The following is a 57,671-nucleotide window of genomic DNA, read 5'->3' as shown; positions in this document are numbered from 1 at the left end:
AATTTAAGCCATTTTCACTTTCCCGTGATGCTTCACATTAAACGTAAAAAAGGTATCAGCCTCTGACTTCCAATTAAATGGGATGACAGAGGCTGGTACCTTTTTTGATAATGCGTTCATTAAGCTATTAAAAACTGCTGAGCAAGTCCTGCATTTTATTAACGATGCCGTTAACGCCACTATCTTTTAGTGTACTGCTAGCATCAGAAGGGCTGGAACTATTTTCTAAATCACCGACTGTGGTCGAAAGCTTATTTAGCTGAGATGACATGGCACCACGAACGACAGCGTTCGAATTTCCTTGTTGCACTTGTTGCTGAAGATCTGAAACTTGTTGCTGAAGAGAGGAAATCGTGGACTCATATTGTGCTCGATCGTTACTATCTTTGTAGTCATTAACCGCTTGTTGGGTATTTTTAACGACGGTAGTCATTTCTTTGACTTGCGATTTTAAACTGCCAACCTTGTTAGATAAGCTGCTGTTTTGAGAGGTTAAGGATGCTTGTTGCGATGAGGCAGCGGCAGATGATTCAGCAGCCTTAGAAGATGCCTCGGCGCTGCTAGCGGCCGCTGCAGAGGAACTGGCGGCCAAACTGGAAGAAGAAGCTTCGGCTGCCTGATTTGCTGCATTTTGGTGAGCGGAAACACCCCAAATGACGAGCACCAGTACTAAAAGTGCAGCGACGCCTCCAATGATCAACCGTTTTGGACGACGACGTTTACTTTTGGGCTGGGTAGCACCTGAAGCAACTTGACTCGCGGCAGCAGACTCTGGTGCGGATTCAACAACAATCGGGGAATGGCCGTCAAGATCGGCTTCCGTATTGACAATGGTCAAAGTGAAGGCAGCACGGCCGACATTTCCCCGGTCGTCCATCACGGCAACGGGTACCTGATGCTGACCTGCGACTGAAAAATCAATATTTTCAAGATTGGCGTTTAAATGCGCGGTGAGGTCTGTGCCCCGACTGTCCATTGCTGTCGCGCCTACAGCTTGCAATAACCGTGCATTCGTGGGACGATTGATCGCATCCGTTTTAACAATCCGCAATTGTGGATGAAGAAAGCTAATACGCGGATCCAAATTATTTTGCATATGAAACTCCTTTTAATGGATCGTTTTTATCGAATTAAATGTACTGTTAATGTATCATAGCGCATTTATTATGAGGTTTAAGTTTAGCCAATCTTGACCAGACTTTAAGTATCTTAACTTTTTTTACAGAATTGTTGAGGGTTGAAAATCTGCGTCAGAGTGGGATAATTTCAACTGTAAAGAAAAACCTCTTGACACCCTAGGTGAGTTTAGATAAACTAGTACACGTTAAGAAATTGAGGGAGGAAATCTCATGTCTGTAAAAATTCGTTTAAAACGTATGGGTTCTAAGAAGCGCCCATTCTACCGTATCGTTGTTGCTGACTCACGTTCACCACGTGATGGCCGTTTCATCGAACAAATTGGTACTTTCAACACTTTGGTTAACCCAGCAGAAGTTAAATTAGATGCTGAATTAGCAATGAAGTGGTTAAACAATGGTGCGCAACCTTCTGACACTGTTAAAAACATCTTCTCACGTGAAGGTATCATGAAGCAGTACCACGAAGCTAAGTTCACTAAGAAGTAAATTCGAGGCGACAATTCATGAGTACGAATCAAAATAATCGTTTATCAGTCGATGCAGTTGCTTCACTAATCCAAACGTTGGTCCAACCACTTGTTTCACATCCTGATGCAGTTTCTGTACAGGCGGAACAAGGGGACCGTTTTATGAATTATTCATTAACGGTTGCGCCCGATGATATTGGTGAAGTTATTGGCCGTCATGGTCAGGTTGCGCAAGCAATTCGCACATTGGTGTACAGCATTCGGACGGTTGACCAACAAAAGGTTCGTTTGATTATTGTTGACGAGAATAAATAAGGGACCTGAGAATGATTATTTCTCGGTCCTTTTTTTATAATATTTATTAGTTAGCTGTGAGAACAGCACTTATATTTAGTTATAGAGTGTTTGCTGTTGCACGTTAAATGTTAAGGAGATTGGAATGGCATTTTACACCATTGGTAAAATTGTAAATACACAAGGTCTGAAGGGAGAACTTCGGGTTATCTCCAGTACTGATTTTCCAAAGTCACGTTTTAAGGTTGGCAGTCAGGTTTACGTCACGGCACAAACGCCGGGCGCGCACCAAGAAAAATTAACCATCGCCTCCTCAAGACCCCACAAAAGTTTTATCCTCATTACTTTTACAGGAATGAACGATATTAATTTGGTTGAAAAATATAAGGGCGCTGATCTGTATGTTACGGAAGATCAGCAGCAAAAATTGCCTGAAGGTCAATATTATTACCGGGAAATTATTGGGCTTCATGTTATTGACGAACATCAACAAGACCTTGGCACGATTTCTGAAATTATGGCACCTGGTGCAAATGATGTCTGGGTGGTTAAGCGACAAGGTAAGTCTGACTTGTTATTGCCGGTGATTGATCAAGTTGTTAAAGATGTCGACATCGCTAATGGTGTCGTTCATATCGAAATGATGGCGGGGTTGGACAGCGATGAGAATTGATATTTTAAGTCTCTTTCCGGACATGTTTAGTGGGCCATTAACTGAGTCCATCGTTGGTAAGGCTGTTGATAAAGGAATTCTAGATATCAACGTGACTGATTTTCGTCAGTTTACGACGGATAAACATCATCATGTCGATGATACGCCTTATGGTGGTGGCGCTGGTATGCTGTTAATGCCGCAGCCGATTTTTGATGCCATGGATCATGTTGAACAAGAAGCGGGTGATCGAGGGCGCGTGATTTTACTCGACCCGGCTGGCGTTCCTTTTACCGAGCATGTTGCGGAAGACTTTTCTAAAGAGTCACATTTGACATTTATTTGTGGCCATTATGAAGGTTATGACGAACGGATTCGTCATTTAGTCACCGATGAAGTATCCCTAGGCGATTACGTGCTAACCGGTGGGGAGCTTGGCGCTATGGTCATGATTGATGCAACGGTTCGATTGATTCCTGACGTGTTGGGAAATACGGATTCAGCCCCCGGAGATTCATTTAGTAACGGTTTGCTGGAGTATCCGCAGTACACACGTCCGGCAGATTTTAGAGGCATGAAAGTGCCTGAGGTGCTGACAAACGGTAATCATCAATTGATTGATCAGTGGCGTGAAACAGAGTCCTTGAGAAGGACCTATCAACGGCGACCAGACCTGCTTGATAATGCCGAATTGACGGTTTCACAACGTCGTTTATTAGCTGATGTCATAGATGAAGAAACGCGGGGCTAAGCGCGCTTGATAAGTTTGCGGCATTACGTGGTCCGCATCATTCATTAATTCTGTAAAGGAAAATGCCTTTACAAATGCGCTTGTTCTATGGTAATCTAATTTGTGGCTTTGAGCCCAATACTACCAATATTCCGCTGGCGGGATGCCCGTTTATGAATTTTGAGTGAAAGGAAGTTCTCACATTATGAGACAGAACCAATTAATTGAAAAGATCACCGCAGGGCAACTTCGCGATGACATGCCAGATTTCCGTGCCGGCGACACTGTTCGTGTATTCGCACGAATTGTTGAAGGTACTCGTGAACGTATCCAGTTATTCGAAGGTGTTGTTGTTAAGCGCCGCGGTGCTGGTATTTCCGCAACGTACACTGTTCGTAAGATCAGTAACGGGATTGGTGTGGAACGGACATTCCCAGTTAACTCACCACGAGTTGACCACGTTGAAGTAACTCGCCATGGCCGTGTTCGTCGTAGTAAGCTTTACTACTTACGTGCATTGCATGGTAAGGCAGCCCGGATCAAGGAAGCACGTCGTTAAGATTTGCGATTTGAGCCAAACGTCATTTGTCTTCGGACAGGTGGCGTTTTTTGCTGGCTTAATTATTGCTTTTCAAAAATACTAAAAACCACCAGCATTACCGTTAGCACGTCGAAAAGGACAATACCAATGGCAATGATGGTGGTTTTTATTTATTGACTAAAAATGTTTAGTCGGTGGTGTGATGTTCCCGGTTTGCATAAAAAGCCCAGGCAATACATCCAAAAATCAGTGGACCGGCAACAGTCGCAATGGCAGTCACCCAGTCCTTTTCCAAAAATGGTTGCAGAATGGAGAAACCAATTCCGATGCTTAACGTTACCATCACAACAGTAACAACGAACATCATCCAGCGATGTGAATGGTAAGCGACAAACGGTCGTGAACGGTCTTCTCTCTTGAAATAGGGAAAGGCACCTACCAAGAAGAGGTAAGGCAAGGTTGTTGACACATTACTCATTGACGTCAGCACATTGTAGAAGAATTTAGCATCTTTGTGGGTGAGCACAGATACTAATGAAATCCCTGCGATAAAGATGACAACTGCAGTAGCTTGCATCCACATCGCAAATTCTGGCATATCATGCTTGTTCAAACGGGTCATTTTCTTAGGCCAAAGTTCTTTGGGTGAACCTAAAATAAAGGATTTTAGAGGTGAGTATATCAGGACGAAGAAAGAGCCTAAATAAGCTAAGAACATACTAATTCCGGCAAAACGTGAAAATACCTCGCCCAAAATATGAGCACTAGAAGCTGATAGACCGATTGAGAGGCCAAGAATATCCCCTAGGTTCTCCATTAAGACATAAGTAATGTTACCCAAATTAACGTTCCCGTGGGCAATCACCATACTCCAGTTGGTTGAAATTCCCCATAAAAAGATGGTAAGCGAGTAGCTAATCCCAATAACAATGGTGCCAATCAAGATGCCCCGGGGAAATGTTTTTTCAGGTTTGTCCAGTGAGTCAGTGACCCCACCAATGGATTCCAAACCACCGTAAGCAAAGATGGCATAAATGACAAAGCTAATCATCGCAATGGGCGATTGGAATTGTGGATTTGGTGAAGTGGCAAAGTCGGATAAATGGTTAACTGGCTGGGCCAGTGTAAAATGATTAGCGATTAAAATGATGAGGCTAGCAAGCACTAAAATCACGTTAAGCGCCATAATGGCAATGCCACCAACCGATGAAACCTTAGCGATGAAGGACATTCCACGTGAAGCTGCCCAAGTAATGGCAATGATCCACAGACAGGCAAGGAGGCCAACTGTTAGCGTTGAGTTCAAGCCTAGAAAATGCCAATTGTTCGTGGTGTCGTGACCGCTAATGATGGTTGAAAGAGTGATCCAAACTTTTTGCGAAATCATAACTTGCCAGATGATCCATGCTGATAGCCAAATGAAGGTTGCAATGAAGGACCATTTTTCACTGATGGACGCATCCAACCATGAATAAATGCCACCCTTTGATTCCTTCAACGAGGAACCGTATTCAGCGAACATTAAACCACTGGGCAGAAAGAATAACAGCGCGCCCAGTAAATACCAGAAGATTGCGCCGTAGCCCATTTGTTCAAAGGCTGCCGGAGTGTTCCCAAAACCAAAAATAGTGGTGAAAATCATTAAGACTAATGCCCCAAGTGACAGGGTCTTTTTCTTTTCCATTTGTATTTACTTCCTCAATATCATTGCCAGTGAAAAATCGCCCGTACTGGTGTGAATGTAATATTTTATAGATTTTCGTCTGTGTTAAAGTTTAGAGGCGAAAAATCAGTGCTGTTAGTGATAAGATCGCTGATTAGGCTTGTATACGTGTCTAAAGCTTGTTTGGCGCATTCGGCGTTGCTATCAGTCAGATACTGAATCAATACGTCACCGCTTAATTTGAGGGCTTTAGCATCGCTTTCGCAGAGGTGTGCGCCGAGATCTGCTTGTAATTTAAGCTGAGCTTGATGATAAGGCGTTTCAAAGTGACGATAATGAGCGTCAAATAGCACGCTAGCCAACTTAAACGTCCAGTAAGCACTGTTGGCGGCGTACTTGCCTTGTCCACGTTGATAGGCTAATGGTGTGCTGTTGATGGCCGTGTAAAAGGGAACATAATTACTTTGAGCCGCAACGCCCATCGCCAACCACTGAACGCCAGCCATGACTGCAGGCACATTTGGCCGAAGCTGGAGGACATGGGATTCTTGTGTTTTGGCTAAGCTAATCGGACGAAAGGCGTGTTTGTGCGTTGCTTCGCGGCCAACTGGATCGTATTCGGTGCCTTCGTAATGATTACTGAGAAAAGCTTCTGCGTCGTTAACCGAAAGACGTTTGCTAGCGTAACGAATAAAAGGCAATTCTTCATCGGTTGGTGACTGATCAATTTCTGGATTAAACATTTTTTGACCGATCCAAACGCGCGGCGTGTTGTACATTTCATCACTCACACCCGTTGTGCCAAAAATATGGCGAAAATTAAAACCGTTAGCATCAGGATTGAGGTGATGCTGCTGGACAAAGTCCTCAATCCCATCAGCAAACATAAAGTTATCATGATCGGTAAAATCGATTTGCTGAATGGCCAACTGATTGGCAACGACTGCATAGCCATCATCTGGAATACGCTGTGCTACCCATTGATGGCCGGCACCAGTCTCTAAATACCAAGCTTCGTGTAAATCCGCGAACAAAATACCATTTGTCTCTGCTGTTCCATAAGTTTCAACTAATTTACCCAGTCGTTGAACGCCTTCTCTAGCCGAGGTAACGTATGGAAGCACCACGGTAACCATTGCCTCTTCCTGAATGCCATCAGCAACTAAGGGGTCAGCTGCCAGAACGAGAGCGTTAGAATAAGCACTTTCCGTCGCAGACATGGCCACATTTGCTTCATTAATACCATCTTCCTCAAAAAGACCATACTTTGTCGTCCATTCAGGAGTCGCGGTATAACGCATTGCCGTCTTCGGCAGTGGCATCGTAAAACCATTATCCTTTGACTTAAACTGTTGCGTCTCACTAAAGGTTTGAGCTGGGTGAACGACAAAGTGCTTTGGCCAGGAAGCTTTGCTGTCCTCATTACGGCCGATCATCACGGAACCGTCCGTTGAGGCGGAACGACCAATTAAAATACTTGTACATGCCGATGGTCTTCTGGTGTCATCTATTTGCATCAAGGATGCCTCTCTTTCAATCAATCTGAAACATTATGAATAAAATTACAAAAACACAATGAATAAATTGTAGCAGAAAAGAGAAAACAGGTGCGAAAAGGTGACCGATTTTAAGCGGTTTCATCGCATTTTCTCATCAAACGTTTGTAAGAATGACATTTTTGTGAGGATAGCCGCCAAATTGGTTTCAACTTGTGGTCATAAACGTCAAGATTGTGGTTTAATTATGGTCATTGAGAGCAAAAAGAAAGGATCCCCTAAATGACACGATGGAATGATGAAAACCCGTTTATCAAAATTGTAATTTTATTATTTTCGGCCGTATGCTGTGCCGTTGCGTTGAATGTTTTTCTGATCCCCAGTAACATTTTTGCTGGCGGACTCAATGGGATTGCACAGTTATTGCACTGGGGACTTAAATTTACTGGTGCAGATATTTCAACTGGTTGGTTTATTCTAGCTTTTAACCTCCCGATTGGCATCATGGGATGGCGCAAAATTGGGCCACGTTTTACGGCTTGGAGCTTTGCTAACGCCATTGTGACATCCGTGCTGGCAATTGTAGTTCCTGAGGTGAGTGTGTCTCATAATGCATTGCTAAACGCATTGTTTGGCGGTATTTTGACTGGTATTGGCATTGGTTTTCCATTTCGGTTTGGATTTTCAACCGGCGGCATGGACATCATTGCCATGGTTTTGCAAAAAACGACTGGCCGCTCAATAGGGACACTGACGATGATGCTCAATTCCGGAATCATTGCTGTTGCCGGTTTCTTCATCGGTTGGGAAAATGCGCTATTTACGATTATCACTATCTACGCAACCTCACGAATGGTCGATACAATTCACACACGTCATCAGAAGATGACTGCTCTTATTGTGACGAACCGGCCGGATGAATTAATCGCGGCGTTGCGAGAACACCTTTTTCGCGGTGTCACTGTTTTACCCTCGCGTGGCGCCTTTTCGAATCGTGACAATTCAACATTAATGATCGTCATTTCACGTTATGAATTGTACGATTTGCGAACGACCGTTAAGGAAACAGATCCAGACAGTTTTATGAACCTGGTTGCAACGGTTGATATTGCAGGCAACTTTTTTGATGAAGATAAGCAGGCAGAATTGAGGCAATCGTCAAAACAGGGGTAACAGATGCCTAAAAGTTTGCTAAACTTATCTTTGTTTGGTGGAACGTGTTCAAAAATTCGAATCTTGTCAATGAATGGAGTTGCGACATGAACGACGAGCAGTACATGATGGCGATTGACCAGGGAACGACTAGTAGTCGGGCCATGATTTTCAATCATCAAGGACAGATTGTAGGAAAAGCTCAGAAAGAGTTTCCGCAATACTTTCCGCAACCGGGATGGGTGGAACACGATCCCGAGGAAATCTGGAGTAGTGTTCAATCAGTGATGGCAGATGCCTTGATTCAGGCGCACCTTGCTCCATACAAAATCCGTGGAATTGGGATTACCAACCAGCGTGAAACAACCATTATTTGGGACCGCAAAACGGGAAAGCCCGTTTATCACGCCATCGTTTGGCAGTCAAAACAGACGACCAGCATTACAGAACAATGGCAACAGGCCGGGTTGACTGAGACAATTCGTCAAAAGACGGGGCTTGTGGTAGATGCTTATTTTTCTGCTTCTAAAATCAAGTGGTTATTGGATAATGTGCCAGGTTGTCGTGAACGCGCAGAAGCTGGTGACCTACTGTTTGGCACCATCGACACATGGCTGTTATGGAAGCTGACTGGTGGTAAGGTTCATGCGACAGACTATACAAACGCCAGTCGGACAATGCTGTTCAACATTCATGATTTGAAGTGGGATGCCGATTTGTTAAAGGCTTTTGATATTCCAGCTGAGTTATTACCTGAAGTGCGAAGCTCGTCCGAAATATACGGCTATACGGCAAATTACACCATGTCAGGTGTGTCGGTGCCGATTTGTGGTATCGCAGGCGATCAGCAAGCGGCACTCTTTGGTCAAACAGCTTTTGACAAAGGCAACGTCAAAAATACTTATGGCACTGGTGCCTTTATTGTTATGAACATTGGTCAACAACCCACATTATCAACTAAGGGGTTACTAACGACCATTGCCTATGGTTTAAATGGTGAAGTAACTTATGCCCTTGAAGGATCAATATTCGTTGCTGGTTCGGCGGTTCAGTGGTTGCGAGACGGAATGAAGCTGGTTCAAGACGCTGGGGATTCTGAAGCAATGGCCATGGCGGCGGATCCAGATGATCATATTTACGTGGTACCGGCGTTTACAGGGTTAGGTGCGCCATACTGGGATCAAGAACTGCGTGGCGCTGTGTTTGGACTCACACGTGGAACAACCCGTGAACAATTTGTGCGGGCAACATTGCAGGCAATTGCGTACCAAACTCGCGACGTGGTCGATACAATGGCTGGTGACACCGGTTTGAAAATTGACACATTGCATGTGGATGGTGGTGCATCCAAGAATGACTATTTGATGCAATTTCAAGCTGACATTCTAAATACAACCATCAAACGTGCCAAGATTAACGAAACGACAGCGCTTGGAGCAGCTTTCCTAGCTGGACTAGCGATTGGCTTTTGGGAAGATCAAGAAGAGTTACGTCGGTTGTATATGACAGGCGACCAGTTCGAACCACAAATGGCGGAAGGTAAACGTAATCAACTTTATCATGGCTGGCAGGTCGCCATTAAAGCCGCCCAAGCGTTTGAACACTAATCGTTTTCTCATAAAAAGAAAGCTGAACTATAGTAAAAACAGTAAATTATTAAAACGTATTAACACGGCAAGAATGACGAGAAAAAGTTTACTGTGAAGTATCCATCCTTGATTGAAACTACCAAAAACGGGCAAAATGGAGTACGGATTTTATTGAGTTCAATCAAGTTAATGATGGCGGTTAAAAATATACATTAGGTTAGAGGATTGATTCATGAAAACTCAAAATTACACAAAGGGTATTCTGTGGGCAGCCTTTGCTTCCACAATGTGGGGGATTTCAGGCACGATCTTGCAGTTTATTTCTCAAACACAGAATATCCCAGCAACCTGGTTTTTATCGGTGCGGACGCTTGGTGCCGGCGTTATTTTGCTCTTAATTAGTTGGTTTCGCGAAGGTCGTCACATTTTTGACCTGTTTAAATCGTGGCGCTTGATCGGTTGGCTGTTCGCCTATGCACTGATTGGGCTAATGGCAAACTTATTTACCTTTTACATGAGTATTAAAACTGGTAATGCAGCTTCGGCCACTATCTTGCAATACTTAAGTCCGCTGTTTATTGTGCTAGGGGCCTTAGTCTTCAAACATGAACGGCCGTTAAGAACTGACTTAATTGCGTTTGGCATTGCATTAGTAGGTGTTTTCTTAGCAATCACAAAGGGCAATATCCATTCTCTGGCGGTACCGATGAACTCAATTATTTGGGGCGTGTTAGCAGGTGTCACGGCGGCATGTTATGTGGTGTTACCAAGGGAAATCGTTGCCAAACATTCACCATTTGTAGTCCTTGGCTGGGGGATGTTTATCAGCGGTGTGCTATTTAACTTATGGCATCCATTTTGGAGTCACACGCCGGTCATTACTGGTAAGCTGGTATTATCTATTAGTGCTGTTATTCTTGTTGGCACCATCTTCGCGTTCTCCTCATTGCTGTACAGTTTAAACTTTGCGCCTTCAGCGGTAATTAGCATTGTTGATGCGCTGCAGCCAGTTGTTACTTTTATCCTGAGCATCATTTTCTTTCATCTGCAGATCAGTGTGATGGAAGTGATTGGTTCCATCCTGGTGGTTGTAGCCGTATACCTGTTACAAAGAATGGGTAGCAGTGCAACGTGATTGCGACTACATGTCTTATTCTGGCAGGATAGTGCATTATACATTTGCTTTAAGTGTATAATGCAACTACTGATTTTCTTATTTAAAAAATCAAAAAAAGATGCTTCCTTTTGTGGAAACATCTTTTTTTATATTGTGATTTAATTGCTAGTATTGAATGGAACCTACATTTTTTTAATAACGCGGTAACGTTTGCCATCCTTAGGATCATCTGTTTGATCAACTTTATCAAACAGGACGTATGGTTTACCATCCGTCTCTGAGACAATAAACAGGGCGTGCGGGTGTTTATGCTTGTATATCTGTGCGCTTTGATATACCGCGTTATAATCATGCGCATTGGCAATCGCATCACCAGGATTGAAAAGAACATGTTCTTCAGTCATCAGCAAGACCTCCTTTGAGGTAAAAAATGATTACCATCATCATGCTCGCAGGCAGAACAAAAAGCAATTATTCAGCTTTCGCGAGGGCAACTGGCAGATTGAGATAATCGAGTAGGTAGTGAGCCAAACCGTCATGATCGTTGTCTAAAGGTGTCACATCCTGAGCGATAGCTTTAAGATCGTCGATGCCGTTAGCCATGGCAACACCCCAACCGGCATAACTAATCATTGCGTGATCATTGCCTTCATCGCCAAATGCAATAATGTCATTGCGGTCAATGTGATAGGTCTGGGCTAAAAACTCGAGACCTGTGGCTTTTTCAACTCCTTTGTGGGCGACCTCTAATACGGGCCAACGACCGCCCCAAACATTCATATCAATGTTATCGCCATACCTGGCAGTGATATTGTGAATCAGTTGGTCACGGTGTTGTTCACTGAAGTAAAGGGTGAGCGCAGTTGGATCAGTCGTTAAGTTTTGTGCATTGAGAATTTGTTGTGGTTGCAGAATGGTTGGGAAAAAGTCAATTGTGCCATCACTCGCATGATTGGCCCATACATTTGTTTTGTTTCCGGCAGCAATCGTCTCAATTCCAAGCGATGATTGATGTGCCAGAAGATCTAATGCAATGTCGCGATCAATGGTGTATTGGTACTCATGCTGCCATTGATGGTGCGGTAAATGCCCAAGTGAGCCATTAAAATTGATCATTGCACTATGCAAGCCGAGTTCATCATAATATTGACGTGAGATACGATAAGGCCGGCCAGTGACGATACTAACAATGTGACCACTAGCAACAGCTGTTTGTAAAACCTGTTTTGTAAACGGTGAAATGGCAGATTGGTTATTTAAGGTTGTACCATCCAGATCGATGGCAATAAGCTTGCGGTTCACGAATTCATCTCCCTTAGACGATTTTTTCGTCCAAAAATATCTTCGTTCTAATTTACCTTATTCATTTGGGTTCTGCAAGTTTGCTAAGAAACTCATCTGTAAGCCTGTGATTCATGGCGATGACGTGACGTACTAAAGATTTCGGTGTAAACTGATGCGAGTGTTTTAAAACGGTTATGGAGGGAACAAAATGGAGTTACCGGCGGGTTTTGCCGAGAAATATTCAACATTAATGGATGAAAGCGAGGCCAAGGACTTTTTAGCCAGCTTCGATCAGCCAATCCACCAAGGTTTTCGTGTCAATCCGCTAAAGGCTAACGCGGTTCCAGAAAACGTTTCATTAAGCGATCCTACAGGGATTCCCACAGGCTATTACGGTCATGTTAGTGGTCATACGCCTGCACATACGACGGGAGTGGTTTATAACCAAGAACCTTCTGCAACTTATGTTGGGGCAGTGGTGGATGCCCAGCCGGGAGAACGGATTCTTGACCTGTGTGCAGCACCAGGTGGCAAATCAACTCAAATTGCTGCCGGATTACAACAGCAAGGGTTATTAATGACAAATGAAATTTTTGCCAAACGTGCAGCCGTGTTAGCAGAAAACATGGAACGCTTTGGTGTTGCCAATGCAGTTGTTTTGAACGAAACGCCTGCTCATCTTTCAAAACAGTTAGCCAACTTTTTTGATAAGGTCGTGGTGGATGCACCGTGTTCTGGAGAAGGCATGTTTCGTAAAGATCCAGACGCAGTTCAGTACTGGACGCCTGACTATCCGCTTGAGTGTGCTACGCGTCAGCGAGAAATTTTGACTGAAGCTGTCAAGATGGTACGACCAGGAGGCCAACTCATCTATTCGACGTGCACGTTCGCACCAGAGGAAGATGAGCAAATGATGGCGTGGGTATTGAAGTCATTCCCGGATTTTGAACTGGTTTCATTGCCGAAATTACCTGGTTTGGAAGCGGCTCGGCCGCAATGGGCCAATAATAATTCTGAACTTAGTAAAGCTGGCCGGTTGTTCCCCCATCATATGGATGGCGAAGGCCACTTTATTGCTAAATTGATGCGTCATTCGAGTGAGACAAATGTCACCCATAAACCGGCGAGATTGCCAAAGCCTGACGCAAACGAGGTCAAGCTGTGGCAGGCATTTGAGCAGCAACACTTTACTCAACCAATTACGGCGGGGCAATCGTTGACCGTATTTGGGGCTCAATTGTACGCTGTTCCTGCGTTAACGCCAGATCTCGGTAAACTGAAGGTGTTGCGGCCTGGTCTTCATCTGGGCACGTTAAAAAAGAACCGGTTTGAGCCAGCGTTTGCGTTAGCACTTGCCACGCATCCGGATCAGTATCGGCCAACAGTGGCTTTGACTCAAGCTCAATGGGCACAGTTTGTTCACGGTGACACCGTGACATTAGAAGAACCAACTGAAAACGGATGGACACTGGCGACCATCAACGGCAACGGTATTGGTTTCGGCAAGGTGGTCGGTCAGACACTTAAGAACGGTTACCCTAAAGGACTACGTTTTCTAGTGAAAACTGATTAATTAACAGGTTTAGTGTTAAATCAATTCAACAGCTAATAAAAAATGTTCAGTCTCAAACGGACTGAACATTTTTTATACGACTCGTCTTTGCTATTGGTGTTTTAAGTTTCGTTGCTGACAATAATTCATTAGGGCGGGAGATAAAACTGTTTTTACAGTTCGTAAGTCGGCTGTTGTACGTGATCCCGTTAACGCGTACAGCAAGCGTAAATCACTTTGCCAATCCTTAATGTACGTATGCAGGGTCTCTTCATCATGGGTCATGAGAACACACAGAAAGTGGCCAGCTACACCAACGGCGTTTGCCCCTAGGATTAACGCTTTTAAAACTTCCAGTGGGGTTCTCACGCCGCCTGAAGCAGCAATCTGCATATCAGATACTGCTTGTGCTTCCAGAAGAGATTGAACGGTCGTTTGTCCCCAGTTAGATAAATAGCCCAGTTCTTGATGATGGCGGCGCTCATTTTCAATCCGAGCAAAGTTAGTACCACCACGGCCACTGACATTAACGTATTGAACGCCCATCTGCTTTAAAGTGTTAATGGTTTCCTGGCTCATGCCGAAACCAACTTCTTTAACAATAACAGGGACGGACAAGCCGTTAATAATTTCGGTAATGTGGTCGCGCCAGCGCAAATCCCGATCACCTTCAGGCATAATTAGTTCTTGCGCACTGTTGATGTGTAATTCCAATGCATCGGCAGCAACCATGTCGACTAATCGCTGTGCATCGTCAAGTGAGTGACCAGCACCAATGTTTGCGAAGATTTGGCCGTGCGGATTTACCTTTCGGACAATGGTGAAGGTTGACGCTGCTGCAGGTTCCTTTAAAGCAATACTTTGCGAGCCAACGGCCATTGCCAAGCCGGTTGCTGCCGCAATTTCAGCGAGTTTAGCATTGATGTGACCGGTTCTCTCAGAGCCGCCAGTCATTGCCTCGATGTAAAACGGTGTCGATAAGGTCAATCCAGCAAAGTGAGTTGACAAGTCAACGTTATCAACTGCAATTTCTGGCAAGCTTTGATGAATGATTTGAATATCGTCAAAACCGGCGTCGCTTTTTTCTTGGTATTGTTTTAAAGCAATAGCGAGATGCTCATCCTTACGATGTGCGTGGGCGGATTCAGTTAACTTGCTCATGGATGGCCTCCTAAATTTTATCCTCAGCGAATTCTGTTATTTTAATCAATCACAAAGATTTGAGAAATAAAACCGTAGAACCGATAATCGGGTTCTACGGTTTTTAGTTTGCATATGGCGCTCACTTTTATTTTAGAGTGGTTAAACTAAATCCATGACATTATGAACACTCAATGGCAGGGTAGTGATGCCCTGAGTTTCCCAATCCTGCAACAGTGTATCAACGGCCTCGTGCCGATCAATCAAAACAATACCGCAATCACCACCACCAGCACCAGAAGTCTTAGCTGCGCCACCGTGATCTTCAGCAATCGCACATAAGCTATTTAAAGCGACTGTTTCGATCGGGACATGACTGAATGCACTTAAATGCTGCAACAGTTTGCGATTTAAGCGAAGCTCACGCTGGATGATATCGATCGCACCATCTCGAAATCCTTGAATCATCCGGTTTAAACAATCACGGCTTGATTGCAAGAATGTTCGGTATTCGAGTTGGTCCATACTTTTAGCCCAAGTGACCTTATCAACTAAGTGAGACGTTGATGCGGGAGAACCAGTCCAGCCGATTAACAACCTTAAGTCTGCTGGCGGCGTCAAAAGTTCAACAGACAGTCCAGGCCAGTCAAGGGCTAGCAAATCAATTAGCGGTAGATCATCACGTTTGGCTGTTAGCCACTGATGGTCGAATGAATGGTAAGCAATCCAGCCACCGTAAACAGATGCTGCGATATCCCCTAGGGAACCGTTACCTTGAACATCCAAATGGGCAATAGCCGCTAATTTAAATAGCGTGTCCTTAGTGATCGGCAGTTGATAAAACTTGCAGAGTGCTTTGACTGTGCCTACCGTAACAGCAGCGGAAGAGCCTAAACCAAACTTTTTGCCATCCTTGCTATCCAACTGTGAATTTACTGACAGGTGATAGAATTTCAGTTCACGTCCGCATGCGCGTGCGTAACTTTCAGTCAGACGAATAGCGGAGAGCAAGTAATGAAAGGGATTATCCCGATTGTCAAACACAAGTTCATCGCCAGCCCGCCGCCAGTTCACTGAAGTTTCTTTGTATTGTTCAGACTCGATTGTGCCGAAGTTTTTACTTTCCTCAATTGTGACAGTTACAAACTGGTTTAATGCCACAATAATGGCAGGGAACCCCGCTTCAACAACCGCATATTCGCCGGCAATATATAATTTGCCGGGCGCTTTCACGCTAATCAATTAATCATGTCCTTTCAAGACAAAAAATGTGTGCGTTATTCATGTTGAATAGCGCAAACATTACTCATTTCAAAATTTTATAAATAGGTCAAGCCTGGGCCTGGCTTTGCAACAACCAATTGGTCGTTACCAAATGCTGGCCGTAGATGGTCCAGAATGGCGTCAACTTCATCTGCTAGGCAGATAACTTTGACGTTCGGACCTGCGTCCATCGTATAATAGCAGTTCAGACCTATTGAGCGCAAGTCGTTAATTAATTGCATTGCCTTAATGGTATCGCCATTAAAGTATGTGAAAGGCGGTGTGGCACTAAGAGTCGTTGCGTGCATGCACATTGCATTGTGTTCCGCGATTGAACCAACACGGTTTATATCTTTTTTAAGTAATGCGACCTTCATTGGCTCGATGTCCGCATTTGCTTGCTGAACCCAGTCATTAAAGAACGGTGATGTTTGTGACTGTTTCATGCCGTGACGGCTGCCAATTTTTTTCTCATCTTGTGAGACAACAATGGCAATCATTCGAATTGGCCAGTTAACTTTTTCATCCAACGGCTCAGCAAACGAGCTTTCATCGTCATGACCAGCGTGCCATTGAACGAAACCACCAAAGATCGAACGGGTAGCAGAGCCGGAGCCTCGTCTTGCAAGCTGAGACAGTTCACGTCGGGATAAATTGAGACCGGCAGCTTTAGCAGCGGCCCCAGCCAATGCTGCAAAACCGGATGCAGATGAAGCTAGGCCAGCTGTGGTTGGCACATGGTTACTCGTTTCAATATGAGCAAACAGGCTAGTGTTAGCACGTTGGCGCACTAGATCCATGAATTGACGAATTCGTTGTTGACCATCTGTCGGCAACTTGATTCCGTCTAAAATGATGTCATCAGCCGCCAATTGTGCGTCAAACTGAACGCTGGTTGTGGTGTAAAAATGGTCTAGCGTCATGGAGATTGAATCATTGGTGGGTAAAATAAGGTGTTCATCTGCTTTACCCCAGTATTTAACTAACGCAATGTTTGTATGCGCCTTTGCAATTACAGGCGTCTGCGAAATTGTCATATTGCTAATGTCCCATCTTTCGTGCTTTATTCTGATCTTCGTGGTCAGGCTATCGTTGTGTCAATGGTTCGATCCAAGTTGCCACAGCCCCATGCTGTTTCAAGGCATTGGCCACTTTAGCGGCTTGCTCGGCGGTTTGAGTCAGTGCAAACATGCATCCCCCCAGGCCACCACCCGTTAGTTTGGCACCCAATGCGCCTGCATCATTTGCGGCATTAATTAGACGCTGTAGAACAGGGTGATTGACGCCAAGATCGGTTAAGTCCTGCTGAGCAGATGTCAATGTTTGTCCTAACAGACGAACTTGATCGTGTTGGAGATACTTAGCCGCCGCAGCGGTTAGAGTGCCGAGATGATTGATCAAATGTTGGCCGACACCAGGCTGTTCATCATCTTTCAGCAGTTCGCTGACCGAATTAACCGCCATGCTGGTTTGACCCGTCACACCTGTGTCACCAACAACTAAAAAGGCGTTCATGTGAATCGGAAAATGCTTGAGCGGATTACCTTTGACTAACCACACTGGTTGTGTAGAACTAACCGTTGCTGCATCAATGCCAGATGGTGAGCCGTGCGTGATAACTTCCTCAATGTTAACCGTGTCTAATAATAGCTGTGGATCCAGCGCGGTTTCAAAAAAAGCATAAACGGCGCGCGTAACGGCGGTCGCAACCGCCGCTGAAGAGCCCATACCACGTTCTTCCGGAATGGCACTATCAATTTTCAAATCAAAGTTTAAAGATAAGGCGTTAAACCGACGCAACAAGCGTTGCAGTAAGACGCGTAATCCCTCAAATTCACCTGGTAAGTCGACCAGTGCTCCGGTGAAGTAGCTACTTACTAGACGTTGACCGCGCGTTGTCTCACTTAATGTAGCGGTTACGGCAACGTTGAGTAAGGGAACAGCTATCGCTGGTTGGTGATGAACAACACTATGTTCACCAATTAAAATAATCTTTGCATGAGCGCTACCTGTTGCAACACGCATGATGACGTCACTCCTTCGGCATATTTTACGACCATCATCATACCACAGACACAAATGCTTTATCATGCTTAGCGGGTCTTTGCCTACTGCAACAAACAGAGTAGAATGAAACAAGGATCATAATTTCAACATTGGGAACGCGGAGAATAAGATGTAAAACCGGTGTTGTCATTATTTAGTAGAAAGGTATTCAGACTTAATGGATAAAGACACAACTTACGCCGTCGTTGATATTGAAACGACTGGCACCAGCGTAAAAGATGGCGATCGGGTCATCCAGATTGGCTGCGCGTTTGTTAAACACGGTAAGGTCGTCAATCAATATAGTACGAAAATTAATCCGGGAAAATCAATTCCAAGCGCCATTACACATTTAACCAGCATTACGAATCGTGACGTTGCTAACGCTCCTTTTTTTGATGATATTGCGGCGTCGTTTTATGCTATGCTCCAGGGCACGGTCTTTGTTGCGCACAACGTGAACTTTGATTTTCCTTTTTTAAATGCCGAATTTGCCAGAGTGGGGTATCCGGCACTTCAAATCGAGGCAATTGATACGGTGACGCTGACCCAAATTTTATTTCCAACGCTGCCCAGTTTCCGTTTGCGGGATTTGAGCGCTCATTTTCACATTGAGCACGACCAGCCACACACAGCCGACTCAGATGCAGATGCAACGGCTGTTTTATTAATTAAATTATTGGATAAACTTCATCAGCTGCCGATTAATACACTGCGGCAATTGACTAACTTAAACCTATCATTACCACAGGACACGACAGCAGTTTTCAACGTTGCGTTAGAAGAGGCACGTCATCATCCCAGTAAATTACCGGCTGGTGAATATGTCCGTGATCGGTTAGTGCTTCATGAAGCCACACCCATCAAGTCAGTTGATTTGGGCCAGCCACAAGCTTACCCAAAGTCAAAGGCGGCCAAGCAGAAATTATGGGGTTCCAAAATTAGTTGGCGAGATCCGCAAGCCAAAATGATGAATCAAATTTTCAATAACTACAGTCATGAAAACACTAAAAATTTGATCATTGAGGCGCCGACAGGTATTGGTAAAACGTTGGGGTATGCGGTGCCGTTTGCTTATCTATCACAAACGGGCCAATCAACTGTCATTTCAACCCAAACAACGCTATTGCAAGGGCAGTTTATGCAAGAGACACTGCCACAGTTACAAGAAATGTTACCGTTTGATCTCAATGTGGTGGCCGTCAAGGGAAATCAACACTATCTAGACCTTAATCGGTTTGCAGATACGTTGACGGTACCGGAACATTCTCAACAGAGTCAATTTCTTAAAGCACGTATTTTAGTGTGGTTGTTACAAACTGAAACTGGCGACTTAGATGAGCTGCACTTAACGTCATATCGAGCACAGCTGTTTGAAGAAGTTTGTCACCGTGGTCTAAAAACCATTAAGCCAAGCGATCCTTTTTATGAGGACGATTATTTGCGACGGTTAGACCATCGTATTCGTCAGGCAAACTTGATTATTGTCAATCACGCGTATTTGACGCAGCATGCCGATCAACTGGACACGTTGCTTAATAAGCCATATTTGTTAGTTGATGAGGCCCAGCATTTGCCGGATGTCGCTGTTAATCAACATCGCAATACAGTTCGTTTTCACGATTTGGTGTCACTGTTACACCACGCGCAGGCAAATATTTTTAATCAACATGACCATCACCTAACCGAGATGTTTAGTGAGGATGCCGTTGCCGCAACGCAATTGCGGTCCTTGTCCAATACGCTGATTAAATTGGATGCCGATCTAGATCAATTTGGTCATTCCATGTATCGACAATTTTTACTGAGTGCTCAAGTTAGCGCTCGGGGTCAACGCATCGTCGAACAGTTGATTGATAATCGTCAACTCAAGCAACTAATGAACGATGATAAAGGTGCTTTTACGGCACTGATGAACGGTCAAATAGCGTTAACGACGTCGCTGACTAAGTTACAAAAACGGTTTACGGTTCAATCAAAGAAGTGGCTGAATTCGGATGCAGCGCTGATGCATGAATTTGCCGGCACCGTGGGGCGGATTACAGACTTGTTATCACAACTTGATGCATTCAAGGCTCAGTTAAATGATCAAGAAACCGCTAACGTTTACTGGTTACGTCAAAATCAATATGGGGACTCGTCAAGCTTGGAACTCAGTGGCGGCCTGTTACTTGCAACCGGCTGGCTCCGTCAAAACGTTTATGCACATTTCAAGCAACCAACATTCACGGGGGCCACGTTATTCACGTCTTCCCGAGCGAATTACCTAATTGATCAGCTAGATTTAGATCGGCAAGAAACGGCTACCAAACGCCTTGCCGAACGTTTCGACTATGCATCACAAGCGCGTCTGTTTGTTGCGACAGATGCACCGACGATTAATCTTAACCATCCGGATGAGCAAATTCATTATTGGGCTTCAACGATTACTAAGCTTGTCCAAACGACCAGCCGTCAAACGTTAGTCCTGTTTAATTCTTTAGCCGCGGTTAGCGCTGTTTATGAGGCGTTGACACACGGTTTGCTACCGGAGAACCATACTGTATATGCACAAGGCGTGACCGGTAGTCGCGAGAAAAATTTGAAACGATTTACGACTGAAAATAGTGCCGTTTTGTTGGGTGCTGCCAGTTATTGGGAAGGCATTGACTTGCCTAAGGATGCATTAGAATTAGTTGTCATTACACGGTTACCGTTTGACGCACCGACGGATTTACTGGTCGCCGCGACCAATGCTCAGTTGGAAGCCAAGGGGCACAATCCGTTTTATTCCTCGGCCCTGCCCAAAGCGACCCTCCGTTTACGTCAAGGCATTGGCCGGCTGATTCGTACAGACAATGACCGCGGTGTCATTGTCGTGCTAGATCCACGATTGATAACAAAGCGTTACGGTGGCACCATGCAAAAGGCGTTACCAGATGCACTGCCGGTGATCCCCCAAGGAACGGCAGAAATCATCAAACAAACACAAAATTTCTTTAAATGACTAGTAGACCGTTGTTTGATTGGCGATGTTTGCTATAATTAATCAGGTTATTGACATTTTCGTGTTAACAGAACGAATGGAGGTTAGCATGCAGCGAAAACAGCATCAGCAGCGACAGTGGTCACAAATCATTCTATGGACCGTGCTAATCGTGGCCTTTATTGCTGGTAGCATTGGCATCATTTTTCATGAGGCTTTGAGACCAGCTAAAACTGCTGCGGGACAGACTGTTAGTATTGCACGTCAAAAGGGTATCAGCGATACTGGGGATTTTTTGACTTACAATCGACAACACACCTATTATTCGGTTAGTGGTCGCAATGCGAAAAATCAAGCGGTTTACGTTGTGGTGGCTAAGCAAAATGGACAAACGAAGATTTTGAAGCAATCCGATGGTACTTCAAAAACAGCAATCCTCCGTCAAGTTTGGCAGAAGAACAATCCTAAAAAGGTGCTGAATATTGGTTTAGGTATTCGCAAGTCAGAACCCGTTTGGGAGGTTACTTACTTAAATCAGAAGGGCAACCTATGCTACGACTTAATTCGTTTTAAGGATGGCACCATGGTTCAATCCATTCAGAATTTATAATTTAAAACAAAAGGGGAAATTTCAGTGGAAACAATCAGCATCATTCACGCACCGGAACACGTCGATGAAAAAGTTCGTATTGGTGTATGGCTTAGCAATAAACGCTCTAGCGGGAAGATTGCGTTCTTACAGCTTCGTGACGGGACAGCATTTTTTCAAGGTGTCTTACGAAAAAATGACGTTAGCGAAGAAAAATTCGACGAAGCTAAAGAACTACGTCAAGAAACGAGCTTATATGTAACTGGGACGATTCATGAGGACAGTCGCTCTAAGTTTGGCTACGAAATGGAAATTGAAGATTTCGAAGTCGTTGGCGAAAGTGAAGACTATCCGATTACGCCAAAAGAGCATGGCATCGATTTTCTGTTAGATCATCGTCACTTGTGGTTGCGCTCTTCCAAGCCACATGCCTTACTTAAAATCCGTAATGAAGTCATTCGGGCAACGTTTGAATTCTTTAATGACCGGGACTTTATTAAGATCGATGCACCATTGCTAACTGGTTCTGCACCAGAAGGCACGACTGAATTATTTAAAACAGACTATTTTGGTCAGGATGCCTTTCTGTCACAAACTGGTCAACTGTACGAAGAAGCTGCGGCGATGGCGTTTGGCCGGGTATTCTCATTTGGACCTAGTTTTCGGGCGGAAAAATCAAAGACCCGTCGGCATTTGACAGAATTTTGGATGATTGAACCAGAAATGGCGTGGATGCACCAAGAAGATAGTTTGGCCATTCAAGAACAATACATTGCCTTTTTAGTTCAGTCAGTCATTGATAACTGTCAAAGTGAATTAGCTGTTATTGGGCGTGATGTGGAAACGTTGAAGAAGTACACGCGGTTACCATATCCACGGATTTCCTATGATGAGGCGATTAAACTGCTTCAAGAAAACGACTTCGATGTTGATTGGGGCGTTGACTTTGGATCACCTGAAGAAACATTCCTTGCTAATCACTTTGATCAACCCGTGTTTGTCTTGAATTATCCAAAGGCAATCAAAGCGTTTTACATGAAGCGACACCCAACTCGTGATGATGTGGTTATCTGTGCCGACTTGCTTGCACCAGAAGGCTACGGCGAGATCATCGGTGGTTCTGAACGTGATACTGATTTTGATTACTTGCGTGACCGAATCGTGGAATCTGGTCAAGATCCTAAAGACTACGATTGGTACCTTGATTTGCGCAAATACGGTAGTGTTCCGCACTCCGGTTTCGGTTTGGGTCTCGAACGGTTCTTAACATGGATTACACTTCAAGATCATTTACGTGAGACGATTCCATTCCCACGGATGATCAACCGAATTTACCCGTAATTTTAAATGTATTTGCTAAAGTGGTTTTTATGAGACAATCTCATGAAAACCACTTTTACGTGGGGTGAGCGATATCAATTATTTTCAAAATACGGGATGTTTAATCTCCAACCATCTGGAATAGTGTTCAGGTGCAATTACTGGTATAGTACAGGAAGAAAAGAAGGTGCACGAATTGGAAAATTTTGCGTCAGCTTTATTGCAGGCTGGTGAAACGACAATCAATAATTTAATTTTGACTCATTATCGAGAATTAAATATGACTAACGAAGAACTGATTGTGTTTTTACAATATAAACGTTCTTTGGATCGTGGTATTGATTTTCCTGATGCAGAGGCCGTTGCAAACGTAATGGGTACCACTACGGCTGACGTTTATACGCAGCTGGATAATTTGCTCAAGAAAGATTTGTTGTTGATTGAGTCTAAAGCTGATGAGACTGGAAAATTGCGTGATCGTTACGACTTTTCACCGCTATACCAAAAGCTGGCTGCTTTGCCGGATACACTCAGTGGTGTGCATACAACCACTGCTGCTGTATCTGCGCCTGATTCAAAGTCGGCAAGGGAAGATGTGTTTAACAAAATTGAGGTTGAGTTTGGTCGGCCACTCAGCCCAACAGAGCTTCAAACAATCGCACGTTGGTTTGACGAGGATCATTTCAAACCCGAATTAATTCTAATTGCCTTACGTGAAGCAGTGCTAAACCAAGCTTATAGCTTGCGTTATATTGATCGAATTCTCCTCAGTTGGCGCCAGAAAAACCTAACTTCTGCGGGACAGGTGGAAAAAGAATTGTCACAAAGGCGCACAAAACAGGCCACGCCGCCGACACAGTCGACACCAAAGGGGCCAAGCATTCCTTTATTTAAAGTTTCTGAACCACCGGCACAATCATAGTAAATGAAAAGGGCACCTTTCTTAGTTTCGGCTAAGAGGGGTGCCCCTTTAAAATCGTTTTAAATGTAGCTGTAAAAATTATTAGTGACTGCTGCTTTGGTTATTGTTGTTTTCACTATTCGATGAGCTATTGCTCTCGGAACTGCTACTCGACGAACTTGAGCTAGTGTCGTTCGAAGAACTATTGTCATTATTGCCACCCTGAGTAGCGTTGCTTTCAGACTCGCGGCTGGAAGCGGCGTTATCGGACGTGCTTGAACTTGAATTGTTGTCTCGTGAGAAAGAAGAGAAGGAAACCATAGAGGAGGAAGAACCAGTGGAGCTACTTTGATCCTTTTCGTTCAGATATTGTTTCCAGTCTGATCCGACTACGGCAAGTTCATCAACGCCGTTATGCCGAACGACTTGAACACTGCTTGGACGAACCCAATTATCATTGGCTTGTGTTTGTGCCATATACATTTGGAGATTCTTGTAAATGGACTCTGCGATTGATAACTGTGCTGTTGTCATGTAATGATTTGGTTCATTTGGCTGATCATACCCGGTCCAAACGGAAATGGAGCTGTGCTGTGTATAACCGGAATACCAAGCATCCATAACAGCGCCGTCCGGAATACCTGAAACACTGCTTGGATAGCCTGACTGACCAGTTTTACCGGCCTGATATAAACCAGGAATTTGTGCGCCTGGTGCCCACGTCGCTGTTGGCACGCCTTTAAGCATATCCGTCAACATGTAAGCTGTTGCTGAAGTCATCGATCGGTGCGAGGCTACGTCGAACTTGTGGGTAACACCGTCAGCAGTAATGACTTTATTGACTAAATGAGGGGCCCGGTATGTTCCACCGTTGGCAATGGCACCAAAGGCTGCTGATTCTTGTTCACTGGAAACATAGGCACCAATCCCGTTTGAATATTGTAAGGCTGACTTAAACTTCATGCCGTTTTGGGCCATAAATTCAGTTGCCCGGTTCAAACCGACTGCTTCCAATGTTCGAATAGCAGGAATGTTACGTGATTCAACCAACGCCTTACGCATTGTTAAGGAGCCTTGATATTTTTGATCCCAGTCGTTCAGTTGAATGTTAGTACCTGGATAATTGTACTTAGTGTCTTGAACAGTTTTAAACGTTGGCCATTGTTTGTACTCGATGGCCGGACCATAATCCATAAATGGTTTGATGGTTGAACCGGAGGACCGATCCGTTTGTGTGGCTCGGTTTAATCCAAAGGCAACGTTTTGTTTTCGGCTACCAATCATGGCTGTGACAGCTCCGGTTTGAGGATCTGTCATCGTGACACCAACTTGAAGCAGGTCACTAGGAAAATCAACGTATTTATCAGTGTTAACGATGTCGTATAACCGTTTCTGAGCGTTCATATTAAGGTTGGTGTAAACCTTAATACCTTCCTTATAAGGGTTGTAACCCTTCTTTTCAACTTCTTTGATAACTTGTTGAAGATAGGCATCGAAAACTTTATCGTTTGAATCTGTGCCATTAACAGTATGGTTAACGGACAATCCCGAAGAAATCGGGGTGCTCAGGCCATCTGTTAGTTGCTGCTTGCTGATAACCTTGTTTTCATACATTGCGCGCAACACGGTATCGCGCCGTTGCTTAGCATAACTGGGATGGGCCACTGGGTCATAGTAGGTTGGTGACTGTGGCATTCCGGCAAGAACCGCTAATTCAGTATAATTAAGCTTCTTTAATGGCTGGTTGTAATAATATTTGGCGGCAGTGGCCATGCCATAAACACCATTACCCATGTAAACCTTGTTAATGTAGTACTCTAAGATTTGATCTTTGGAGTAATGTTTTTCCACGTAATAGGCAAGTGCTGCTTCTTGTGATTTACGTTTTAACGTACGATCAGAAGCAGCTGTTGAAAAGACAGACAGTTTAACTAACTGTTGTGTCAACGTTGATCCACCTTGTAGTCCCAATGAACTACCGTGGATATTGGCCAATGTTGCACTAATGATTCGCATTGGATCAATTCCGAAGTGGTGTTTATAGAAGCGACGGTCTTCAATTGAAACAACGGATTGCTTCAATGTCTTGGGGATATCTTGTGAGTGCACGTACGTCCGGTTTTGTGCGCCTAAGTTTGAAATCACATTACCGCTGTCATCTAAAATTTCGGTGGAGTTTTGGCTGGTTAATTGTGCAGTCGTGATTTTGGGTGCGCTGGAAGCGTAGTAAGCAAACAAACCGCCACCTGCCAAGAGTCCCAGCAAAATAATGCCAAGGAGCCAGTATAAAATGGTGCGCCAAAGTGGTCGTTTTCGTTTGGGACCGGATGTTTGTAGACTGCCATCGTCGCCATGATACCGGGCGATTCGTGACTGAGATTGATCATTATTGTCAGACATGTTGCTCTCCTTAAACAGTTACTTCTTTTTTGCAATCAATGAATCGACTGCACTTAGGTATGGAACTAGCGGATTAAGCTGAAAGGGAATTGAATATCCATTTGCTTCAATGTCCGCACGGGGGATCGATTTTCGGCCACCGTTTGCCTGATTGTCCCAAAATTTGAACAAGACAGAGGCTGGTAACAAGAACGTATCCCCTTCATTGGTGAATCGAATGATTGCAAAGCCGATCCCACCGGCCTGAACACAGGCACGTAGGTGTTCCACCTGGTGCTCGTGGAAATTTTTTAGCGGGAAAGAAACTTTATTTTTCGTTTCTTTCGCATCAAAATCGATGTAGTGGCCTTGGTACACACCATTATAATCGGTTGTTGATGGGTGCCTAAAGTAGGCTTCTTTAATCGTTGCAGCGGACCGTCTGGGGTAATCAACTTTTACGATCTGAACTGGTGTCGGTTTTTTATGAATCACCGCAATGCCATTTGTCAGGTAGTATTGATTACTTTCGTTTAGTTCCGCCTCCAAAGACATTCCACGGTCACCGTAATTCGTTCTGGTGCCGGTATGCAGGGGGGCAGACTGTTTTGCTGGTCCATGATAAGCTGCTCCGTTTGGGTAACGGATGTTCACAACAGACCACACTCCTTAGTTGTGTGCGACAGCCCGCAAAAGCACAGGTAGTGATTGAATTTTAGTTTTTAAATATCTAAAACTTCCTAACGCTACCAGACTTGCAGGCATTTTCGCCACACTTTCTTACATTGCTCCCATTATATCAGATTTGCCGAATAGTCTCCGAGACTGTAATGATGTTAACAAACCCGTAACTTATGTTTAATGTGTTTGTGATGAAAAAGTGCAATTTTTGACAAAACTGGGCTGATTTAAACAGGAATTTGCGTCACTGACTTTGTTTATGGCAAAATGATATTTAAAACTAAGGATAACTAATGTGAGTTTTATTTATTGATTTTAACTAATCGGGAAGGATATTCACTAATATGAGTCGGTTATGGGTTACTGGTTATCGTAGTTATGAACTCGGCGTATTTGGCAGTAAAGATCCTAAACTCACAGTACTAAAGTACGCGCTCCGGCAAACGTTGACTAACCAAATTGAAAATGGCGTTGACTGGATCATTACAGGTGGTCAGTTGGGTGTTGAACAATGGACGATTGAGGTTGCCAATGACCTCAAGGCTGATTACCCGCAACTAAAAGTGGCCATGATGTTACCATTTGCTGAATTCGGGCAGAATTGGAATGAAAACAATCAGGCCCAGCTTGCAACACTACGGGAACGGGTAGATTTTTCAGATTCAGTATCAAAGCAATCTTATCAATCACCGCAACAATTAAAAAATTATCAAGCCTTTATGCTTTCGCATACAGATGCGGCACTTTTAGTATATGATGTAGAACACGAGGGCAAACCGACGTACGATTACTTAGCCATCAAGGCTTTTAACGACCAGCATCCTTATGAAATGACCCTCATAGATTTCGACTGGTTGCAAGAGAGTGCCGATGAATATCAAGAAAATCATCGACAGTCGTTTTAATTTTCGTCAACATGCGATACAATACTTAAAGTCGTGTTTCGACAGATAGATGATGAGGTGTAATGTTCATGCAAGAGATCAACTTTACGACGCAGGATATTCTGCAAAAGGAATTTAAGGAAAAACGAATGGGAACCGCCTACGATCCAACGGACGTTGACAGTTTCTTGGACCTTGTAATCAAAGATTACGAAACGTTCAATCGTGAAATTTCTCAACTTCGCGCCGAAAACGAACAGTTGTCCGGGAAGGTTGATGATTTAACTCGTCAAGTTAACGCTCGTCAATCTGTTCAAAGCAACGTTGAAACGTCCACTAGCCAGGCTAATAATAGCGTAACTAACATGGATATTTTAAAGCGGCTTAGCAATTTGGAACGCCATGTATTTGGTTCTCAGCTGGATAATGGTGCCAACAACCAGAAGGGTCAAGACACTTTTAGTGCCGGTTCCCAGTCTGGTTGGAACGACTAATTTTATTTGTTAACCAAATATTGCAAATTTCGGGTAATTGGGCATAACTTATGTTGTGTCAGGAAAGTCCATGCTCGCACAGGCTGTGATGCCTGTAGTGTTCGTGCTCAGTGAAAAAATAAGCTGGGGTGCCTTCTTTTGAAGGTAACGGCGGGAAAACGTTGCTAAGGCTTCGGCTATGCGCTAGTATCCCTGAAAAGTGCCACAGTGACGAAACCAGTATGGAAACATGCTGGGTGGAACGCGGTAAACCCCTCGAGCGGGAAACCCAAACTACGGTAGGGGAGCTTCACATAGGTAACTGAACTGATTGTGGGGGAAGGTCTTTGACCTTGAGATAGATGATTACCACGGAGTAGATTGCGCCTGAGGTCTACGAAGTACAAAACATGGCTTACAGAAATTTGCAACAGGCAGTCCTTCTCACGTGTGAGAAGGACTTTTTTTGTACTTTGCATTAGAAAATCAATGGCCGTGTACTGATTACCTAATTAGGTAGCACCTTGTTAATGCAAATGGTAAGATGGTTATCGAATTGGTGGGCATAAGTAATTGCAAAGTAGCAACTGACTCAATTACAGTCACTCACAAAATAGTAAGGAGTAAAGATGCAAACATTTCAATTAATTGCGACTTGTGCCGCAGGTATTGAGGCCTTGGTTGGTCGCGAACTGAGAGATTTAGGATATGAAACCCAGGTCGAAAATGGCCGTGTCCGCTTTAACGGCACTGTTAAAGATATATTACGAACCAACTTATGGTTACGGACAGCTGATCGTATCAAAATTGTGGTTAAGGAATTTCCTGCGCTAACATTTACCGAACTGTTTGACCAGACTGAGGCCGTGGCCTGGGATGAGCTTTTGCCAATGGACGCTAATTTTCCAGTAGAAGGGCGTTCACATAATTCACAGCTGCATAGTGTTCCCGATGCTCAGGCAATTGTAAAAAAAGCCATCGTTACTCAGTTAAGTGACGTTTACCACCGGCGAACCCGGTTACCAGAAACGGGCGCTAAATTTCCACTGGAAGTGGCCATCAATAAAGATCAAGTCATGTTGACGTTGGATACAACCGGAGATTCATTGTTCAAGCGTGGTTACCGGGTAGCTAAAGGGGACGCACCACTGAAAGAAAATATGGCAGCCGCATTAATTTTATTAACGCATTGGACCCCCGCTGACATGCCATTTCTTGATCCTGTTTGTGGGTCAGGAACATTACCAATTGAAGCAGCACTTATTGCACGTAACATTGCTCCTGGATACAACCGCCACTTTATTTGTGAAAGCTGGCCATGGGTTTCTTCTGAAGTGGCAGACACAGTGCGGGACGAAGCAGATGCCACAGCCGATTATGACAGCGAATTTGACATTGCTGGTAGTGATAATGATCCTGAAATGGTTGCCATTGCCAAAAAGAATGCTCAAGCAGCTGGTTTGAGCCAAGATGTCCATTTTAGTGTGGCAGATGTAACGGCATTGACGACCGATAAAATTAACGGTGTTATAGTTGCCAACCCGCCATACGGGGAACGGTTGAGCGATCAAACGGCCGTTCGTGCCTTGTACAAAGGTATGGGGAAGGCATTTAAACCACTGACAACGTGGAGTAAATACATTTTGACCAGTGATTTAGACTTCGAGGCCGCGTACGGTCAACGGGCGACTAAGAAGCGTAAACTTTATAATGGAGCCTTACGGACAGATTTGTACCAATACTGGGGCAAGCCAGTTTGGCATCATGATAATAAGTAGAAGTCCATATGAATAGACATGAGAGCTGAATATCAAAAAACCGATTGGAAAATAATTCCAGTCGGTTTTTTCGAATATTTTGCGTTTATTTCAGTTAGTCAAACCGCAGCTTAATCAAGATCGAATAATCATTAAAATGGTTGTGAGAATAATAAGCAAAACCGATACAACCAAATCGACAAGATTCAGCGGGTTTCTGTCGGCAGTGTCCTCAAATGTCATGAAATGAGCGTTTAAAGATACCATTCCAGCAATGGCCAGCAGTCCTAATCCAGTTTCGTTATAAACAAAAATTGAGGTTACAAGCAACACTGATTTAGCGATGAAACTGAATCTTTTCAGTGGGTTAGACGGATAGTACTTGGTTGCTTCAAGCTTCGTTGCATTTAACATAACAACATCCCCCCAAAAAAACAGCTTAATTAGCTGAGTGGCAAACGAACGTTGTACAAAAAGTTGGCCGAGGTATCGTGATTGAATGTCTACAATCAACACGTCATTCATGTGATTGTTATTAATGTATACTCAAAAGCTTATAATTTCAAGCAATCGTAATTAACACACGCAAACAGGGTTAAGTATTAACCAATGCCAGTCAAAAGGTGGCAACTGTAATGCATGCAGTCGTTTGTGATTAAACGAATAACAGAAACTGGACGAAATGTTGAAATCCGTTAAATATTGTTTTCAATTGGCTCTGATAAATTCTCGATATGCTACGCTTAATGCGCTTGATGTAGTGCTTGTAATGCAAGCCTGTGAGCACCCATGTTCTGACGGTCGGGAATCCACTGTGTGATGACTAATGAAAACGAATCTTGGAGGGTCAGTAACTTTTGCGTTAGGTCTGGGTAATGTTTCATAACGCCTTTACCGACAGCATCTGCTACCAAACGACTATCTGTAAAAAACATCACCGTTTCTTCCGGCTCACTCAATTTTTGAGCCTCCTTAAAGCCAAGGATAGCAGCCTGAAATTCAGCGGCATGATTATCAAGAGCACTGATTGTTTGTTTGAAGGGATACTGGTGACCATTCTGAACGAGAAGAATGCCCGCACCGCTGGGAATTTGAGTTATTTTTGGATGAGTTGCGACGCTTGCCGCATCTGTATAAAGTTTGATCATCATCTTAGTCCTTAAATTTGGTAAAATAGAAGTGTTTGAAAGAAAGGGGTTTCGTACGTCGATGCACACACAACGTTTTTTTTATCGGCCAAGCGGTTTAACTGCGGTTATTATTTGGTCATGGGTCGCCATATTCTTTTGCGGTGGCGTGATTTTTCAATATGAAATGGCGCGGTTTAACTGGCCGGCGATTATCATCGCTTGCTTATTTATTTTATTGATTGCTTGGGAACTTTTAGGCCGTCAACTGGTCTTTACCGGTCAAAACCTAATTGTTCGTCGGATGCTGGCGCCCAGAGCACTAACTGTCAATGTTCATCAATTGGAACAATTGTCACTTAGTGGTCGCACCATGAGTTTTTCTTTGGGCGGCAAACATTATCGATTCCGCGTAACCAAACACGCATTGGCGAAGATTAAAACCATTGTTAGTGCTGACTAGACCAACCCTAATAAGATTTATTATAACAGACACCCTAAACGGTCTGAGGAGAGGAAGTTGTTCATGACACAACCAAAAGATATTGAGATTGCACAACAAACTAAATTACGTAAAATTAGTGAAATTGCCGAAACGGCAGGTTTAACAGAGGATGAAGTTGAACCATATGGCCGTTACAAAGGCAAAATTGATTTGCCGTTAACTGGCAAACGTCAATCTGGCAAGTTGGTGTTGGTTACATCAATTAATCCAACACCGGCTGGTGAGGGTAAGACAACAGTTACGATTGGCCTTGGCGATGGTTTACGCAAAATTGGTAAGCGGGCCGTTTTGGCTTTACGCGAACCTTCCTTAGGCCCCGTGATGGGAATGAAAGGCGGTGCCACTGGTGGTGGTTATGCACAAGTTGCACCAATGGAAGACATTAATTTGCATTTTAACGGCGATTTTCATGCTTTAACAACTGCCAATAACACATTGGCCGCGTTAATTGACAATCACATTCAACAAGGCAACGAGCTGCATATTGACCCACGACGGATCAGTTTTCACCGTGTCTTGGACATTAATGATCGTGCACTGAGAAATACGGTTATCGGCATGGGCGGTCCTACCTCTGGTATGCCTCGGGAAGATCATTTTGATATTACTGTTGCCAGTGAGTTGATGGCCATTTTATGTTTGGCAACTGATCTGCACGATTTAAAAGCACGAATCAACCGCATTGTTGTCGCTGAAAATTATGATCGGCAACCAGTTACCGTCGCTGACCTACAGGTTGGCGGTGCCATTGCCTTGCTCCTCAAGGAAGCAATCAAGCCAAATCTTGTTCAAACTTTGGAAGGCACACCAGCCATCATCCACGGTGGCCCATTTGCAAATATTGCTCATGGTTGTAACAGTGTGTTGGCAACGCGAACAGCCTTACAATTAGGTGAATATGCCGTTACAGAGGCCGGCTTTGGGGCTGATTTGGGTGCCGAAAAGTTTCTTGATATCAAAGTACCAGTCCTAGGTAAAACACCGGATGCAGTTGTTTTGGTGGCTACTGTTCGTGCACTCAAGTTGCATGGTGGCCAGGCACTTGATGATTTAACAACGCCAAACCTTGATGCATTGCAAAAAGGGCTTGCCAACCTTGGTAAACACATTGAAAGTATGCAACATTATCAAATTCCGGTTGTCGTTGCTATTAATGCATTTACATCAGACACTTCAGGAGAAATTAAGTTGATCCAGGATTACTGTCAACAGTTCCATGTAGAAGCTGTGGAAGCTGATGAATGGGCACATGGCGGTGATGGGACAACTGAGTTAGCTCATGCTGTTGTTCGTGCCGCTCAACAACCGACCGACTTCAAGCCATTGTACGATGCTGACGATGATATTGTGACTAAAGCAACTAAAATTGTGACGACCATTTATGGTGGCCGCGGCGTTGTCTTAGAACCGCATGCCAAGGCACAATTACGGCGTTACGCAAAACGCGGCTGGGATAAGCTACCTGTTTGCATGGCAAAAACGCAGTATTCACTAACAGATCGGCCAAAGCAGCTCGGTGCCCCGAAGGACTTTGACATTCATATTCGGGCATTTGAACCTCGTTTAGGTGCTGGGTTCATGGTGGCGTTAACTGGTTCCATTTTAACGATGCCTGGTCTGCCGAAACATCCTGCCGCTTTAGATATGGCAATTACAGATGATGGCAAGATTTCTGGAATTTTCTAATAATCAGCTTGATGAAAAGGAGTTGTGGCCACGAGCCACGTTACGCCAATGATATATTACTGGATTTTTATTGCTGTGCTGGTGGGTGCTGATCAAGGTATCAAGTACTATATTGCGAATAATCTAGCCTTAGGTAGCACGCATACGTTCATCCCCGGACTGTTATCATTAACGAGCCTTAGAAATAATGGTGCCGCATGGTCGATTTTGACGGGCCGCATTGACATCTTTATTGTTATTACAATCGTGGCGGTTATCGTCTTGGCTTATGCGATGTGGCGGTTACGCGCCCAGCGATTATACATGTGGGGCATCAGTTTTATGATGGCTGGAACACTCGGAAACTTTATTGATCGTATTCGTTTGGGCTATGTCGTCGACATGTTTCAACTGGACTTCATGAAGAGTTTTCCAATCAGTAATTTTGCAGATTGGTGTCTCACGGTTGGCGTGATTTTGTTGATTGTTGCGGTGATTTTTGACCGTGATGACAATACAACAGGACACAGTCAAGCAAGTTCCAAACAGAAGGCTAAGACCCCTAAAAAAGATAATCGACCAATTAAACACAGTGGTCCCCGACACGCAGCAAAATAATTAAGGATTAATTGACACAACTATGAATAGAAACGAAACAACCAGCACATCAGCAACTGATACGAAAGCGCATCGCCAAGAATATGACAGTATGGCAGCTCAAGTTACCACATCAGCCACGCAAACCTTTATCATCACGACGCAAATCGGTCGTTTGGACAAGGTTTTAAGTCAGTTAGCTGGCATCACACGATCCCAAGCACAAAGTGCCATCGTTGATCACCGGGTAACGGTTAATGGTCAAGACGTTAAAAAACGTGATGAGCTGGCCGCTGGTGACAAAGTAACGTTTGTGCCCAAAACGCCGACGCCCATTGCCTTGGTCCCTGAAGATATTCCCTTAGACATTGTGTATGAAGATGACGATGTTATTGTCGTTAATAAACCGCAAGGAATGGTGGTTCATCCTGCACCTGGGCACCCGGATCATACATTGGTCAATGCGTTGTTAGCGCATAGTCCGTTGTCAACGATCAATGGCAGTTTGCGTCCAGGGATTGTTCACCGAATTGACAAGGATACGTCTGGCTTATTAATGGTTGCCAAGAATGATTTGGCCCATCAGAGTCTGTCTGCACAACTCAAGGCTAAAACAAACGAGCGCCAGTACATTGCGCTCGTCCATGGCGTTATTAGCGAAGATGATGGTACCGTTGACGCACCGATTGGCCGTTCTCCGAAGGACCGCAAAAAAATGGCGATTGTTAAAGATGGCCGTCATGCCGTGACACATTTTCATGTAATCAAACGATATCAACAGTACACGCTGATTAGTTGCCGACTAGAAACCGGCCGGACGCATCAGATTCGTGTCCACATGGCCTATATTGGGCATCCACTAGCTGGTGACCCATTATACGGGCCTAAAAAGACACTGCCAGGTAATGGTCAGTACTTAACGGCACAAACTTTGGGGTTCGCTCATCCCCGTACTGGTAAAGCAATGCGGTTTGAAATTCCGTTACCAGCATGGTTTAACACGATGTTGAAACAGCTGGACGAACAAGAAAATAAATAAAAGGGGTAACTCAAAATGGCAAAAGAAGTTGTCGATGCAATGGCGATGCAACGGGCGTTGACTCGAATCACCTACGAAATTATTGAACGTAATCGTGGGATTGGAAATTTAGTTTTGATCGGTGTTAAAACACGAGGGGTCTATTTAGCTGACAGAATTGCATCACGTTTACATCAGCTGGAAGATACAGTTGTTCCTGTTGGCCAATTGGATGTTAGCGGATATCGTGACGACATTGCGAATTCAGAACCAACAACTAAGGCCGCTATCAGTAATCTCAATACGTCTGTAACGGATAAAAAAGTGGTATTGGTCGATGATGTTTTGTTTACTGGTCGGACCATTCGTGCTGCCATGGATGCCATTATGGATTTAGGCCGGCCCAATAGTATTAACCTAGCGGTGCTGGTTGATCGTGGTCACCGCGAATTGCCAATTCGGGCTGATTTTGTTGGTAAGAATATTCCAACGGCCCAAAACGAACGAATCCAAGTTTCAGTGAACGAAGTTGATGGTAAGGATAGCGTTGAAATCATCACCGGCAAAGATTAACAGACAAGGTACCAGATAGAAAGGAACGTGCAGATGACAGAACGCTATTTAATTCTTTCAGATGGCACGGCCTATAAAGGTCAAGCGTTTGGATCGCCGGCAACTACAAGCGGCACCATCGTTTTTAATACGAGTGTCACCGGGTATCAAGAAATTATTACTGATCCGATTTACCACAATCAAATAATTGTCTTTACCACACCAACCATTGGCGCTGTGGGCGTTAATCATGAAAGTTATGAATCAATTTTGCCAACTGCTAAAGGGGTCGTGGTGCGTGAAGTGGCAGAAGTATCTACCAATCGACAACGATCTTTAAGTTTGGATCAATTTCTACGTGTCCACAACATTCCGGGGATTTCAGGCATTGACACACGGCAATTAGTCCGTAAGCTGAGAACCCATAATGGTCTTAACGCCAGCATTGTGGACGTTGCTGATGAGCACGCGTTTGACCAACTTAATGCCATCGTGCTGACAAATCAGCAAGTTTCACAGGTGGCCACACCACGCCCATATGCCAACCCCGGCATGGGTCATAACATTGTGGTCATGGATTTTGGTCTAAAAAGCGGTATTTTAAGGGAACTGGCGGTTCGTGATGCAAATGTAACTGTGGTGCCATACACGACGACCGCTGATGATATTCTTAACCTCGATCCGGATGGCATTATCTTGTCGAGTGGACCTGGGGATCCGCGTGATCTTGGTCAGGACATCTTAACGACCATTAAAACGTTGGAAACGCGCGTGCCGTTATTGGGTATCGGGCTAGGTCACGAACTATTCGCGCTGGCTAATAGCGCAACGATTCAACGCCTGCCAGTTGCTCATCAAGGAATGAATCATCCCATCCGCGAAATCATTACGAATCAGATTATGTATGCGGCACAGGCCGAAGAATACGGTGTTGACCGTGATAGTATCAACCGTGATCAGCTTTTGATTACGCATATTGACTTGATCGATGGTTCAATCCAAGGGTTACGCCACCGTGATTATCCAGCATTTTCGGTTCAATTCTTTCCGGATGCTGCGCCGGGGCCGTGGGAAGCAACCCAAGTGTTTGACGACTTCATCGAGCTCACAGGAATTAGAGGTGAACAGCATTAATGGCAGAAGAAACAAGTCAGGGTGCACAAACGACTGCTCAGCTTGCGACATTTAATCAAGCCGAGCACTCAGCAGAAAAAACGGCATCTGTTCACCAGCGCCTGTTAGTGATTGGTGACGGTCCGAACGATTTTGGCCACGAGACGGAGTTAGATGCTGCGACGTATCAAACGTTGAGTGTCCTTCATAAACACAACTACGATACGGTTTATTTAAACAACAATCCGTTTTCGTTTTCAATGGAAAATGCATGTGGTGCGACAGTGATTATGGGAGATCCATCTGACGTTGCTACGGTGCGCCAGGTAATTGAAAGTGAACATATTACCAGCATCGTGCCAACGGTTGGCGGACTCACTGCCATGAGAACTGTTGAGGAATTGATTGCCCACGATTATTTGGATGACAAGCACATTAATGTTTTGGGGATGCCGTTGACGACAGTTCGCTTAATCAATAATCCTGCGTTAATGAATCAGACGCTTCGTGATTTAGGCGAACCCGTGATTACGTCGCAAGTAGCTAGTACAACATCCGATGCGTTCGATATTGCTCGTCAGGTCGGATTCCCAGTGATTGTTAAGTCGGTGGCGCCGCGTGGTGAGGGTGATCGTGTACTGGCCGAAAATGCGGACCAATTGGATGTTGCTCTATCAGCCGCTTTTGAACGCTCACGCACACGTCAAGTGATTGTGGATCAGAGTATCGTCGGTCTGAAAGAAGTGTCTTTCGAGGTCCTTCGTGATGCACGCGGAACTGAGCTTTTACTGGGTGCGATGGAAGATATGGATCCGGTTGGTATTCATGCAGCCGATTCAATTGAAGTGACCCCAATTCAAACTTTAACGGATCGTGAGTATCAAAAGTTGCGTCAGGCAGCGTTCCACGTAGCTCGGCGATTGCATATCGTCGGTGTGATGCACGTTCAGTTTGCGTTGGATCCGGTATTGGACAATTACTTTATCATGAAAGTAAATCCTTATTATGATCGCGTTTCAGCCATGCTGTCGCGTGCTAGTGGCTATCCGATTGCACTGGTAGCAGCTAATGTCATGACGGGCATCTCTTTGCCTGAGGTTCGGTTGTCGAGTCGTTTTGCGAAACGGACGGCGTTAATTGAACCCGTATTAGACCACGTTGTTGTCCGTTTTCCAATCTTTGCTTTTGATGAGGCAGAACGACGTGGGGTGAAAGTGGACCGTCAGCTCACAACTGTTCAGAAATCGGTGGGTGCTACGCTTGGCATTGGTCGTTCACTGGAAGAGGCGATGTTAAAGGCGATGCGGGCGGCTCACTATCACAATCGCGATTTCGCTTTTGATGCATTATCAAAATTATCAGACAACGATCTGATTCAGCAATTAATTCACCCCCATGATAACCGTATGATGCTGTTGCTAGAAGCAATTCGTCGCGGCTACCAATCTGATGAATTAGCTGAGCTGACGCAAATCGATGAGTTTTATTTTCACAAATTACGCAACATTTATAATCTGGAAGTTGATATTGCGGCCCACTCAGGATCTGAAGAATGGTTGCAACGAGCAAAGTATTATGGTTTTAGTGATGGGCTTATTGCTCAGCTATGGCAGACAAATGCCGATGCCGTTATGAACCAGGCACACACCGCTGGCATTATCCCAACTTATAAGACCGTTGAACCGACTGCCGGTGAGTTTTCAGAAGTAGTGCCAACATTTTATTCAACGTACGAACTGGAAAATGAAAGCCGACCGCTAGCTGACAATACTGCGTTGGTGGTCACAACTGGTGCTTTTCGGCTCGGTGACGGGGCTGCCGGCGAATACGTGATGAGCACTGTGATTAGTGAGTTGCATCAGCAAGGTATCAAAACGGTAGTTGTCAATAATAACCCCAACGCAATCAGCTTAATTCCACAGTTGACCGATAAACAGTACTTGGAGCCTCAGGAAATTTCGGATATTTTAGGCATTATTGACTTGGAACATCCACGCTGGGTGTTTGTGCCCGGCAATCGGCTGAAGCTGATTGGTGCATTGCGATTGCGTCACATTAACGTCATTGTTATTAACAAGGACAAGGCCAGCAAGGCAGCTCAAGATGGCGACCAATTCTTAACCAGAGTTGTTTACCATACTAATAAAATTGGCGTCGCTGACCCAGTTGAAATTGCCCAAACGGCTTATCATGCACCAACGCATCGACTGGTCGTTGACAACCAAGGCGTGCCAGGGATTGATGCGGAACCTGGTTCTATGCGACAAAGCGGTTTTTATAATACCTTGTTCTCTGCGTTCAGTGGTCATTCAAGAATGGTCACCACTGCCTTACCATTCCCAGAGTTTGGCTTGTTGAACAAGGGCACAGGCATTAACTGGATTCGCATGCTGGTCCGCGCCTTGTTAGACAAAACGACGGCCGCTGATCGACGCGATTTCAGTCAGGGACCATTTATCACTGCCACGCGTGGGGATGTCGAAATGGTCGATATTCCTGTTAATCTTGATACGCGTTGGCGTGCCAATTTACCGTTGGCCGGCGCCCAGTTCAAATTAGGTGCCAAGATTAATGTGAAGTTTCCGTACGAGTTTAAAATCATCAACTAACAATCGCTAGTTGATTTACGGCGAGACAAAAAGAGGATTCGCATAATTTTGCGCGAATCCTCTTTTATTTACGTTAGCTGCATAGCGTTACTGGCTTAACCGCGGAGTCTTTTGACTAGCTCAGCATCTGGTGTAGCATAGGCTGTTTGCTGACCTTCATAAATGACGAAACCAGGTTTAGCGCCATTGGGCTTGTGGACACGCTTGACTTGAACGTAGTCAACCGGCACGCTGGCAGAATCACGGGCTTTAGAGAAGTAAGCAGCTAGGTTGGCTGCTTCATCGATCGTCTCGTTCGACGGGTCAGCACTGTGGATAATAACGTGCGAACCGGGCATGTTTTTCACATGCAACCAAATATCCGTCTTTTTAGCTGTGTGGAGGGTAAGTTTATCATTTTGAAGATTATTTTTACCAACGGAAATCAATGTCCCATCACTAGCATGAAACTTTTCTGGCTGGCTAATCTGTAAACGTGGCTTCTTGCTACCGCGTTTACGATGAACTCGAATATAACCTTGTTGCTGCAATTCCAAACGAATTTCATTGATATCTTTCGGACTGGCAAGCTCAATTTGGGCCTGGATGTTGCTCAAGTAATCAATTTCTGTTTGGGTGAGGCTAATTTGTTCCGTCACATAAGCAACCGCGTTTTTCAACTTTTGGTAACGATTGAAATATTTCTGTGCGTTCTGAGATGGTCCAATCTGATTTGACAGACTAATTTTTAATGGTTTTTCATCATCGTAAAAATTAGGCAAGGTGATTTCAGTCATCCCACGTTTGACCTGATTGAGGTAAGTCGTCAGCAATTCACCTTTGATTCGAAAACTATCGGCCTGATTTGTTTCAGCCATGGTTTGCTGCAATTTTTTCAACTTGCTACGGTTTTTCTTAAGTTCGTTACGAACGATGTGAATCAGGTTACCGGCCTGCTCATTAACACGTTCACGTTCGGCCCGATCCTGATAGAAAAAGTCTAACAGTTCGCTGAGGGTCGCAAATGTTTGTGTATCGTCAAGGTTGGGTGTTGGCATAGCAAACGCACTAAAACTTGTTTTACCATTTTTTAGCCGATTTAATGTCGGTACCGGTTGATTGAATTGCGCAAAGAAATGGGTGAAACGTTCTTCTACACCACCGTTAGTGGCATGTAATGCACCTGCTAACCCTAATGCTGTATCGCGGGCCAATCCTTGAAAGGTTTGCTGCAGCTGCTTAGCCAAAACGTCTTCATTAGGATAATCACGAACTAGATCGTTAACGTTGGCGCTGGTCGTAAACGGATTGACGTCGTCTTGTTTTGGCGGCGCAATATAAGTAGCACCAGGCAGTAATGAGCGAACCCGGTTTTGGTCAGGATTAACGTGCTTAATAAGATCAAGAATGCGATTATCACTTTGTTCAATTAGAAAAACGTTACTGTGCCGACCCATCATCTCAATGGTGAGGGCAATTGTCTCCTGGTCACCTAATTCGTTGCGGGTGTTAAATGCCAAACGGACGATCCGGTCATTTTCAACTTGTTCCAAACTATTGAGAATTGAGCCATCCAAGTATTTCCGTAACATCATGGTGAAGTTACTTGGCGTTGCAGGATTGGCGTACGGAATGCGGGTGATTTGCAAACGAGCATAGGTTGGATGTGCTGACAGTAGCAAAGGATAGTTTTGGCTATTGTTGCGAATGGTCAAAACAACTTCGTTAGGATAGGGTTGTGATATTTTAGCAACTCGACCACCCGTTAAGGTCTGTTGCAACTCGGTAACCATTGCATGCGTAAAAGCGCCATCAAAGGACATTTCAAAGCACCTCCTTAATAAGATTGATTGTGTGATTAATGTTAGTCCACTTTTGATCAAGCAAACTACAGAACAGTCTTTATTATTATAGACGTCTCTAATTTACAAGGCAAAATAAAGAATTGAATAATGGTACTTGTAAAGTGCAAGTTTGATATTGTACAATACAATACAGGTTAAGAAAATATTAACGAATGCAGGTACATACATATGAAACAGAGTTTAGAAGCCTTACGAGACAGTGAAAAAATTCATCGAGCACAATTATTAGCATTAACTAAACAATATCAGTTAACCATCGCAGAATGGCAATTGTTGATGAATTTGGCAGACGGTCACACAACGCAAGAACAGTTGTCAGCTGCCACTACGCTTGACACATCTACATTGAGTCGTCAGCTCAAGAGTCTCGGTACTAAGGCCATGATCGACAAAGAAGCAACTGGCCGTGACCACCGGCAGCTCATTTATCACGTCACGGAACAGGGCCAACAGGCATTGACTGATATCAACCAAGGGTACGAACAGCTCACAGCTACGGTATTTGATAAGTGGACAGATGAAGAAAAAAACTTGCTACAGATTTTGTTAAATCGGTTAGAAACGAGCTTATCCCGAACAAATAAAAACGGCGTTAACTAGCGTATAGTTACTGTTTATAAAGAGACCTTTATTATTGAGGCACTATTATTTATGTTCATATAGAAGCGATACCGTCATTTTGTCGATGAGTGGTAGTCGCTTTTTTTGATGTGTGTTAGAATTGAAAAATACATTTTGGAAAAAAGAAGGCTAACGAGAGCTTATGAAGATTGCCGTGGTTACAGACAGTACCTGTTACCTGTCGCAAACTGAAGTTGATGAAAATAATATCCACGTAGTTCCGATTCCGTTTGTTGTGGACGGCAAGACCTTTGACGAGGGTGTCGACATTAGTACGGAAGGATTCTACCAGTTACTGCGTGAATCAAAATCGTTTCCCAGTACGTCGCAACCACCATTAGGTGAAATGATTGATTTATATAACCACTTGGCTGATGAGGGTTATGACACCGTAATTAGCATTCACTTAGCTTCCACCATCTCTGGCTTTGTTAATTCGTTGCAAGGCGTCGCTAGTGAAGTTAGTGATCGAATCAAAGTAATTCCGTTTGACTCGCAAATTACGGTTAGGCTGATGGGATACTTGGTTCTAGAAGCCGCACACATGGTTAAGAATGGTGCCGATGCTGATGAAATTATTGCTCGGCTGGAAGAAATGCGCGCCACGATGGGTGAATACTTTGTGGTTGACGATTTACAGAACTTGGTGCGTGGCGGCCGGTTGTCCAACGCCTCAGCTTTCATTGGGTCTGTGTTAAAAATCAAACCACTACTGACATTTGATGACGACACACATGAAATTGTCGCTTTCGAAAAAGTGCGTTCCACTAAAAAGGCGTTGGCAAGAGTGGAAACATTGTTTACTGAAGCACAGCAAAAGGTTGACTATCCGCTACGAGGCATCGTCATCCATGGCAACGATCCAGTTGCCGCACAAACGTGGCGGGACAAACTAGCCAAGCAATTTCCTGAAATGCCGTTTGAGCTAAGTTATTTTGGGCCAGTTATCGGTGCTCATTTAGGTGAAAAAGCGCTTGCCCTAGCTTGGGTTATTGATTACAAACGCGCTTATAAAGATTAACTAAAATTTTGATTGTTAATTTAAAATGCCATTTTCACAACGGTACTGTCTGATGACAGTGCAAACATGAAAATGGCTTTTTATTTTGCAGTTTAATCAGTGAGATGTGTGGACAATAGGTCCACTAAAATAATGATCAGAATGATTACCGCTAGCAACAGCGATAATTGCCCGAATTGATCACTTAGAAAAACAAGCGTCACGGCGCCAATACAAAAGCCGGAGAAAATACCGAGTAGTTTTAGCCCTTGATTAACCATTACCCAATCATGTTGCCAGAGGCCACCAAACAAAAAGGCCGCACAAGCACGAATATTGCCCGTCATCATCGTCGAATTAAATGTCACATCGTCAATATTGCGAAAGGATTGCAGTTGAATCCCGGATAAAGCCGAGAGTCCCGACGTAATGACGATATTAGGTAGGAAGTTAAGCGTAGCCGATAGGATAATTAACAGCGTTTCGACAGCAATGGTTATCCGTATCCATTGGCGAAGTGACTGAACTGAAATAGTTTGCTGAACGATCCGGGTAACACCAACAGCCAAGAAGAAAATCAGCAATGGAATCAACCGTTGCCAAACAGCAGTCCAATGTCCGCGAGCGATGTTAATCCCAAGAAGGACCAGGTTACCAGACTGCAGACTCGCAAAAACACCGCCGTGAAACCAAAAAGAATCGGCATCGACCATCCCACCAATAAAGGCAAGCAGAATCGCCGTTCTGAATTTCATGATAAATGTGTGATCGCTAATTACCGTAGCTCTTTGCATAAGAATCACCAACTTTCATAGTTGATTGCATTTCATCAGATTTACATACTATCTTTAATTTTACGACAATTATTTACTGTGTGCCGATAACGACTGTCACTGCGCATTCTTTTTCTTAAACGAATGATGAATGGATTTGAAACATGGCGGCATTCACGAGATAATGGACAAGTAAGTTTATTTGAGAAAGGATGACAAACATGAGTTCAAACATTCCTAACATCACACTGAGTAATGGCGTTGAAATCCCTCAAATTGGATTAGGCGTCTTTCGTGTCAATGATCCGCAAGTCGTCGTTGACAGTGTTGTTGACGCAGTGAAAGCGGGATACCGTCATATTGATACGGCTAGTTTTTACGGTAACGAGGCCGCTGTCGGCGATGGTGTTCGTCAAAGTGGTGTGCCACGACAAGACTTATTTGTCACGTCCAAAGTTTGGAATAATATCCGCGGCTATCAGGAAACAATTGATCAATTTAACCGATCACTAAGCCTATTAGACTTTGACTATTTGGATTTGTATCTGATTCACTGGCCGGCTGCTGGCTATGAAGAAAATTGGCGGGCCATGGAAGACCTGTATCACGCTGGTAAAATTCGGGCGATTGGTGTTTCCAACTTTGAACCACGGCACATTGAACATTTGATGGCATCGGCCACGGTTTCACCGATGATTAACCAAGTTGAAACACATCCATACTTGCAACAAAATGAAGTCCATGAGTACTGTGAAATCAACCATATTGTTCACGAGGCATGGAGTCCATAGGGCGGTGGCAAGAGTGACGTGCTCAGTGATCCGGCGATCGTTGACTTGGCCGCTAAGCATCGTAAGAGTGCAGCACAAATTTTTCTCCGCTGGCACGTTCAACGCGGTGAGGTGGTCATCCCCAAGTCCGTTCATCAGCAACGAATCGAGGAAAATGCGGACATCTTTGATTTTTCGTTAACGCCGGAAGAGATGCGCGCCATTGCGACGTTAGACCGCAACGGTCGGGTGGGTTCAGATCCTAACGATGAAGCGTTCTTAAAGCGTTCTACGACCTACGACAATCAGAATCATAAATAAATTAGCTTGCGTTAAGTTACTTCATCGATCACTAACGACGCAGGCAATTAAGGAGTCTGCGAATGGCTAAATCAGCTGGGGTAATTGAATATGATCGCGATTTTGGGAAAGAAACTCATGACGATCAGCGGATGTTTGAATTATTAACTGTTGGTGTTTTTCAGGTGGGGTTAAGTTGGCAAGCAGCTGCTAGCAAGTTGCCAGCTTACCGGCGTAATTTTTATCAAATGGACATTGCTAAGGTTGCTGCCATGGACTTAGAAAATATTGACAACGTTTTAAACGATCCGAATATGATCCGCAATCCCAGAAAAATCCGGGCAGTTATTAAAAATGCTCGGGCCATAATCGGTGTTCAAAAAGAATATGGCAGTTTTGCCAATTACATGTGGAATTTTGTCGACGAAGTACCTCACACTAAGAGTTACGAAACACGCGATGAAGTGGAAACGAGCACACCGTTTGCTGGTAAAGTGGCCAAAGACATGAAGAAACACGGTTTTACGTTCGTTGGACCAACCGTGACTTATATGTTTATGAAAGCTTGCGGCATGATTCAAGATCAGGTGTGGGACAGCTAAAACACACCATACATGTACAAAACAGCACCCCATAATGACGACTATGAGTCGAAATTATGGGGTGCTTTATTTTTAAATAATCGTCCAGATTACTTGGCAGTGCTTTTATAATTTGTTCAAGAATTGTGTCCAAAATATCAATCAGTTCAACATCTCAGTCATGGTTGGATCCTTGACAAAATAGTATCGAAGTTACCTGTTGGAGATGCCTAACCCAAAATAAAAAAGTTATGACGATAATAATTAATCATGGCTTGGAATCTTAAACTATTGTGGTGATGATTTTCATTTAATCTAATAGAGCCAGGTGCGAAACCTGATAGTATGTTTGTTTGATTGCGAGTCATCGTTTAATTACTAGACATTGTTAAAAATGCGATCTAGTTCGTCATAGTCGCTAAAAATATCGAATTGCTGGTGTGTTACTCGAATCCAACGTGTAATTGCATTTACACGACCGATAAAGAAACATTGATTAAGTGGAGAAATTTCTTTGTGTTGACTGATTATTCTCTCAAAGAAAAAATTAGAAAACTCTTTTACAAACTGTTCGTCGTCTGCTTGTGTTTGTATTAATGGCCGTAAGCTAGATGATTTAATTTCGGCAAGCATCTTAAACGGGTGCCGATAGATGTCATGGGTTTCAATGTGGTCATTAACAGTGACTTGATTGAAATGGTACTCAAGCAGTGCAAATTTATCAACAAAGTGTTTGTAAAAAGTTGAACGGTTGATCAGTGAAGCATCGGCAATTTCATTTACAGTAATTTTGCTGAAGGGTTCTTGCGTCAGTAACTCAGTAAAAGCTCGAAGAATCATTGCTTGTGTTCGTCGCGTACGTAAATCTGGCATGCCTAAATCCTCCAATTGTAGATTGTGTTGCATTAAGCAACACTGTTGATTATTGTCTCCCAAATATTAACACAAAGGTGATATTATGTCTCTATTGTTTGGTTATCATGATAATTGAGAAAGGTAGATTTATACATGACAAAAGTATTTATGACTGGCGCAACGGGTTTTATAGGCACTGCGTTAACCAAAGAACTAATTGAAAAGGGTTATGAAGTTACTGCACTTACTCACTCTGATAATGGTGTTGAAAAGTTGACTAAATGGGGTGCACAAGCATTAAAAGGAAGTTTAGAGGATTATGATTTATTAGCCGATACTGCCTCTAAAGCTGATGCGGTATTGCACCTTGGTATGGGGGCAACAGAACATTTTAAAACCTTTAGTGAAATATGTGAACTGGATGAACGCGACATTCGTGTGATGGGGGAGGCTTTAAAAGGAACACAGAAGCCTTTAATCGTTACACATGGAACTGCCGTGATGTTGCCAGGTCAGTTTTTTACTGAAAATGATGAAGCCGATGCTGGATTTCCACAGCGATCACCACGTAAGTCTGAGGTCGTGGCCCGTGAGCTGTTGAATGAAGGCGTGAATGCCTATGTTGTGCGATTGGCACCCATTGTTCATGGAGATGGAGATTTAAATCATGGCTTTGTATCAAACATGATTGCCGATGCAAAGTCTAAAGGATTTGTTGAAAATTATAATGGCGGGCAAAATCGTTGGACTGCCGTTCATGTTTTGGATGCGGGTCATTTGTTTGTACTTGCTTTGGAATACGCTTTGAGGTCGCATGATGGGTTGCATTTCTTCAATGCCAATGATGAGGAACAACTTAAGATGAAGAATCTTCGGAGCGTGATTGCTGATAAATTACATGTAGCAGTGAAAGATGTTTATGCTGACCCACAGCACCCCGACCAACAAAGCGGCGTAGATCCACAATCAATGTTGTTTGCAGCGCCACAATCAATGTTGTTTGCGATGGACATTCCGGCTTCGAGTAAGTTGACTCGGCAAACGTTAAAGTGGAAACCTACACATGCCCAACTTTTAGATGACATGGATCATTACTTTACTGACTAAGTTAACGCATTTTTTCTAGAATGGAATCTAATAGGAACGATATTTTCGATAAAAACTGGCCTGTTTTTTGTCCTTGTGAAATATAAATAATGCTGATATTTAAAAGACGCTAGTAACTGTCAATGCTGACGGTTATTAGTGTCTTTTTGTACAATAAATCTGTTAACTCAGCAATTTGAATTTAGAAGCGAAACTCAGACGTAATCTTGAGCAACTGTCTTGTTATGAACCTTGTCGGAGAAGTCCTCAAAGATTAAATCGCCTAAAACGATTCCATTAGCTTTGGCAATATACCATGCCAAGATTTGGAAAGGAATGATGGTCAAGGGAGGCGATTTGAATGGGGCATCAACGGCTGGAAACCTTGACTACAAGAACTTCCGGAAATTTACCTACTTCAAATACTTGATCACTGAAAGCGATGTTGAAGAGCTACATCTGGCATTAGTTGAGACAAATGTCCTTAGTAAAGCACTTAAGTTATATTCAGGATCATCTTGAATACGTGGATAATGCCCTGATCTATCGGTATTCTAATGGGCCACTTGAGGGCACTAATAATCGCATTAAAGTCCTTAAACGAAATGGGTATGGTTACACTCGATTTAACAACTTTCGTTTACGGATTTTACTCACCAAAACAATTAAAACAAAACACCCAATCATCATTCGATAATTGGGTGTTAAATAGAAAACCAACAACAGTTGACATAGAACCTAAATTGCTAGTCCTGTAATCCTAAGAAACGATAGATTGGCGTTACCCAGTGATTATCGAACCGCGATAAGCGCTTCAGTGATGTTGGCGTATGCGTTATCGGTGGCGTTTTCAAATTTTTTGCCGTTTGCTTAGGTAATTGCAGACTGTTGAAAGAATGCGGCGTTAATCGTACTTTGTAAGCCCGATGCCCGATAACAGCCTGGACTGTTTGTACTTTAGAGGACCGATTTTCAAGCAACAGTCGCGTTGAGCCATCGTGTTGCAAAATGGCTGTGTGATCCAATTGGCGATTTGTCGTTGAGGCAACACTCACGGTACCAGGTTGGACATCACGGCTGACTCTTTTGAGAACGTAATAGGCGGGATTGATCACCAATTGCTCTTTCGGTGTGCCGGCGTGTAAAACATTGATTGCAGCGCCACAGGGATTAACGGCTGCGTGAGTCGGACCGCCTTGGCCATTGAGGACCAAGTTCCAATCGAGATACCCTTGAACATGGTGTTCAAAATCGTTAATGATGTCGTATCCATAACGGGCTGCTGGCGTCCACTGATTGAGCCAAACGCCTTTTTCTTGTGCAGCTTCCGTGGCAATAATCTGTTGTTGGGGCTGCTGACGATGAAACAGGTCCAGGTTGTTAAAATTATCATCCCAAGCCGGTTGACCACTAAGGTTGCCCAAGCTCATCTGAGCATTTAAACTGGCGGCGTACCAGTGCACACCAACGCTGTCGACGTATTGGTGCACACCTCGATGCGCGTAAAACTCCTGGGTCCATTGATTAAAGCCCATCATGATTGGCTGAGTGGCGTCACTTTTAACGTAGTCCCAAACCATAATTTTTGTTTGTGGATGCCGTGCTTTTAATTTAGGACCTAAGTAGTGGGTGATAAAGGTCGCTGCTGCATCCGGTGTCCACGTCATTGCTTCCCATGGCGAGCTAGCTTGTAATTCATTTTGCAAGGACAACGTTTTAATCGCGACACCGCGGCGTTGTTGCGCGTCAACGTACTTAACTAAGTAGTCAGCATAAGCGGACATAGCAGCACGCTTTAATGCGTTGTTGACGAGAAAGTTTTGACCATCACGGCGGTGACTAACTTTCATCCATTTTGGTGGCGCCCATGGTGCGGCCATAATTTGGACGTTGGGCGCCTGCTTGAGAATCTGCTGTAAGACCGGTGAGACGTGAACATCGTCAGGTTTTAAACTGAATGTCGCTGGCGTGGCTTGTTTAGCATACGTATAGCCAAACGTCGAAAAATCAGTCGATCCAATCGTCAAACGCAAATTTGTGTAACGAGCTCCTTGAGCACCAAAGTAGGCCGTCAGAATTTGACGGCGTGTTTGCGGACGGCTCTTTTGAATGACACTGGCAGCACTGTCTGTTAAGGCGCCACCAACGCCAGTAAATGTTTGGCGACGACGATTAGGGAAGACTTGTACAAAGCCAGTACTATTGGAAACGTGATCAATATGTTTACCCATCACAAGATGCCGTTGATCATGCTGACCAGCTTGATTGGTAGTCGTCATCGTCGTTTGGTATCGTGGATCAGCCTTCGACACCGACATGGCTAATGCAGGCCAAGTGCTGCTGATCACGTTTGTAACGCCCACGGTTAGCATGGCAATAACGACTAATTTAATTGACGAACCAAGTTTCCGCTTTGCCACGTAGACCGCTCCTTTACCACGATTTCCTTAAGTATAGCATGGTGTTTATTGAAGAGAAGGGTTTTAACTGGTGAGATAGTTTTAAAACAGGTATGGTAAAAGTGGTTGAAATAATGGGAGGGTGTTACAGATGAGAACAGTCACAATCAATCAGCAAGTACTGCCCGCAATTGGCTTAGGAACGTGGCATATTGGCGATTCTGAGGCGACCAGGTCGCGCGAAATTGGTGCGCTATCTGCTGGACTTGATGCCGGTGCTAAAGTGATTGATACCGCGGAAATGTACGGCAATGGCCGCTCTGAACGGCTCGTTGGTGAAGTGTTAAACCAACATCAGCGCGATGATGTTTATCTTGTGTCCAAAGTCCTGCCAGAAAACGCGAGTGCAAAACAGTTACCGCGCAGTCTAGATCGTTCTTTGGAAGCCTTGAATACTGATTACCTTGATTTATACCTGTTACATTGGCGGGGCAATATTCCACTTGCAGAGACGGTTCGTGCAATGGAAGCTGCTAAGAAGGCAGGTAAAATTCGTGCGTGGGGCGTATCAAACTTTGACGTGGATGATATGCAAGAATTGCTAAGCGTGCCTGATGGCGACCAGGTTGCTGTTAATGAGGTGCTTATCAACTTACAAAATCGTGGCACCTTATTTGATCTGTTGCCATGGCAAGAGGAACATCATATTCCAACACTTGCTTATTCACCTATTGCACAAGGCGATACACTGGGAGGCAACTTGGCAGACAATGAAACACTGAAAAGCATTGCTGCGGCCCACCATGTGTCGGTGTTTGCTATTATGTTGGCATGGGTTATTCAATTGCCTGATGTGTTGGCAATTCCAGAGTCTGGGACAATCGATCATGCCAGAGAAAATGTTGCTGTGGCGGACCTAGTGCTTAGCGATGAAGAACTGACGCGGATAAATACCGCATTCCCGACGCCAACACATAAAGTTCCGCTAGCTGTGATTTAACAAGCCAATTTTATAAAAACCGAAAAATTAAAGGAGCTGTTGAAATGCGTCATAAGGTTGTCTTTCATGTGGATCAGCCTGATCACTGGGCTCACACGATGCAAAATGTCGCTAACTTAACCACATACGTCGAATCTGAACCTAAGGAGCAGTTGCAAGTTGCCGTGTTAGTCAACGGCGCTGCCATCACCAAATATTTGGATCAGGATGGTCAAAATGCCGTTCGCCGTTTTCCCGAAGTTGAATTTCATGCCTGTCATAACTCGATGACTACGCATCATGTTACTGCCGATCAATTGCCAGAGGGCGTGATTGTGGTCCCCGTGGGCGTTCTAGATCTCATTAAATTACAAGAGTCCGGGTACGCGTATATCAAACCATAGACGTGGCATGCTGTGCAAAATCGCTGATTTAGCGACTATAAATGTTCACTGAACATTCAAAGGCAGATTATGTGAGGATGAAATCAAATTATGATATATATAAGTCAGATTTCATAAACCTAATCCCTTTGAAGGAGGCGATTAAGATGGCATTTCCACCAAAAGACATTATGGTACCCCTCGATGGTTCCAAAAATGCTGAACGAGCTTTGACAACAGCCATTGCTCTGGCGAAAGAAAGCAAGGCCCGTTTACACCTCGTCCGTGTCATTGACCCAAACATCTATGCCGCTTACGGTGGTGGCGCTAATGCGACCGTATTTAACGAGGATGTTCGACTCGCAACCGAAAATTATTTAGAGGATGTTGCCAAGCGAGTTAAGGAAAGTGGTTTTACAAACTTTTCAACAAAGCTACTGCAAGGCAATATTAAATCTACGCTTGCTCGTAGCTACCCAGAAGAACACAAAATTGATTTAATCATTATTGGGGCTACGGGGATGAACGCCATCAGTCAGGCGGTCATGGGATCAGTTACTGCCTATGTTGTTCGGCATGCGACTGTTAACGTGTTTGTAGTTAAAGATGACGCCTGAATAATGTTGATTAAAACGCTTCTGCCATTACTTCGTTTTGGTCGAAGCGTTTTAATTTGCTCTGAATATTAATTATTCTGTGTGTCCTGAGTTCGAGTTAGGTTTGCAAAATCAATGACACGACTGAATAATGGCAGAACTTGATCGTGAACCGTGTGACTGATCATAATGAGCGTCAAAGCGGGCATGTTTAATAACAACTTCTCAATATAAATAGCAGTGGCTGGATCGATTGCGGAAGTGCCTTCGTCTACTAGAAGCACCTCTGGTTGACGTAATAAAGCTCTTGCTAATGCTAACCGTTGTCGTTGACCGCCAGATAAGCAATTACCGTCAGTGCCGACTTGTAAATTAAGAAAATGAGTTCCATCTTTTTCTGAAGTTACCAATTTCATTTGTAACAGTTGATGAATCAACTGTTGATCCGTGAATGTTTGATTTAACCGCAAATTTTCACGAACCGTGCCCTGAATAAGCAATGGTTGTTGATCCAAGTAAAGAACTTTTCTTAAGACGTAGTTTGCAGACTTAGCTGATATTTGATGACGTGATATCATAATCGTCCCTTCAGTCAGCGGCAAGTAACCAGCAATCAGTTTCAAAAACGTTGACTTGCCAGTACCACTTGCGCCAGTTAGCAAGATTTTTTGACCTTGATAAAACGTTTGCGAGACATGGTCAACTAGCAGTATCGAGCTTGCTGGATAGTGATATGACACATTATTTAATTGAAGCACGAGTGGTACGTCTTTCTGCGCATTGCCTGGTTTGATGGACGGTACCGCCATGAATGCCTGCTCGTCAACATATTTTTGAAAAATTGGCCGTGTGCCACGAATCAATCCAAGTGTATTGCTCAGGTTGCCCAAACTATTAAAAACATTGCCCGCCAAACTGCCGACCGCGTTGATGGTGCCAATGCTGACAAGGTGCTGAACAGCCAATAAACCGGCTAGACCAATTAAAACGACTTGCGAAAGAATATTACCTAAAAAGCCGATTATACCAATTTGTGTCTGAACGACTGTTCGTTTAACGTTTGCGTATTTCAGTGTCACTGAGGCGGAACGAACTTTAGCAATTAGTAAAGGCAACGATTGAAAAGTATAGAGCAGGTTGAAGGCGTGAAGGGCATCATGTGTGGTACTAACAAATTGCTCATTTTGATGTGTTAAACCAGTGCTCGTAACGCTTAATCGGTGATCCAAAAGGCGCGGCAGTAAAATGATTAGTCCTGTCAGCACTGCCGCCGCTGAAGCTAGCAACCAATGAAAATAGACTAGGGTAACTAAGGCCAAAAGTGCACCAGCAATGTCTTCAATAACAATAAACAAGCTTTCAAAACCTTGCTGATTAATCAGTTGTAGATCATTATTTAGCCAAGATTCATAAGTTGCTGAGTCGCGCCGATTATATATGTTGTAGGGCTCGGCCGTTAATACGGTGACAATATCCGTTCTGATGGCAATATCGAGGTTTTGAATAAGATGTTGTTCAAACACTTCAGAGACATATTGAATGAGTGCGACGGTGCACCAAATACATAACAGTATTCCTACCTGTTGAACGAACTGAATTACTTGTCGTTTGATCAATGCATTTAGAATATTTGCATTGATGACCGACGCATAAACCGTCAATGACTGAGCCAAAGTTAACAAACAAATTGCGAAGATGAATTGTCGCTTGAACTGCACAATGTACTTTTTCATTTGATTCCCTCCAATGTCTGTCACTAAGTTTAGTAAACAGACATATGGGCAGCTTTTAGAAAATGTGGCGTATACTGCACGTATAGAGGCTTTTAAAAAGAGGGTAACGGAATATGCAAAACGAAGACCAACCAACCTTGCCAGCCGGCATTGTGATTAAACAGTTGCGACAGGCTAGGGCGCTGACCCAAAAAGAAGTCTATCAGGGCATCGTTTCACGTTCTTTTTATAGTCGTTTAGAACACGGTCAGTACGATGTGGATGCAACTCATTTATGGCAGCTACTAGATCGGCTTAGTGTTGGCGCAGCGGAATTTGATTACCTCAGACGTAATCATCAAATCACGTCCGAGGCCAGCTTGCTTAATACAATAAGCGATTTATATGCACAGCATCGCTTTGACGAACTGAAACAATTGTATATAGCAAAACGAAGTTCACAGTTGGAATCTGATCGACTATTGGCCAGTGAAATCTATACATTAGTGCGCGCGTATGGAACAAACATGTTCAAGATGGCGGTTGAACCAAGTTTAATTGCTGTTGAACACTTGGAAAATCTGTCTCAGTGGTCTTTATTCGAACTGCAATTAGCCGGCCCAGCGATTTGGACTGTCAATTCATTAAAACGCAAACAGGCATTAGTTGAGCGAGGAGAAGCTTGCTATCATTTTTATGCTGCCATGAATGGTTCATATGCTGCTAATTTAAGAGAGATGCTGTGGCTTAATTACTTGCAGGACTTGCTGACACGACCAACGTATGTAAAGGACGCTAAATTCAGTGATGCCAAGAAAGCTTGGAAGGAAATTGATGCGTTATCTGATTTGTCATCAGACTTTAATTGCCGACTGGAGCGATTAATGAGCCATGTTATTGGTGCACTCTACTTTGCCGATGACCAACAGGACGCTATCAACCAAGCGCATCAGTTGTTAACGACATTTCGAATGCTTAATGGCAAAGATAAGCATCAAATCTCCATCCAGGAAGAAATTATTACGTTTCAACTCAAACGTGCACAAGAATATCATCGCTATCACTGATCTGAATTAACAAGGTGTTTTTACTCGGCTTTAGCCGCTCACTTTGAATTCTTTTTTTGAGATGAAATGTAAAAACTGTTTGACACGAAATGTCAAAGATGTTTTACTTTAAGTGTCAAAGACGTTTGACATTAGATTAATAAACAAAGGAGCTGACGGTCGTGCAGAACGTGATCAATTCAACACGTAAGCAGCAAAAACTCTCTCAGGCCGAATTAGCGACTAAAACAGGGGTAACTCGGCAAACCATCAATGCAATTGAAAACGATAAGTATGATCCATCTTTGGACTTGGCGTTTAAGTTAGCCGATGTGCTTGGACTGAGAGTGGATCAACTATTTTTATGGGGTGATAAACATGATTGAAACGAAACATGCTATTTTACGACATGCGGTACTAGACACAGTCATGATAATGGAATTTATGTATTTTTTCTGGAGCAGGGTGATAATTAAATTTAGTGCTGGCATTATTTTAATGATAAGTTTGTTTGCCTTTGTGTGGGCTCAAAGCTATTTAGAAAAAATTGGAAAGCCGGCATATCAAGCCAGTATCTTTACCAGTAAAAAACACCGTCAACTTATCACTTTGGAAGCAAATGATGAACGAGAGTGGCAGCAATTACTCAAGGCAGATTATTTGAGCACGCGAATTATGTTGATATCTTTAAGTTTGCCAGTGGTCACAGCCACGATGTTACCAGAGTTCATTCAAGGTTCAGGTGATTTTGGATCAGGCTTTTTTTCACCACATATAATGGGGTCTATAGTTGTTAGCCTCATCGGATACATATTTTTGGTGAAGGAATGGGGCTATGTGTTCATTTATTTTAAAATAGAAGAAGACAGTCAGCGCTTCTGAAATAGTTGATTGTAATATTGATACCAGGTTTCGTTGGTCATCTTGTTCGACTGATACTGTACGCTACTGTCATAGTCAGCGAAATTAGATTGATACGGCTTAGAAAGCAATTAACAAATAACGGGGAAAAAGCAACGGACCTATTTAGTCTTAAACGACTATCACTCGACAGCATTCCAATGATGAGCGTGAGTGGCAAAACACTTTACAGGTCATGCGAATAAGCCAAAGAATAACTGGATTTTACATTGCTTTAGTCATAATTTTAAATCATCACAATTTCAATGTTTATGGATGGAGACTCACTGTTAGCAATGTCGTTAAACCAAACTGATTTTTCAGTAACGCGTATGAGTTGACTGGTGTTCACGTATCGTAAACTTGATCGGCAAAGTTAGATAGACTTTAAAAGCATTCAGAAGTATGTATGCAGTAGAGAGTGGACTCAAACTGATTACATTTTGACTGAATACTTTTAATTTCGCTTTCTAGTTTACATAATATATATTATACAAAGTAGTGAAAGAAGCTCTTTAAATGCTCTTCAACCTCAATGTCTTGTTTTTTAGACGCATCGTTCGACATCAACTGTTCATGTCTCGTATACTTCATTTAGATTCATGAATACTTTGCCGTATATTGACACAGCCATCATCCAATCATCAACTTTCCGGAGGTTTAATTATGATAGTTAAAAATCGCATCATGCTTTATGTGACTAACGTTGCTGTCTGTGCTAATTTCTGGCACAAATATTTTCGCGCTGAAATTGCTGAGACCAATGAGATGCCCGACAACAGTCAAAACATCGTCTTACGATTCACTTCAGCCCTCGAAATCTCGCTATTTACAACGTCGTTCATCAAACGGTATTCACCTGAAGTATCACTTACAACGCCGTCATTAATGCTGTTCAGTGATGAATTTGAACAGCTTCATAAAAGATTACCTAATACTGGCCACATTATCGTGAATAACGGTGTGCGGACATTTAATTTTGCTGACCCCGAAGGCCATTTTTTTGTGATTGCAGAGCAGTTGGATCAGTAATAACGCTTGAATTACTGCAATGCGTTTTAGCATAGGCAGTTGTATAATACAACTAGTTGAAGCTTCTCTACTCAATTCAATATAGCTCACCATTTAATGTTGCTGACGGTATTGTCTAGGCGTTTGACCACACAATCTTTTAAACCACTTCGTGAAGTAACTGGCATCTTCAAAGTTCATCATTGATGCTATTTCAATAATGCTAGCCGAAGTGGTTGTCAGCTGCTCTTGAGCAAACATTAATCTGAACTGATTTTGATAATTCATAAAAGTTCGACCTGTTTCACTGCGAAAACGGCTTGCTAAATACTTGGCAGATTTGTGTTGTTGTGCCGCTAAAGTGGTCAGCTGAATACCGGTATCCCGGTGAGCATAAATTTCAGCCGTGAGTGCATTGATGTCTTTCGAATAATGGTGTTGATTTGCTAAACGAACCTCTTTGGCGAAACGAGTCATTTGGGTCATTAAGACCCCAACAACATCGTTCGTTCTCGTCTGAGCCTCAATCATTTGAATCGTTTGATCACTAATGGCATACGCACTGTCTGCATTATAAGCCACCCTGAATGGCTGACCTAGTCGCCAACGTGGTGGCTGCGATGGCTAAGTCTTTTTCATTGCGCAGTTGATTGCCTGGAACGACCAGGCCGGGTTTGCCACTGTTGGAGAATCGTTGGAATGCAACGATGACCTGATCATCCTGCCCTGCCCTAATGGTGTTATAAAGGGCAGTTTCAGCCTGATAGGGGGCGCGGTTCGATTGTGAAGAAGATGTATCTTTAACCATGGCGTCAACCTTGGGTTGTGGCAAACGAAGTCCACTAGTCAGCTGATGAATTAATGTGTTGACCGTTTTTTGATCAAACAACGCAGTCAGCAGTAATTCCACGCTAGCAATTAATTGCTCTTGGCTGATAACCGTTGGCAGTAGACCATTATAAGTTCGGGAAAAATAATCAAATTGTTCGGCCAATGAGGGTGCCTGGTTCATTTCTTCTCCAGTCACCCTTTTTAATTTACGCCCTTCGTTTGTTGAATTGATAAACGGGCCGATGAGGAGACCATTCTCCTTGCGTCGTTGACACCACAGGTATTGCTCGCCATGGTCGCCAGCAAAATAGATTAGTTGTGTTTGGTCATCAATGATGCGATTAAGCGTTTCAAATTGAGTCTCTCGTAGTTCGTGCCAACGCCCGTTACCCGCACTTATCCAGCGGTTTTTACCGGCAATTTGGCTGACAGCAAGGTGCGTTAAGACATAAAAATTGGCTAACACTTGCGCTGTTTGTTTTTGATTCATGTGCATTTCCTTCTAAGTCACGTTGTTCGTTTACTATTCTTAAATACCAACTAAACCAATTCTAAAAATAATGTCCCAATAGTGCTTTTTTCAAGGATATTTTACCAGCTTTTACGACAATAGTTGATAAAATGGGGCAAATTACAAGTTTAATCCGAACAAGCCCGGAATCTTTCAATGGCAGTCTGTTGATGATGTATTTTTAATGGTCGTTGATTAATTAGTTCAAGTGCT

General features: G+C 43.7%; 55 protein-coding genes, 1 other RNA gene and 2 pseudogenes (1 of these 58 cut by a window edge). 38 read left to right on the top strand and 20 right to left on the bottom strand.

Annotated features, from left to right (window positions below):
- Positions 1 to 41 carry the final stretch of a CAP domain-containing protein gene (locus GB992_RS04230; RefSeq protein ID WP_161001357.1) on the top strand. Its footprint begins 1,006 nt before the window's first position, so the window shows 41 of its 1,047 coding nt (coding positions 1,007–1,047); its start codon lies beyond the left edge, outside the window; the stop codon is at positions 39 to 41.
- A gap of 86 nt (positions 42 to 127) precedes the next feature.
- On the opposite strand, the gene GB992_RS04225 is transcribed toward GB992_RS04230, so the two are convergent.
- Positions 128 to 1,096 carry a hypothetical protein gene (locus tag GB992_RS04225; RefSeq protein ID WP_161001356.1) on the bottom strand — a complete coding sequence of 323 codons (969 nt, stop codon included), beginning with the start codon at positions 1,094 to 1,096 and terminating at the stop codon, positions 128 to 130.
- Positions 1,097 to 1,349: 253 nt separating this feature from the next.
- On the opposite strand from GB992_RS04225, the gene rpsP reads away from it, so the two are divergent.
- The 5 genes from rpsP (at position 1,350) to rplS (ending at position 3,841) form a co-directional block, all read left to right on the top strand.
- The gene (gene rpsP, locus GB992_RS04220) at positions 1,350 to 1,625 is read left to right on the top strand and encodes a 30S ribosomal protein S16 (RefSeq protein WP_017261805.1); all 276 of its coding nucleotides are present in this window, start codon (positions 1,350 to 1,352) and stop codon (positions 1,623 to 1,625) included.
- Between the two features lie 17 nt (positions 1,626 to 1,642).
- Positions 1,643 to 1,921 carry a KH domain-containing protein gene (locus GB992_RS04215; protein ID WP_161001355.1) on the top strand — a complete coding sequence of 93 codons (279 nt, stop codon included), beginning with the start codon at positions 1,643 to 1,645 and terminating at the stop codon, positions 1,919 to 1,921.
- Positions 1,922 to 2,045: 124 nt separating this feature from the next.
- Complete coding sequence (gene rimM / locus GB992_RS04210; protein WP_161001354.1) at positions 2,046 to 2,573, top strand: ribosome maturation factor RimM; 528 nt, start codon at positions 2,046 to 2,048, stop codon at positions 2,571 to 2,573.
- A complete protein-coding gene (trmD, locus tag GB992_RS04205) occupies positions 2,563 to 3,303 on the top strand; it encodes a tRNA (guanosine(37)-N1)-methyltransferase TrmD (protein WP_161001353.1) in 741 nt (246 codons plus the stop codon). The genes rimM and trmD overlap by 11 nt, the downstream gene beginning before the upstream one ends.
- A gap of 184 nt (positions 3,304 to 3,487) precedes the next feature.
- Entirely contained in the window at positions 3,488 to 3,841 is a 354-nt protein-coding gene (gene rplS, locus GB992_RS04200; RefSeq protein WP_017261809.1) for a 50S ribosomal protein L19, read from the top strand.
- A gap of 169 nt (positions 3,842 to 4,010) precedes the next feature.
- Here the strand turns inward: rplS and yjeM are convergent, their stop codons facing one another.
- Complete coding sequence (gene yjeM, locus GB992_RS04195) at positions 4,011 to 5,507, bottom strand: glutamate/gamma-aminobutyrate family transporter YjeM (RefSeq protein WP_161001352.1); 1,497 nt, start codon at positions 5,505 to 5,507, stop codon at positions 4,011 to 4,013.
- Between the two features lie 65 nt (positions 5,508 to 5,572).
- Positions 5,573 to 7,003: a C69 family dipeptidase gene (locus GB992_RS04190; RefSeq protein ID WP_161001351.1), complete on the bottom strand. Its 1,431-nt coding sequence runs from the start codon at positions 7,001 to 7,003 to the stop codon at positions 5,573 to 5,575.
- 261 nt (positions 7,004 to 7,264) lie between these two features.
- On the opposite strand from GB992_RS04190, the gene GB992_RS04185 reads away from it, so the two are divergent.
- The 3 genes from GB992_RS04185 to GB992_RS04175 all read left to right on the top strand — a co-directional run bounded on the left by GB992_RS04185 (position 7,265) and on the right by GB992_RS04175 (position 10,858).
- Positions 7,265 to 8,155, top strand: coding sequence for a YitT family protein (locus GB992_RS04185; protein ID WP_161001350.1), 891 nt, complete (start codon positions 7,265 to 7,267; stop codon positions 8,153 to 8,155).
- 86 nt (positions 8,156 to 8,241) lie between these two features.
- The gene (glpK, locus tag GB992_RS04180; protein ID WP_161001349.1) at positions 8,242 to 9,741 is read left to right on the top strand and encodes a glycerol kinase GlpK; all 1,500 of its coding nucleotides are present in this window, start codon (positions 8,242 to 8,244) and stop codon (positions 9,739 to 9,741) included.
- 214 nt (positions 9,742 to 9,955) lie between these two features.
- A complete protein-coding gene (locus tag GB992_RS04175) occupies positions 9,956 to 10,858 on the top strand; it encodes a DMT family transporter (RefSeq protein ID WP_161001348.1) in 903 nt (300 codons plus the stop codon).
- A 164-nt stretch (positions 10,859 to 11,022) separates the two neighbouring features.
- On the opposite strand, the gene GB992_RS04170 is transcribed toward GB992_RS04175, so the two are convergent.
- The gene (locus GB992_RS04170) at positions 11,023 to 11,244 is read right to left on the bottom strand and encodes a hypothetical protein (RefSeq protein ID WP_017261815.1); all 222 of its coding nucleotides are present in this window, start codon (positions 11,242 to 11,244) and stop codon (positions 11,023 to 11,025) included.
- A gap of 67 nt (positions 11,245 to 11,311) precedes the next feature.
- A complete protein-coding gene (locus GB992_RS04165) occupies positions 11,312 to 12,142 on the bottom strand; it encodes a Cof-type HAD-IIB family hydrolase (protein ID WP_161001347.1) in 831 nt (276 codons plus the stop codon).
- Between the two features lie 190 nt (positions 12,143 to 12,332).
- Here GB992_RS04165 and GB992_RS04160 point away from each other — a divergent pair, with 190 nt between their 5' ends.
- On the top strand, positions 12,333 to 13,697 hold the full coding sequence (locus GB992_RS04160; RefSeq protein ID WP_161001346.1) for an RsmF rRNA methyltransferase first C-terminal domain-containing protein: 1,365 nt from the start codon (positions 12,333 to 12,335) through the stop codon (positions 13,695 to 13,697).
- A 90-nt stretch (positions 13,698 to 13,787) separates the two neighbouring features.
- Here the strand turns inward: GB992_RS04160 and fni are convergent, their stop codons facing one another.
- The 4 genes from fni to mvk all read right to left on the bottom strand — a co-directional run bounded on the left by fni (position 13,788) and on the right by mvk (position 18,104).
- Complete coding sequence (fni, locus tag GB992_RS04155; RefSeq protein WP_161001345.1) at positions 13,788 to 14,837, bottom strand: type 2 isopentenyl-diphosphate Delta-isomerase; 1,050 nt, start codon at positions 14,835 to 14,837, stop codon at positions 13,788 to 13,790.
- Positions 14,838 to 14,978: 141 nt separating this feature from the next.
- Positions 14,979 to 16,058, bottom strand: coding sequence for a phosphomevalonate kinase (locus GB992_RS04150; protein WP_161001344.1), 1,080 nt, complete (start codon positions 16,056 to 16,058; stop codon positions 14,979 to 14,981).
- 77 nt (positions 16,059 to 16,135) lie between these two features.
- On the bottom strand, positions 16,136 to 17,116 hold the full coding sequence (gene mvaD / locus GB992_RS04145; RefSeq protein ID WP_161001343.1) for a diphosphomevalonate decarboxylase: 981 nt from the start codon (positions 17,114 to 17,116) through the stop codon (positions 16,136 to 16,138).
- Between the two features lie 49 nt (positions 17,117 to 17,165).
- Entirely contained in the window at positions 17,166 to 18,104 is a 939-nt protein-coding gene (gene mvk / locus GB992_RS04140; protein WP_161001342.1) for a mevalonate kinase, read from the bottom strand.
- A 199-nt stretch (positions 18,105 to 18,303) separates the two neighbouring features.
- Here mvk and GB992_RS04135 point away from each other — a divergent pair, with 199 nt between their 5' ends.
- The 4 genes from GB992_RS04135 to GB992_RS04120 all read left to right on the top strand — a co-directional run bounded on the left by GB992_RS04135 (position 18,304) and on the right by GB992_RS04120 (position 23,921).
- Complete coding sequence (locus tag GB992_RS04135; RefSeq protein ID WP_161001341.1) at positions 18,304 to 21,111, top strand: helicase C-terminal domain-containing protein; 2,808 nt, start codon at positions 18,304 to 18,306, stop codon at positions 21,109 to 21,111.
- A gap of 88 nt (positions 21,112 to 21,199) precedes the next feature.
- Positions 21,200 to 21,700, top strand: coding sequence for a cell wall elongation regulator TseB-like domain-containing protein (locus GB992_RS04130; RefSeq protein ID WP_161001340.1), 501 nt, complete (start codon positions 21,200 to 21,202; stop codon positions 21,698 to 21,700).
- Between the two features lie 24 nt (positions 21,701 to 21,724).
- Positions 21,725 to 23,020 (top strand): asparagine--tRNA ligase, encoded by a 1,296-nt coding sequence (asnS, locus tag GB992_RS04125; protein WP_161001339.1) that lies wholly within the window; start codon positions 21,725 to 21,727, stop codon positions 23,018 to 23,020.
- 166 nt (positions 23,021 to 23,186) lie between these two features.
- A complete protein-coding gene (locus GB992_RS04120; protein WP_161001338.1) occupies positions 23,187 to 23,921 on the top strand; it encodes a DnaD domain-containing protein in 735 nt (244 codons plus the stop codon).
- Positions 23,922 to 24,002: 81 nt separating this feature from the next.
- On the opposite strand, the gene GB992_RS04115 is transcribed toward GB992_RS04120, so the two are convergent.
- The gene (locus GB992_RS04115) at positions 24,003 to 26,300 is read right to left on the bottom strand and encodes a transglycosylase domain-containing protein (protein ID WP_161001337.1); all 2,298 of its coding nucleotides are present in this window, start codon (positions 26,298 to 26,300) and stop codon (positions 24,003 to 24,005) included.
- A gap of 18 nt (positions 26,301 to 26,318) precedes the next feature.
- The gene (gene recU, locus GB992_RS04110; RefSeq protein WP_161001336.1) at positions 26,319 to 26,933 is read right to left on the bottom strand and encodes a Holliday junction resolvase RecU; all 615 of its coding nucleotides are present in this window, start codon (positions 26,931 to 26,933) and stop codon (positions 26,319 to 26,321) included.
- A 371-nt stretch (positions 26,934 to 27,304) separates the two neighbouring features.
- On the opposite strand from recU, the gene GB992_RS04105 reads away from it, so the two are divergent.
- From GB992_RS04105 to GB992_RS04090, 4 genes are all read left to right on the top strand, one after another.
- Positions 27,305 to 27,865, top strand: coding sequence for an SLOG family protein (locus tag GB992_RS04105; protein ID WP_161001335.1), 561 nt, complete (start codon positions 27,305 to 27,307; stop codon positions 27,863 to 27,865).
- A gap of 68 nt (positions 27,866 to 27,933) precedes the next feature.
- Positions 27,934 to 28,338, top strand: a complete 405-nt coding sequence (gene gpsB / locus GB992_RS04100; protein ID WP_186337561.1) for a cell division regulator GpsB — start codon at positions 27,934 to 27,936, stop codon at positions 28,336 to 28,338.
- Positions 28,339 to 28,363: 25 nt separating this feature from the next.
- Positions 28,364 to 28,740, top strand: an RNA gene (gene rnpB / locus GB992_RS04095) — RNase P RNA component class B.
- Positions 28,741 to 28,946: 206 nt separating this feature from the next.
- Positions 28,947 to 30,095 (top strand): THUMP domain-containing class I SAM-dependent RNA methyltransferase, encoded by a 1,149-nt coding sequence (locus tag GB992_RS04090; protein ID WP_161001333.1) that lies wholly within the window; start codon positions 28,947 to 28,949, stop codon positions 30,093 to 30,095.
- A gap of 114 nt (positions 30,096 to 30,209) precedes the next feature.
- On the opposite strand, the gene GB992_RS04085 is transcribed toward GB992_RS04090, so the two are convergent.
- Entirely contained in the window at positions 30,210 to 30,488 is a 279-nt protein-coding gene (locus tag GB992_RS04085) for a hypothetical protein (protein WP_161001332.1), read from the bottom strand.
- Positions 30,489 to 30,817: 329 nt separating this feature from the next.
- Positions 30,818 to 31,225, bottom strand: a complete 408-nt coding sequence (locus tag GB992_RS04080; RefSeq protein WP_347877367.1) for a ribonuclease HI family protein — start codon at positions 31,223 to 31,225, stop codon at positions 30,818 to 30,820.
- A 58-nt stretch (positions 31,226 to 31,283) separates the two neighbouring features.
- On the opposite strand from GB992_RS04080, the gene GB992_RS04075 reads away from it, so the two are divergent.
- The 7 genes and pseudogenes from GB992_RS04075 (at position 31,284) to GB992_RS04045 (ending at position 39,260) form a co-directional block, all read left to right on the top strand.
- Positions 31,284 to 31,664, top strand: coding sequence for an EbsA family protein (locus GB992_RS04075; RefSeq protein ID WP_161001331.1), 381 nt, complete (start codon positions 31,284 to 31,286; stop codon positions 31,662 to 31,664).
- A gap of 63 nt (positions 31,665 to 31,727) precedes the next feature.
- Entirely contained in the window at positions 31,728 to 33,392 is a 1,665-nt protein-coding gene (locus GB992_RS04070) for a formate--tetrahydrofolate ligase (protein WP_161001330.1), read from the top strand.
- Between the two features lie 48 nt (positions 33,393 to 33,440).
- Positions 33,441 to 33,887: pseudogene (lspA, locus tag GB992_RS04065) on the top strand (signal peptidase II); the annotation flags it as partial.
- A 193-nt stretch (positions 33,888 to 34,080) separates the two neighbouring features.
- A complete protein-coding gene (locus GB992_RS04060; RefSeq protein ID WP_161001526.1) occupies positions 34,081 to 35,007 on the top strand; it encodes an RluA family pseudouridine synthase in 927 nt (308 codons plus the stop codon).
- A 15-nt stretch (positions 35,008 to 35,022) separates the two neighbouring features.
- A complete protein-coding gene (gene pyrR / locus GB992_RS04055) occupies positions 35,023 to 35,559 on the top strand; it encodes a bifunctional pyr operon transcriptional regulator/uracil phosphoribosyltransferase PyrR (protein WP_017261838.1) in 537 nt (178 codons plus the stop codon).
- A gap of 33 nt (positions 35,560 to 35,592) precedes the next feature.
- Positions 35,593 to 36,672 carry a carbamoyl phosphate synthase small subunit gene (locus tag GB992_RS04050; RefSeq protein ID WP_161001329.1) on the top strand — a complete coding sequence of 360 codons (1,080 nt, stop codon included), beginning with the start codon at positions 35,593 to 35,595 and terminating at the stop codon, positions 36,670 to 36,672.
- Entirely contained in the window at positions 36,672 to 39,260 is a 2,589-nt protein-coding gene (locus GB992_RS04045; protein WP_161001328.1) for an ATP-binding protein, read from the top strand. The genes GB992_RS04050 and GB992_RS04045 overlap by 1 nt, the downstream gene beginning before the upstream one ends.
- 95 nt (positions 39,261 to 39,355) lie before the next feature.
- On the opposite strand, the gene GB992_RS04040 is transcribed toward GB992_RS04045, so the two are convergent.
- Positions 39,356 to 41,062 (bottom strand): NFACT RNA binding domain-containing protein, encoded by a 1,707-nt coding sequence (locus GB992_RS04040; protein ID WP_161001327.1) that lies wholly within the window; start codon positions 41,060 to 41,062, stop codon positions 39,356 to 39,358.
- A 210-nt stretch (positions 41,063 to 41,272) separates the two neighbouring features.
- Between GB992_RS04040 and GB992_RS04035 the strand changes: the two genes are divergently transcribed.
- Both GB992_RS04035 and GB992_RS04030 read left to right on the top strand, forming a co-directional pair.
- Positions 41,273 to 41,704: a MarR family winged helix-turn-helix transcriptional regulator gene (locus GB992_RS04035; RefSeq protein ID WP_161001326.1), complete on the top strand. Its 432-nt coding sequence runs from the start codon at positions 41,273 to 41,275 to the stop codon at positions 41,702 to 41,704.
- 163 nt (positions 41,705 to 41,867) lie between these two features.
- A complete protein-coding gene (locus tag GB992_RS04030) occupies positions 41,868 to 42,746 on the top strand; it encodes a DegV family protein (RefSeq protein ID WP_161001325.1) in 879 nt (292 codons plus the stop codon).
- Between the two features lie 92 nt (positions 42,747 to 42,838).
- Here GB992_RS04030 and GB992_RS04025 read toward each other — a convergent pair whose 3' ends face one another.
- Complete coding sequence (locus tag GB992_RS04025; RefSeq protein ID WP_161001324.1) at positions 42,839 to 43,519, bottom strand: YoaK family protein; 681 nt, start codon at positions 43,517 to 43,519, stop codon at positions 42,839 to 42,841.
- A gap of 200 nt (positions 43,520 to 43,719) precedes the next feature.
- On the opposite strand from GB992_RS04025, the pseudogene GB992_RS04020 reads away from it, so the two are divergent.
- Together GB992_RS04020 and GB992_RS04015 are read left to right on the top strand one after the other, a co-directional pair.
- Positions 43,720 to 44,589 (top strand): annotated as a pseudogene (locus GB992_RS04020) (aldo/keto reductase).
- Positions 44,590 to 44,651: 62 nt separating this feature from the next.
- The gene (locus GB992_RS04015) at positions 44,652 to 45,170 is read left to right on the top strand and encodes a DNA-3-methyladenine glycosylase I (protein ID WP_161001323.1); all 519 of its coding nucleotides are present in this window, start codon (positions 44,652 to 44,654) and stop codon (positions 45,168 to 45,170) included.
- 357 nt (positions 45,171 to 45,527) lie between these two features.
- On the opposite strand, the gene GB992_RS04010 is transcribed toward GB992_RS04015, so the two are convergent.
- The gene (locus tag GB992_RS04010; RefSeq protein WP_161001322.1) at positions 45,528 to 46,022 is read right to left on the bottom strand and encodes a TetR/AcrR family transcriptional regulator; all 495 of its coding nucleotides are present in this window, start codon (positions 46,020 to 46,022) and stop codon (positions 45,528 to 45,530) included.
- Between the two features lie 135 nt (positions 46,023 to 46,157).
- Between GB992_RS04010 and GB992_RS04005 the strand changes: the two genes are divergently transcribed.
- Both GB992_RS04005 and GB992_RS04000 read left to right on the top strand, forming a co-directional pair.
- Positions 46,158 to 47,111 carry an SDR family oxidoreductase gene (locus GB992_RS04005; RefSeq protein WP_161001321.1) on the top strand — a complete coding sequence of 318 codons (954 nt, stop codon included), beginning with the start codon at positions 46,158 to 46,160 and terminating at the stop codon, positions 47,109 to 47,111.
- Positions 47,112 to 47,568: 457 nt separating this feature from the next.
- Positions 47,569 to 47,787: a transposase gene (locus GB992_RS04000; RefSeq protein ID WP_161001320.1), complete on the top strand. Its 219-nt coding sequence runs from the start codon at positions 47,569 to 47,571 to the stop codon at positions 47,785 to 47,787.
- Positions 47,788 to 47,836: 49 nt separating this feature from the next.
- Here GB992_RS04000 and GB992_RS03995 read toward each other — a convergent pair whose 3' ends face one another.
- Positions 47,837 to 49,510 (bottom strand): glycoside hydrolase, encoded by a 1,674-nt coding sequence (locus tag GB992_RS03995; RefSeq protein WP_161001319.1) that lies wholly within the window; start codon positions 49,508 to 49,510, stop codon positions 47,837 to 47,839.
- A 130-nt stretch (positions 49,511 to 49,640) separates the two neighbouring features.
- Here GB992_RS03995 and GB992_RS03990 point away from each other — a divergent pair, with 130 nt between their 5' ends.
- The 3 genes from GB992_RS03990 to GB992_RS03980 all read left to right on the top strand — a co-directional run bounded on the left by GB992_RS03990 (position 49,641) and on the right by GB992_RS03980 (position 51,468).
- Positions 49,641 to 50,489, top strand: a complete 849-nt coding sequence (locus GB992_RS03990) for an aldo/keto reductase (protein ID WP_161001318.1) — start codon at positions 49,641 to 49,643, stop codon at positions 50,487 to 50,489.
- 44 nt (positions 50,490 to 50,533) lie between these two features.
- Positions 50,534 to 50,872 (top strand): DsrE family protein, encoded by a 339-nt coding sequence (locus GB992_RS03985; protein ID WP_161001317.1) that lies wholly within the window; start codon positions 50,534 to 50,536, stop codon positions 50,870 to 50,872.
- A gap of 146 nt (positions 50,873 to 51,018) precedes the next feature.
- The gene (locus tag GB992_RS03980) at positions 51,019 to 51,468 is read left to right on the top strand and encodes a universal stress protein (RefSeq protein WP_161001316.1); all 450 of its coding nucleotides are present in this window, start codon (positions 51,019 to 51,021) and stop codon (positions 51,466 to 51,468) included.
- 68 nt (positions 51,469 to 51,536) lie between these two features.
- On the opposite strand, the gene GB992_RS03975 is transcribed toward GB992_RS03980, so the two are convergent.
- Positions 51,537 to 53,180 (bottom strand): ATP-binding cassette domain-containing protein, encoded by a 1,644-nt coding sequence (locus GB992_RS03975; RefSeq protein WP_161001315.1) that lies wholly within the window; start codon positions 53,178 to 53,180, stop codon positions 51,537 to 51,539.
- 113 nt (positions 53,181 to 53,293) lie between these two features.
- Here GB992_RS03975 and GB992_RS03970 point away from each other — a divergent pair, with 113 nt between their 5' ends.
- The 4 genes from GB992_RS03970 (at position 53,294) to GB992_RS03955 (ending at position 56,137) form a co-directional block, all read left to right on the top strand.
- Entirely contained in the window at positions 53,294 to 54,226 is a 933-nt protein-coding gene (locus GB992_RS03970; RefSeq protein ID WP_161001314.1) for a helix-turn-helix domain-containing protein, read from the top strand.
- A 161-nt stretch (positions 54,227 to 54,387) separates the two neighbouring features.
- Positions 54,388 to 54,591, top strand: a complete 204-nt coding sequence (locus tag GB992_RS03965) for a helix-turn-helix domain-containing protein (RefSeq protein ID WP_161001313.1) — start codon at positions 54,388 to 54,390, stop codon at positions 54,589 to 54,591.
- Positions 54,584 to 55,087: a hypothetical protein gene (locus GB992_RS03960; RefSeq protein WP_161001312.1), complete on the top strand. Its 504-nt coding sequence runs from the start codon at positions 54,584 to 54,586 to the stop codon at positions 55,085 to 55,087. The genes GB992_RS03965 and GB992_RS03960 overlap by 8 nt, the downstream gene beginning before the upstream one ends.
- A gap of 684 nt (positions 55,088 to 55,771) precedes the next feature.
- Positions 55,772 to 56,137, top strand: coding sequence for a VOC family protein (locus GB992_RS03955; protein WP_161001311.1), 366 nt, complete (start codon positions 55,772 to 55,774; stop codon positions 56,135 to 56,137).
- A 93-nt stretch (positions 56,138 to 56,230) separates the two neighbouring features.
- Here GB992_RS03955 and GB992_RS03950 read toward each other — a convergent pair whose 3' ends face one another.
- Both GB992_RS03950 and GB992_RS03945 read right to left on the bottom strand, forming a co-directional pair.
- Entirely contained in the window at positions 56,231 to 56,698 is a 468-nt protein-coding gene (locus GB992_RS03950) for a helix-turn-helix domain-containing protein (RefSeq protein ID WP_161001310.1), read from the bottom strand.
- On the bottom strand, positions 56,688 to 57,437 hold the full coding sequence (locus tag GB992_RS03945; RefSeq protein WP_161001309.1) for a hypothetical protein: 750 nt from the start codon (positions 57,435 to 57,437) through the stop codon (positions 56,688 to 56,690). The genes GB992_RS03950 and GB992_RS03945 overlap by 11 nt, the downstream gene beginning before the upstream one ends.
- Between the last annotated feature and the right edge of the window lie 234 nt (positions 57,438 to 57,671).

Source organism: Furfurilactobacillus milii (assembly GCF_009863985.1).
Taxonomy (GTDB): Bacteria; Bacillota; Bacilli; order Lactobacillales; family Lactobacillaceae; genus Furfurilactobacillus; species Furfurilactobacillus milii_A.
This window is presented reverse-complemented; position numbering and strand designations above follow the sequence as displayed.

What these genes read in the sequence shown, in the direction of transcription:
- GB992_RS04225 (WP_161001356.1), bottom strand. Translation starts at nt 1,096, where the DNA reads ATGCAAAATAATTTGGATCCGCGTATTAGCTTTCTTCATCCACAATTG.
- rpsP (WP_017261805.1), top strand. Translation starts at nt 1,350, where the DNA reads ATGTCTGTAAAAATTCGTTTAAAACGTATGGGTTCTAAGAAGCGCCCA.
- GB992_RS04215 (WP_161001355.1), top strand. Translation starts at nt 1,643, where the DNA reads ATGAGTACGAATCAAAATAATCGTTTATCAGTCGATGCAGTTGCTTCA.
- rimM (WP_161001354.1), top strand. Translation starts at nt 2,046, where the DNA reads ATGGCATTTTACACCATTGGTAAAATTGTAAATACACAAGGTCTGAAG.
- trmD (WP_161001353.1), top strand. Translation starts at nt 2,563, where the DNA reads ATGAGAATTGATATTTTAAGTCTCTTTCCGGACATGTTTAGTGGGCCA.
- rplS (WP_017261809.1), top strand. Translation starts at nt 3,488, where the DNA reads ATGAGACAGAACCAATTAATTGAAAAGATCACCGCAGGGCAACTTCGC.
- yjeM (WP_161001352.1), bottom strand. Translation starts at nt 5,507, where the DNA reads ATGGAAAAGAAAAAGACCCTGTCACTTGGGGCATTAGTCTTAATGATT.
- GB992_RS04190 (WP_161001351.1), bottom strand. Translation starts at nt 7,003, where the DNA reads ATGCAAATAGATGACACCAGAAGACCATCGGCATGTACAAGTATTTTA.
- GB992_RS04185 (WP_161001350.1), top strand. Translation starts at nt 7,265, where the DNA reads ATGACACGATGGAATGATGAAAACCCGTTTATCAAAATTGTAATTTTA.
- glpK (WP_161001349.1), top strand. Translation starts at nt 8,242, where the DNA reads ATGAACGACGAGCAGTACATGATGGCGATTGACCAGGGAACGACTAGT.
- GB992_RS04175 (WP_161001348.1), top strand. Translation starts at nt 9,956, where the DNA reads ATGAAAACTCAAAATTACACAAAGGGTATTCTGTGGGCAGCCTTTGCT.
- GB992_RS04170 (WP_017261815.1), bottom strand. Translation starts at nt 11,244, where the DNA reads ATGACTGAAGAACATGTTCTTTTCAATCCTGGTGATGCGATTGCCAAT.
- GB992_RS04160 (WP_161001346.1), top strand. Translation starts at nt 12,333, where the DNA reads ATGGAGTTACCGGCGGGTTTTGCCGAGAAATATTCAACATTAATGGAT.
- fni (WP_161001345.1), bottom strand. Translation starts at nt 14,837, where the DNA reads ATGAGCAAGTTAACTGAATCCGCCCACGCACATCGTAAGGATGAGCAT.
- mvaD (WP_161001343.1), bottom strand. Translation starts at nt 17,116, where the DNA reads ATGACAATTTCGCAGACGCCTGTAATTGCAAAGGCGCATACAAACATT.
- mvk (WP_161001342.1), bottom strand. Translation starts at nt 18,104, where the DNA reads ATGCGTGTTGCAACAGGTAGCGCTCATGCAAAGATTATTTTAATTGGT.
- GB992_RS04135 (WP_161001341.1), top strand. Translation starts at nt 18,304, where the DNA reads ATGGATAAAGACACAACTTACGCCGTCGTTGATATTGAAACGACTGGC.
- GB992_RS04130 (WP_161001340.1), top strand. Translation starts at nt 21,200, where the DNA reads ATGCAGCGAAAACAGCATCAGCAGCGACAGTGGTCACAAATCATTCTA.
- GB992_RS04115 (WP_161001337.1), bottom strand. Translation starts at nt 26,300, where the DNA reads ATGTCTGACAATAATGATCAATCTCAGTCACGAATCGCCCGGTATCAT.
- GB992_RS04105 (WP_161001335.1), top strand. Translation starts at nt 27,305, where the DNA reads ATGAGTCGGTTATGGGTTACTGGTTATCGTAGTTATGAACTCGGCGTA.
- gpsB (WP_186337561.1), top strand. Translation starts at nt 27,934, where the DNA reads ATGCAAGAGATCAACTTTACGACGCAGGATATTCTGCAAAAGGAATTT.
- GB992_RS04090 (WP_161001333.1), top strand. Translation starts at nt 28,947, where the DNA reads ATGCAAACATTTCAATTAATTGCGACTTGTGCCGCAGGTATTGAGGCC.
- GB992_RS04085 (WP_161001332.1), bottom strand. Translation starts at nt 30,488, where the DNA reads ATGTTAAATGCAACGAAGCTTGAAGCAACCAAGTACTATCCGTCTAAC.
- GB992_RS04080 (WP_347877367.1), bottom strand. Translation starts at nt 31,225, where the DNA reads ATGATGATCAAACTTTATACAGATGCGGCAAGCGTCGCAACTCATCCA.
- GB992_RS04075 (WP_161001331.1), top strand. Translation starts at nt 31,284, where the DNA reads ATGCACACACAACGTTTTTTTTATCGGCCAAGCGGTTTAACTGCGGTT.
- GB992_RS04070 (WP_161001330.1), top strand. Translation starts at nt 31,728, where the DNA reads ATGACACAACCAAAAGATATTGAGATTGCACAACAAACTAAATTACGT.
- GB992_RS04060 (WP_161001526.1), top strand. Translation starts at nt 34,081, where the DNA reads ATGGCAGCTCAAGTTACCACATCAGCCACGCAAACCTTTATCATCACG.
- pyrR (WP_017261838.1), top strand. Translation starts at nt 35,023, where the DNA reads ATGGCAAAAGAAGTTGTCGATGCAATGGCGATGCAACGGGCGTTGACT.
- GB992_RS04050 (WP_161001329.1), top strand. Translation starts at nt 35,593, where the DNA reads ATGACAGAACGCTATTTAATTCTTTCAGATGGCACGGCCTATAAAGGT.
- GB992_RS04045 (WP_161001328.1), top strand. Translation starts at nt 36,672, where the DNA reads ATGGCAGAAGAAACAAGTCAGGGTGCACAAACGACTGCTCAGCTTGCG.
- GB992_RS04040 (WP_161001327.1), bottom strand. Translation starts at nt 41,062, where the DNA reads ATGTCCTTTGATGGCGCTTTTACGCATGCAATGGTTACCGAGTTGCAA.
- GB992_RS04035 (WP_161001326.1), top strand. Translation starts at nt 41,273, where the DNA reads ATGAAACAGAGTTTAGAAGCCTTACGAGACAGTGAAAAAATTCATCGA.
- GB992_RS04030 (WP_161001325.1), top strand. Translation starts at nt 41,868, where the DNA reads ATGAAGATTGCCGTGGTTACAGACAGTACCTGTTACCTGTCGCAAACT.
- GB992_RS04025 (WP_161001324.1), bottom strand. Translation starts at nt 43,519, where the DNA reads ATGCAAAGAGCTACGGTAATTAGCGATCACACATTTATCATGAAATTC.
- GB992_RS04015 (WP_161001323.1), top strand. Translation starts at nt 44,652, where the DNA reads ATGGCTAAATCAGCTGGGGTAATTGAATATGATCGCGATTTTGGGAAA.
- GB992_RS04010 (WP_161001322.1), bottom strand. Translation starts at nt 46,022, where the DNA reads ATGCCAGATTTACGTACGCGACGAACACAAGCAATGATTCTTCGAGCT.
- GB992_RS04005 (WP_161001321.1), top strand. Translation starts at nt 46,158, where the DNA reads ATGACAAAAGTATTTATGACTGGCGCAACGGGTTTTATAGGCACTGCG.
- GB992_RS04000 (WP_161001320.1), top strand. Translation starts at nt 47,569, where the DNA reads ATGTCCTTAGTAAAGCACTTAAGTTATATTCAGGATCATCTTGAATAC.
- GB992_RS03990 (WP_161001318.1), top strand. Translation starts at nt 49,641, where the DNA reads ATGAGAACAGTCACAATCAATCAGCAAGTACTGCCCGCAATTGGCTTA.
- GB992_RS03985 (WP_161001317.1), top strand. Translation starts at nt 50,534, where the DNA reads ATGCGTCATAAGGTTGTCTTTCATGTGGATCAGCCTGATCACTGGGCT.
- GB992_RS03980 (WP_161001316.1), top strand. Translation starts at nt 51,019, where the DNA reads ATGGCATTTCCACCAAAAGACATTATGGTACCCCTCGATGGTTCCAAA.
- GB992_RS03975 (WP_161001315.1), bottom strand. Translation starts at nt 53,180, where the DNA reads ATGAAAAAGTACATTGTGCAGTTCAAGCGACAATTCATCTTCGCAATT.
- GB992_RS03970 (WP_161001314.1), top strand. Translation starts at nt 53,294, where the DNA reads ATGCAAAACGAAGACCAACCAACCTTGCCAGCCGGCATTGTGATTAAA.
- GB992_RS03960 (WP_161001312.1), top strand. Translation starts at nt 54,584, where the DNA reads ATGATTGAAACGAAACATGCTATTTTACGACATGCGGTACTAGACACA.
- GB992_RS03955 (WP_161001311.1), top strand. Translation starts at nt 55,772, where the DNA reads ATGATAGTTAAAAATCGCATCATGCTTTATGTGACTAACGTTGCTGTC.
- GB992_RS03945 (WP_161001309.1), bottom strand. Translation starts at nt 57,437, where the DNA reads ATGAATCAAAAACAAACAGCGCAAGTGTTAGCCAATTTTTATGTCTTA.